At 54.4% G+C, this 57,671-nt stretch carries 37 protein-coding genes (1 of these 37 cut by a window edge); 18 read left to right on the plus strand and 19 right to left on the minus strand.

The window, feature by feature from the left end; all coding sequences use genetic code 11:
* Together GSQ86_RS11195 and GSQ86_RS11200 are read left to right on the plus strand one after the other, a co-directional pair.
* Positions 1-1,717: amino acid adenylation domain-containing protein (locus GSQ86_RS11195; protein WP_216841117.1), on the plus strand; the 1,717-nt coding region annotated here is incomplete at its 5' end.
* Positions 1,717-6,291 carry a type I polyketide synthase gene (locus GSQ86_RS11200; protein WP_158750018.1) on the plus strand — a complete coding sequence of 1,525 codons (4,575 nt, stop codon included), beginning with the start codon at positions 1,717-1,719 and terminating at the stop codon, positions 6,289-6,291. The genes GSQ86_RS11195 and GSQ86_RS11200, both read left to right, overlap by 1 nt.
* A gap of 88 nt (positions 6,292-6,379) precedes the next feature.
* Here the strand turns inward: GSQ86_RS11200 and GSQ86_RS11205 are convergent, their stop codons facing one another.
* The 4 genes from GSQ86_RS11205 to GSQ86_RS11220 form a co-directional block, all read right to left on the minus strand.
* Positions 6,380-7,195, minus strand: a complete 816-nt coding sequence (locus tag GSQ86_RS11205; RefSeq protein WP_158750019.1) for an ABC transporter permease — start codon at positions 7,193-7,195, stop codon at positions 6,380-6,382.
* Complete coding sequence (locus GSQ86_RS11210; RefSeq protein WP_158750020.1) at positions 7,176-8,033, minus strand: ABC transporter ATP-binding protein; 858 nt, start codon at positions 8,031-8,033, stop codon at positions 7,176-7,178. The genes GSQ86_RS11205 and GSQ86_RS11210 overlap by 20 nt, the downstream gene beginning before the upstream one ends.
* The gene (locus GSQ86_RS11215) at positions 8,030-12,265 is read right to left on the minus strand and encodes a non-ribosomal peptide synthetase (RefSeq protein WP_158750021.1); all 4,236 of its coding nucleotides are present in this window, start codon (positions 12,263-12,265) and stop codon (positions 8,030-8,032) included. The genes GSQ86_RS11210 and GSQ86_RS11215 overlap by 4 nt, the downstream gene beginning before the upstream one ends.
* A 236-nt stretch (positions 12,266-12,501) precedes the next feature.
* Entirely contained in the window at positions 12,502-13,083 is a 582-nt protein-coding gene (locus tag GSQ86_RS11220) for a 4'-phosphopantetheinyl transferase (protein WP_158750022.1), read from the minus strand.
* Between the two features lie 327 nt (positions 13,084-13,410).
* On the opposite strand from GSQ86_RS11220, the gene GSQ86_RS11225 reads away from it, so the two are divergent.
* The 5 genes from GSQ86_RS11225 to GSQ86_RS11245 all read left to right on the plus strand — a co-directional run bounded on the left by GSQ86_RS11225 (position 13,411) and on the right by GSQ86_RS11245 (position 23,481).
* The gene (locus GSQ86_RS11225; protein ID WP_158750023.1) at positions 13,411-14,142 is read left to right on the plus strand and encodes a DUF305 domain-containing protein; all 732 of its coding nucleotides are present in this window, start codon (positions 13,411-13,413) and stop codon (positions 14,140-14,142) included.
* Positions 14,139-16,142: an LVIVD repeat-containing protein gene (locus GSQ86_RS11230; protein WP_216841118.1), complete on the plus strand. Its 2,004-nt coding sequence runs from the start codon at positions 14,139-14,141 to the stop codon at positions 16,140-16,142. Before GSQ86_RS11225 ends, GSQ86_RS11230 begins: the two co-directional genes overlap by 4 nt.
* Before the next feature lie 515 nt (positions 16,143-16,657).
* The gene (locus GSQ86_RS11235) at positions 16,658-17,782 is read left to right on the plus strand and encodes a homocysteine S-methyltransferase family protein (RefSeq protein ID WP_158750024.1); all 1,125 of its coding nucleotides are present in this window, start codon (positions 16,658-16,660) and stop codon (positions 17,780-17,782) included.
* A complete protein-coding gene (gene metH / locus GSQ86_RS11240; RefSeq protein WP_158750025.1) occupies positions 17,779-20,493 on the plus strand; it encodes a methionine synthase in 2,715 nt (904 codons plus the stop codon). The genes GSQ86_RS11235 and metH overlap by 4 nt, the downstream gene beginning before the upstream one ends.
* 174 nt (positions 20,494-20,667) lie before the next feature.
* On the plus strand, positions 20,668-23,481 hold the full coding sequence (locus tag GSQ86_RS11245; RefSeq protein ID WP_256366832.1) for a glycosyl hydrolase: 2,814 nt from the start codon (positions 20,668-20,670) through the stop codon (positions 23,479-23,481).
* A 106-nt stretch (positions 23,482-23,587) separates the two neighbouring features.
* On the opposite strand, the gene GSQ86_RS11250 is transcribed toward GSQ86_RS11245, so the two are convergent.
* From GSQ86_RS11250 to GSQ86_RS11265, 4 genes are all read right to left on the minus strand, one after another.
* The gene (locus GSQ86_RS11250; protein WP_158750027.1) at positions 23,588-24,694 is read right to left on the minus strand and encodes a substrate-binding domain-containing protein; all 1,107 of its coding nucleotides are present in this window, start codon (positions 24,692-24,694) and stop codon (positions 23,588-23,590) included.
* 75 nt (positions 24,695-24,769) lie between these two features.
* Positions 24,770-26,194, minus strand: coding sequence for a rhamnulokinase family protein (locus GSQ86_RS11255; protein WP_158750028.1), 1,425 nt, complete (start codon positions 26,192-26,194; stop codon positions 24,770-24,772).
* A gap of 9 nt (positions 26,195-26,203) precedes the next feature.
* Positions 26,204-28,429: a bifunctional rhamnulose-1-phosphate aldolase/short-chain dehydrogenase gene (locus GSQ86_RS11260; protein ID WP_158750029.1), complete on the minus strand. Its 2,226-nt coding sequence runs from the start codon at positions 28,427-28,429 to the stop codon at positions 26,204-26,206.
* A 61-nt stretch (positions 28,430-28,490) separates the two neighbouring features.
* Positions 28,491-29,681, minus strand: coding sequence for a TIM barrel protein (locus GSQ86_RS11265; RefSeq protein ID WP_158750030.1), 1,191 nt, complete (start codon positions 29,679-29,681; stop codon positions 28,491-28,493).
* 156 nt (positions 29,682-29,837) lie between these two features.
* Between GSQ86_RS11265 and GSQ86_RS11270 the strand changes: the two genes are divergently transcribed.
* From GSQ86_RS11270 to GSQ86_RS11280, 3 genes are all read left to right on the plus strand, one after another.
* The gene (locus GSQ86_RS11270; RefSeq protein WP_158750031.1) at positions 29,838-30,989 is read left to right on the plus strand and encodes an L-rhamnose/proton symporter RhaT; all 1,152 of its coding nucleotides are present in this window, start codon (positions 29,838-29,840) and stop codon (positions 30,987-30,989) included.
* Between the two features lie 139 nt (positions 30,990-31,128).
* On the plus strand, positions 31,129-34,551 hold the full coding sequence (locus GSQ86_RS11275) for a glycosyl hydrolase (RefSeq protein WP_254062310.1): 3,423 nt from the start codon (positions 31,129-31,131) through the stop codon (positions 34,549-34,551).
* Between the two features lie 87 nt (positions 34,552-34,638).
* Positions 34,639-34,905, plus strand: coding sequence for a hypothetical protein (locus tag GSQ86_RS11280; RefSeq protein ID WP_158750032.1), 267 nt, complete (start codon positions 34,639-34,641; stop codon positions 34,903-34,905).
* A gap of 33 nt (positions 34,906-34,938) precedes the next feature.
* Here GSQ86_RS11280 and GSQ86_RS11285 read toward each other — a convergent pair whose 3' ends face one another.
* Both GSQ86_RS11285 and GSQ86_RS11290 read right to left on the minus strand, forming a co-directional pair.
* Complete coding sequence (locus tag GSQ86_RS11285) at positions 34,939-35,643, minus strand: YafY family protein (RefSeq protein WP_158750033.1); 705 nt, start codon at positions 35,641-35,643, stop codon at positions 34,939-34,941.
* A 38-nt stretch (positions 35,644-35,681) separates the two neighbouring features.
* Positions 35,682-36,065 (minus strand): VOC family protein, encoded by a 384-nt coding sequence (locus GSQ86_RS11290; protein WP_158750034.1) that lies wholly within the window; start codon positions 36,063-36,065, stop codon positions 35,682-35,684.
* 157 nt (positions 36,066-36,222) lie between these two features.
* Here GSQ86_RS11290 and GSQ86_RS11295 point away from each other — a divergent pair, with 157 nt between their 5' ends.
* The 5 genes from GSQ86_RS11295 to GSQ86_RS11315 all read left to right on the plus strand — a co-directional run bounded on the left by GSQ86_RS11295 (position 36,223) and on the right by GSQ86_RS11315 (position 44,729).
* A complete protein-coding gene (locus tag GSQ86_RS11295) occupies positions 36,223-37,209 on the plus strand; it encodes a glycosyltransferase family 2 protein (RefSeq protein ID WP_158750035.1) in 987 nt (328 codons plus the stop codon).
* A gap of 234 nt (positions 37,210-37,443) precedes the next feature.
* The gene (locus tag GSQ86_RS11300; protein ID WP_158750036.1) at positions 37,444-39,438 is read left to right on the plus strand and encodes an alpha-1,4-glucan--maltose-1-phosphate maltosyltransferase; all 1,995 of its coding nucleotides are present in this window, start codon (positions 37,444-37,446) and stop codon (positions 39,436-39,438) included.
* Positions 39,439-39,451: 13 nt separating this feature from the next.
* Positions 39,452-42,763, plus strand: a complete 3,312-nt coding sequence (treS, locus tag GSQ86_RS11305) for a maltose alpha-D-glucosyltransferase (protein ID WP_158750037.1) — start codon at positions 39,452-39,454, stop codon at positions 42,761-42,763.
* Positions 42,764-42,782: 19 nt separating this feature from the next.
* Positions 42,783-44,009 (plus strand): hypothetical protein, encoded by a 1,227-nt coding sequence (locus GSQ86_RS11310; RefSeq protein ID WP_158750038.1) that lies wholly within the window; start codon positions 42,783-42,785, stop codon positions 44,007-44,009.
* Positions 44,010-44,024: 15 nt separating this feature from the next.
* Complete coding sequence (locus tag GSQ86_RS11315; protein ID WP_158750039.1) at positions 44,025-44,729, plus strand: hypothetical protein; 705 nt, start codon at positions 44,025-44,027, stop codon at positions 44,727-44,729.
* Here GSQ86_RS11315 and GSQ86_RS11320 read toward each other — a convergent pair.
* The 3 genes from GSQ86_RS11320 to glpK form a co-directional block, all read right to left on the minus strand.
* Positions 44,726-45,454 (minus strand): MIP/aquaporin family protein, encoded by a 729-nt coding sequence (locus GSQ86_RS11320; RefSeq protein WP_158750040.1) that lies wholly within the window; start codon positions 45,452-45,454, stop codon positions 44,726-44,728. The two genes, GSQ86_RS11315 and GSQ86_RS11320, sit on opposite strands and share 4 nt — an antisense overlap.
* Positions 45,455-45,516: 62 nt before the next feature.
* Positions 45,517-47,082: a glycerol-3-phosphate dehydrogenase/oxidase gene (locus GSQ86_RS11325; RefSeq protein ID WP_158750041.1), complete on the minus strand. Its 1,566-nt coding sequence runs from the start codon at positions 47,080-47,082 to the stop codon at positions 45,517-45,519.
* The gene (glpK, locus tag GSQ86_RS11330; RefSeq protein ID WP_158750042.1) at positions 47,079-48,578 is read right to left on the minus strand and encodes a glycerol kinase GlpK; all 1,500 of its coding nucleotides are present in this window, start codon (positions 48,576-48,578) and stop codon (positions 47,079-47,081) included. The genes GSQ86_RS11325 and glpK overlap by 4 nt, the downstream gene beginning before the upstream one ends.
* Before the next feature lie 112 nt (positions 48,579-48,690).
* Here glpK and ligD point away from each other — a divergent pair, with 112 nt between their 5' ends.
* The gene (gene ligD, locus GSQ86_RS11335; protein WP_158750043.1) at positions 48,691-51,399 is read left to right on the plus strand and encodes a DNA ligase D; all 2,709 of its coding nucleotides are present in this window, start codon (positions 48,691-48,693) and stop codon (positions 51,397-51,399) included.
* A gap of 45 nt (positions 51,400-51,444) precedes the next feature.
* On the opposite strand, the gene GSQ86_RS11340 is transcribed toward ligD, so the two are convergent.
* Positions 51,445-51,870 (minus strand): BrxA/BrxB family bacilliredoxin, encoded by a 426-nt coding sequence (locus GSQ86_RS11340; RefSeq protein ID WP_158750044.1) that lies wholly within the window; start codon positions 51,868-51,870, stop codon positions 51,445-51,447.
* Positions 51,871-51,974: 104 nt separating this feature from the next.
* Between GSQ86_RS11340 and GSQ86_RS11345 the strand changes: the two genes are divergently transcribed.
* A complete protein-coding gene (locus tag GSQ86_RS11345) occupies positions 51,975-53,000 on the plus strand; it encodes a UDP-N-acetylmuramate dehydrogenase (protein ID WP_158750045.1) in 1,026 nt (341 codons plus the stop codon).
* Here the strand turns inward: GSQ86_RS11345 and GSQ86_RS11350 are convergent.
* The 5 genes from GSQ86_RS11350 to GSQ86_RS11370 form a co-directional block, all read right to left on the minus strand.
* Entirely contained in the window at positions 52,942-53,715 is a 774-nt protein-coding gene (locus GSQ86_RS11350) for an ATP-binding cassette domain-containing protein (RefSeq protein ID WP_158750046.1), read from the minus strand. The two genes, GSQ86_RS11345 and GSQ86_RS11350, sit on opposite strands and share 59 nt — an antisense overlap.
* Positions 53,708-54,370, minus strand: a complete 663-nt coding sequence (gene modB, locus GSQ86_RS11355; RefSeq protein ID WP_158750047.1) for a molybdate ABC transporter permease subunit — start codon at positions 54,368-54,370, stop codon at positions 53,708-53,710. Before modB ends, GSQ86_RS11350 begins: the two co-directional genes overlap by 8 nt.
* Before the next feature lies 1 nt (position 54,371).
* Positions 54,372-55,115 (minus strand): molybdate ABC transporter substrate-binding protein, encoded by a 744-nt coding sequence (gene modA, locus GSQ86_RS11360; RefSeq protein ID WP_254062312.1) that lies wholly within the window; start codon positions 55,113-55,115, stop codon positions 54,372-54,374.
* Positions 55,108-55,509: a helix-turn-helix transcriptional regulator gene (locus GSQ86_RS11365; RefSeq protein ID WP_254062313.1), complete on the minus strand. Its 402-nt coding sequence runs from the start codon at positions 55,507-55,509 to the stop codon at positions 55,108-55,110. Before GSQ86_RS11365 ends, modA begins: the two co-directional genes overlap by 8 nt.
* Before the next feature lie 62 nt (positions 55,510-55,571).
* The gene (locus GSQ86_RS11370; protein ID WP_158750048.1) at positions 55,572-56,696 is read right to left on the minus strand and encodes a tetratricopeptide repeat protein; all 1,125 of its coding nucleotides are present in this window, start codon (positions 56,694-56,696) and stop codon (positions 55,572-55,574) included.
* A 150-nt stretch (positions 56,697-56,846) separates the two neighbouring features.
* On the opposite strand from GSQ86_RS11370, the gene GSQ86_RS11375 reads away from it, so the two are divergent.
* Positions 56,847-57,671, plus strand: the 5' portion of a protein-coding gene (locus GSQ86_RS11375) for a tetratricopeptide repeat protein (RefSeq protein ID WP_158750049.1). The gene runs 12 nt beyond the window's last position; the window shows 825 of its 837 coding nt (coding positions 1-825); its start codon is at positions 56,847-56,849; its stop codon lies off the right edge, out of view.

The raw sequence follows: 57,671 nt of genomic DNA on the forward strand, positions 1-57,671 counted from the left end.
TCAGGCAAGCGAGACGCCGGATGGGATCGCGGTAGAGATGGGCGATCAGGCGTTGAGCTATGCGGAGCTGGATGCGTGGTCAAGCCGTGTGGCGGCAGGGTTGCGGAAGCGTGGCATCGGCCGGGAAGCCGTGGTGGGGTTGTATGTGAGCCGGAGCGTGGAGATGGTGGTGTGCCTGCTGGGGATCATGAAGGCGGGAGGCGCCTATCTGTCGCTGGATCCTGGCTATCCATCGCATCGGATCGCATACCTGGTGAAGGACTCAGGCGTGAGCCTGATCGTGACAGAGAAGAGCCTGCTGAGTTCTTTGCCGGCGAGTGGAGCACAGGTGGTGCTGCTGGAAGAAGTGCTGAGCGCGCCGGAGATAGAGATGGTAGAGGAAGCCGGGAGCAGCGAAGACCTGGCCTACCTGATCTACACTTCGGGATCGACAGGGGAGCCGAAGGGAACGGAGGTGCCGCAGGGAGCACTGGTGAACCTGCTGTGGTCGATGCTGCATGAGCCAGGGCTGGGCAGGGGAGACACGCTGGTCGCGGTGACGACGCTGTCGTTCGATATAGCGGGGCTGGAGATATGGGGTCCGCTGGTAAGCGGAGCGAAGCTGGTGGTGGCATCACGGGAAGAGGCACTGGATCCGCAGGCGCTGGCCGAGCTGATGGATCGGAGCGGATGCACGGTGTTGCAGGCGACGCCATCGACGTGGCGGATGCTGGTTGAATCGGGATGGATGGGGAAGTCGGACTTGCGGATGTGGAGCGGAGGGGAAGGTTTGCGGGCGGAGCTGGCTGACAGCCTGCTGACGCGAGGCCGGGAGCTGTGGAACCTGTACGGGCCGACGGAGACGACGATCTGGTCTGCGGCGCACCGTGTGAGCAGCGGCGAAGACCCGATCCTGATTGGGCGGCCGATTGCGAATACCCGGATGTACATCCTGGACGAGAGCGGAGAACCGGTGCCGGTGGGAGTAGCCGGGGAGCTGTATATCGCGGGTGAAGGAGTGGCGCGGGGATACCGGAAGCGGGATGAACTGACGGCGGAGCGGTTTGTGCCGGAGAGGTTTGTGAGCGGAGGGCGGATGTACCGGACGGGCGACCTGGCGCGGTACCGGCGGGATGGCGAGATACAGCTGCTGGGACGAACGGATGAGCAGATCAAGCTGCGCGGACATCGGATCGAGCCGGGGGAGATTGAAGCGGTATTGGAGAAGCATGCTTCGGTGCAGCAGGCGATCGTGACAGTGCAACGGGAACGGCTGGTGGCGTATGTGCGTTCGGTGCATGGCGAAGCGGAAGGAGCCGAGCTGCGGAGCTGGCTGCAGGAGCGCTTGCCGGAGTATATGGTGCCGGGCGTGTATGTGCATGTTGAAGAGTTGCCGCTGACACCGAACGGCAAGGTAGACCGCAAGCGTCTGCCGGCGATAGAGGAAGGTCTGCAGGAGGAGCGGGGTGAGAGCGTGGCTCCGCGGACGGCGACCGAGCAGAGGCTGGCAGCAATCTGGTCGCAGGTGCTGGGCAGCTCGGTGCCGGGAACGCGCGATAATTTCTTCGACCTGGGCGGCCACTCTCTCCTGCTGATCCGTGTTCACGCCCAGCTGCGCGAAGAGTTCGACCTCGATATCCCCATCCTCGACCTCTTCCGCTTCACCACCATCCAAGCACTCGCCTCGCACTTGAATCAGAAAATGCAGCCGGCCGTTGCTGGCGGAGTTCATTTCTGATGTCTGAAACACATTTCAAATCCTCGGGAGCTTTTCCATCTCAGACTATGAATGCAGAAAAATGGAGCGACAGCATCGCAATCGTTGGCATGGGCGCTCGCTTTCCGGGTGCGCGGAACGTCCGGGAATTCTGGAAGAAACTAGAAGCTGGCGATAGCCTCATCTCCACTCTTAGCGAGAACGAGCTTCGAGTAGCGGGCGTAGAGAGCTCCGCGCTTGAGAGCCCCGACTATGTTCGTCGCGGGGGCATGCTGGAAGATGCCGAGTTCTTCGACGCGAAGTTCTTCGGGTTCAATCGAAGAGAAGCCGAAATCACTGACCCGCAGCATCGCGTCTTCCTGGAAACAGCGTGGGAAGCCTTGGAAGATTCTGGCTACATAGGTGACGGAGCCCGCATTGGCGTTTATGCCGGTGTGAGCATCAATTCTTATTTTTTCCAGCTGCTCTCCCGTAGCGATGTGATGGAGACGACGGGCGGCTATCAGTTAATGCTGGGAAATGACAAAGATTTCCTCGCGACACGGGTGGCTTATAAGCTAAATCTGCGCGGACCTGCGGTTGTAGTGCAGACAGCATGCTCAACCTCACTCGCCGCAGTTCACCTTGCCTGCCAAAGCATTCTGACTAACGAATGCGATATGGCGCTTGCTGGCGGGGTGTCGATTCCGTTTCCCCAGGGCGCGGGGTATCTCTACATTCCGGGGATGATTTTATCGCCGGATGGATATTGCAGACCGTTCGACAAAGACGCCAAGGGAACAGTTCCCGGACGCGGCGCAGCAGTGGTTGTCTTGAAACGGCTCTCGCAGGCATTGAAGGATGACGATTCAATCTATGCGGTGATTCGTGGCTCAGCATGGAACAACGATGGAGCGCGAAAGATCGGCTATACAGCTCCCAGCATTGAAGGACAGGCTGCAGTCATTCGCGATGCACAGCGAGTTGCCGGAATTACTCCAGATCGCATCGGATATATCGAAGCACACGGTACTGCAACGGAGCTGGGCGATCCAATCGAAGTAGCAGCGCTTACGGAGGTTTTTGCCGGTGGAAAGCCGGGCTCTTGCGTTCTGGGAGCCCTCAAGGCAAACCTGGGGCATGCTGATGTTGCTGCTGGCATAGCTGGTCTGGTGAAGGCAGCGCTCGCAGTCCAGGCTGGAGTGATTCCTCCCACTCCAAATTTTAGAGAGCCGAGTCCTGCTTTGGCGCTGGATAAGGGGCCGTTCATCGTCAGTTCGTCCAAAGTGAAATGGGCAGATGAAGGGGAGCGATGGGCAGGGGTAAGCTCCTTTGGCATTGGCGGGACAAATGTCCATGTGGTTTTAAGCAGTGCTCCACAGACAATTCCGCCGTCAGCGGAAAATCAGACGCAGGTCTTTCCTTTATCTGCACGTACGGAAAGCGCATTGACGAAGGCCCGCGAAAGACTGGCCGTGCATCTGGAGACAAATCTCGCCATTGACCTTGCCGCGGTAGCGTCGACACTACAGGTGGGAAGAAAGACGTTCGATTATCGTTTTGCCGTCGCAGCAAACGACGCCACAGAATTAACTGCGAAGCTTCGTGAGGCTTCAAAAAACCCAACAACCGCCGCATTGCCGGATCCAGATGTAGTTTTTTTGTTTCCGGGACAGGGTCAGCAGTTTATTGGCATGGCTGCGGGAATGTACCGGACAGATGCAGCTTTTTGCAAGACCATAGACCGCGGCGCTGAACTGGTCCGGGACGAATTTGACATCGATTTGTTGAACATCGTTGCCGGAGATCAGCGGACAGACGAACTCGAATCTTCGATGAGAAACACCAGTGTTGCTCAACCGGTTCTGTTTCTGACAGAGTACGCATTGGCTGCTCGCTGGCGCTCGCTCGGAGTCCAACCGGAAGCGCTTCTTGGCCACAGCCTGGGAGAACTGACGGCGGCAGCAGTGGCCGGAGTTTTTTCTTTTGAAGACGGTCTCCGGCTGGCGGCAGAGCGTGGTCGCCTCATGGACCAAACGCCTGAAGGAATCATGCTCGCAGTGACTTTGCCGCCGGATGCGCTTTCGCGATATCTAGGATCGGATCTGTGGTTTGCCGCAGAAAATACGCCGCGGCTATCTGTCGCCTCCGGCCTGCCTGCAGTGATCGAAGAGCTTGAGCAGAAGCTTGCGAAGGATCGCATCGCCTCAGTACGACTCGCATCAAAGAATGCCTTCCACACGCCGTTAATGGCGGATGCCGCAAAGGCCTTTCGCGAAAAAGTGGCAGCGGTTCCACGAAAGAAGCCTGATATTCCCTGGCTTTCGAACGTAACCGGTACATGGATTGATCCGGATGATGCGCTGAACCCTCAATACTGGGCAAACCAGATTCTGTCACGCGTGCGTTTTACAAAATGCGTTACCTCACTTGGATCGCGCCCGCGAATTCTGCTGGAAACAGGACCCGGCGAGGCGCTTGCAGGAATGGCACGTCAACAGTGGGCAAAAAGCCTGGCTCTGGCGTCCTTGGGAACGCCGAATCGCAAAAAAAGCGACGATGAGATTTTCATGGGAAGCGCAGCTCATTTATGGCAGGCCGGGGTCGATCTCGCCTGGCGTGAATTGCCAGGCACGGGAAAAGTACGCCGAATTCCATTGCCCACTTATCCATTCGAGCGCGAAAAATTTTGGATAGAAAAGAGTGAATCTGTCGCTCCAATTAAGGTCATCGAAAACGGACGGATGACGGAGCCAGAGGTTTTTGAGGAAACTCCGGTAAAGGAGAAGCGGCAAGACGTTTCCTCCTGGTTTTATATGCCGGGCTGGAAAAGCATGCCTCCTGCATCCATCAATCCGTTTCGGCCCGTGACAGAAAACTCTGGCACTTGGCTGGTCCTGCTCGATTCGTCCGGACTGGGAGAGCTGCTTGCGGATCGTCTTGAAAAGCTGGGGGCTATTGTAGTTGCTGTTTCCGCTGCGCAGGAATTTTCACAGAGTGGACACCGGTTTTCCATCAATCCGGGCAGACGCGAAGACTATGAGCGGCTTTGGCGGGAACTCAATGCACTTGGAGTTTATCCTTCCGGATTGATCTGTCTATGGACCATCGGGGAAGCGGCTGCTTCAGCCTTTGATCGTCTGATCCTGTTGTTGCAGAGCGCCCGCCTTGGTCGTCAGCCGCTGGTGCAGATCGACGTGATCACAGACCGGCTGGAGCAGGTTTTAGATGAAACGACACAAAATACAGAGGCGGCCGAAGTTTGCGGCCTCATGCATGCGGTTCCCGTCGAATTCCCCGGAACAGACTCCACAACCATCGACGTTGATCTGGCTTCCGGAAATATTGGCCGCATTGTCGAGCAAATCATCTCCGAAGTGCGGCAGTCCGGCGCCGGAATGACAATCGCTTACCGCGGGATGACGCGCTGGCAGAAGACTTTCACAACGGCACCTTTACTCAAGTCGGCTGCAACCGCATTTCGGCAGAGCGGCACATACCTGATCACAGGTGGAATTGGTGGAATTGGCTACGTCCTCGCTCGGCATCTATTGCGTGAATACAAGGCATGTGTCGTTCTTACGGGCAGAACAGCGCTCCCGCCACCAGAGTTGTGGACATCATGGCTGGAAAAGAATGAGATTGACGATACTATGTCAGTTCGCATCCGGCGTATGCAAGAATTAGCGCAACTCGGTGGACAGGTTGAATTTGTCACCGCGGATGTAACCAATCGGGAAGCAATGGCTGGCGTGATAACGCAAACTCGGGAACGTTACGGAAGGATTCATGGCGTAGTTCATGCTGCGGGCCTTCCTGGCGGAAGGGTGATTGCGGGCCTCGATCCTGACGATGCGCTGGCGATTCGTGCACCCAAAGTGCAGGGAAGCATAGTGATTGCGGATTTGCTTAAGGGAAGCGACATAGATTTCCTCCTGTTCTGCTCTTCCATCAGCGCTGCATTCCCGGGCTTGGGGCAGGCCGCCTACGCTGCGGCTAACGAATTTCAAAACTATTTCGCGCGATACCTTCAGAAGGCATACAGCCTTCCGGCGGTTGCGATCGATTTCGATGCATGGCGTGATGTGGGAATGGCAGCCACGATGGAGGTTCCAGAGGGTTTCGAGGACATCATTGAAGAATGGCTACGCACCGCGATGACACCGGAAGAAGGAATCGATGTGATCGAGCGGGTATTGGGTACTTGGACCGGCCCGCAAATTTTAACGTCTACGGTTTCTCTGGAGATACTCAGCCGACAGATGCCTCAACAGGATGCATCCTCGTCCGCGGCTGTAGAAGTGCTCTCACCGAAGGCGCCTGCAAAGAGTGACCCGGAGATCGACACGATTGTAGAGATATGGTCTGATCTGCTCGCCGACAAAAATATTGGGGTCACGGACAATTTCTTTGAGCTGGGAGGTCACTCACTGCTCGGAACGATGGTGCTGTCCCGCATTCGCGAGCGTCTGGGAGTAGTGCTCACTCTGAGGATGCTGTTTGAAGCTCCTACGCCGGAGACTCTCGCAGAGCGAATTCGCTTTCAGCGTGACCTCGAAGGCGTAAGACCTTCAGACGCGGTGGAAACTGAGGAGCGCGAGGAATTCGAAATCTGAATTCGATAGAAAGTGCGATTAACGAATGCGTGCACTTCCGTCGACCATGGCGGTGCGCTCACCTAAGCTCCTGAACGCAACGAGCTTACTAATACTGCATCAGCGTGCCTTCCTTCCTGCCATTACGCACTGCAGCTGCAAAGATTGCGGCGCTTGCGGGCAGAAGGATCACTGCCAGTACAGTTAGAGTCATGATAGGTCTGGCCACCGATGCGATCGAATCACCTCTCAGTATGGTCAATCGCAACGCGTCGAGCGAATAGGTGATTGGAACGAGGAAGGAGAGCTTCTGCATCCATACCGGCATCACATCAACTGGGAAATAAGCTCCCCCAAGAATGCTGCCGAAGCCGCCGAGAACCCATGTAATGGGATCACCCTTCTTTAGCCATACGATGGCTGATGCCGATAGAACTCCAAACGCCACGAAAATCGCGACAGAGATGAATAAAACGAGGAGCGTCGCCGAAATATTCATGTGGCTTAGATCTACGCCGAATAGAACAACACCTCCCAGAAGGATCAAGATCAGCTGCACAGCTCCCGTGATGAGACTGTAGAGCGACGACATCAGAACAATCGTTACGCATCCGGTCTGGCTGCAGAGCATCGCTTCCAGACAGCCCGTCACCTGAGCCTGACGGATCGACTCAGAAAACATTCTCAGCATCAGGTCGAAATAGCGGGCGAAGGCCACCCCAACCAAAGCGAAGGGAAAGTAGCGGCTGCCGTAGCGGCTTAACGAACCGGACGATTTCGGAGCTAATAGCTGGCCAATGAAATGAAAGATCACGAGCAGCATGATCGACTCGACGAGACCCATGATAAAGGCAGCTTGATATCCGGACTCGATGGCAAAATCCCGTTTAATGAAAGCGAGTGCTTTATGGAAGAGACGCTTCATGATTTCCCTCCGAGAGCATGCTTTGGCGGTAGTACTGCAGCAGAGTCGTGCCGTCAGCAGTGATGTCGGCGATGGAGTCGAATGCTTTCAAACGACCGTGATCGATAACCATAACCTTGTTGCAAAGCGTTAAGGCTTCTTCCGTCCGATGCGTGGCGATCAAGAGCGTCTTGCGCGAATCCTTATAGATGTCGGCAAGAATCAGATCAACAATCTCGTCGCATGCCACAGGATCAAGCGCTCTGGTAGGTTCGTCGAGTATCAAGACGTCGGGCTCGGCGATCAGTACGCGCGCAAGGGCGAGTCGCTGCTTCATGCCGGAGCTATAAGCAGATACGGGCCTGTCTTCCGCGTGATCGAGACCTACGAGATGGATCAGATACTGGATGCGTCCCCGCAAAGCCGACCCCGAGAGATTGTCCAAAGTCCCGAAGAATTCGAGGTTCTGTGCACCGGACAAGCGCCAGAAAAAGCTTCTCTCTTCGTTGAATACGAAACCAACCGACTTCCTCGCCTGCGCGTTATTATGCTGCGTGCTGAAGCCATTCACGGCAACCTCTCCTTGCGTCGGAAAGATTAGACCTCCAATGAGCTTGAGCAGTGTTGTCTTGCCTGCGCCATTCGGACCCATGACTGCGATACGGTCGCCCGTCTGGACACTCAAGCTTATGTTTGTCAATGCCGTGCTTACCCGTCGAGGGCGCAGAGGAGAAAATAGCCATTCGCGGTATCGCTTCGCGAGTGGAAAACGCATCGTCACATCGCGAACTGCAATGACCGGAGAATCCTGATACACCTGACCTTGAAGACCGGAGCTTAACGTATCGGGTGTTATCACGCTAACCCAACCTCGGCTCGGCTTTCCTGTAAGCTTGGTTCCCCCAGCGCCTTATCAATACTCTTGAGAATCACCTGAGCGAGTTCTTTGTTGTGCTTCGTGAGTATGGTGATGTGATCTCCCGGCGATGCGTGAACCTCGAGTCCTTCCTGCGCGATTCCCGTCCAGCCTAGATCCTTGTCGACGCGTGCCAGGGTCTCGTTCAGAATTAAAGTAATTCGTCCCGGATATTGTTTGGGTGGATAACTGTAAAGCAGTCGGCGATAACGAACCTTCGTTTGATAAAAATGATCCGCCTCGCGGGTTTCTTGTGACGAAGCGATCTTGAATTTGCGCCGAAGCAGGTCGCGAAGGATTTGTACTCTCGATCGATCTCCACCGCGTAGGATCTCCAGAAGTACATCTTGAATATGGCTGATCCTTTGCCGCAGGAAATATAGATCGGTGAGAAATATGCGCATGGTAGTTGGGCGTTCTGTATCCAGAAAGACCATGAGTTTTACCTCCTCACCCTCTTTCATCAGCAGGCGTCCGATCTCAAGAGCCGCAATGCCGCCAACACAATAGCCGCCTAGAAGGTAAGGGCCTTTCGGCTGGACTGCACGTAACTCTTTCAAGAACTCGCGAGCCATCTCTTCAACACTGGTATAGCCTTCGTTATTGCCTTCAACCCACCGAGGCCTGAAGCCAAACACGGGCTGATCCATCCCGAGGTTGGGAATCAGCCGCGAAAGTATCATCAAGGTGTCGTCAGGATTCTGATAGCCGGCGACGAAGAAGAGTGGTATGCGTGTGCCCTTTGGCTGTGCCGGCACCAGGCAGTTCCACTTGGGAATCTCGCTTGTGTACCGATATTCCCGCGTCGCGGGGTCGTAAGCGATGTGGCGAGAAAGGCCGGCAATCGTCGGATCGATAAAGACACACCGCAGAGGCAGATCCATACCCAGTGCCGCACGCAGTCGGGAGACAAGCTTCGCGGCGGAAAGCGAATGTCCGCCCAATTCAAAAAAGTTATCTAATACGCCCACTCTGTCGATGTTCAGGACATCACGCCAAATTTCGGTCATAACGAATTCGACATGACTGCTCGGCGGCACATATCTGCTTCGCGAAAGATCGTCATCGTCCGGCGCGGTCTGTTCGATTGTTCCAAGATGCCCAATTCTGCCTGAATCGTCGCTGACAAACCGAGGGCGGTATTCAGGTGCAGCCAGTGCTTTACGATCCACCTTCCGGTTTGGCGTGAGAGGGAACGCATTCAGTTGAACGAAAGCAGACGGAACCATATATCCCGGCAATAGACTTTGCAATTCTTTGCGTAATTCAGCCACTTCCGGTATCCCTACTTCGGTGGTCGTTATATAGGCAGTCAGTCGTTGATCATTCACTCTGTCTTCGCGCATCACCACCACGGCTTGTGAAATCGCTGGATGCCTCTCCAAAGCGGCTTCAATCTCTCCCAACTCGATGCGGTATCCTCGAAGCTTCACTTGGTGATCAACTCGTCCCAGACATTCCAGCTCCCCGCCGGGCAGTCGCCGCGCCAGGTCTCCGGTGCGGTAAAGTCGTTGTCCGTCATGGAATGTGCTGTGAATGAAACGCTCCGAGATCAGTTCATCGCGTAGCAAATATCCCTGAGCTAGTCCATCGCCACCGATGTATAGCTCTCCAGAGACTCCTATGGGCATTGGGTGTCCATATTCATCCAGGACATCGACTGTAGTGTTGGCGATTGGCAAACCGATTGGCACTCGCTCATTCTGCGGCGTAACCCGCCAACGTGTAGACCAGATCGTCGTCTCTGTCGGACCATACAGATTCCAGACTTCACTGCCAGTTGCTACCAATTGGTCCGCCAGATCACGCGTCAGCGCCTCGCCGCCACACAATACTTTAAGCCCTGGCGTCCCCTTCCAACCGGCCTCAAGCAGAAGGCGCCAGGTCATCGGCGTTGCCTGCATCAGGGTGATCTTTGAATCGCGCATCAGGTTCATTAGAGCTGTTCCATCGAGGGTTGTAGCTCGTGGAGAGATGACGACTTGTGCGCCGCTTACCAAAGGTAGATACAGCTCAAGGCCGGCAATATCAAAAGACAACGTCGTTACCGAAAGCAGGCGATCTGTTGAATCAATGCCCGGTAGCTTCTGCATCGAAAAGAGGAAATTAACCAATGACCGATGCGCGATCTTAACGCCCTTGGGCTTTCCCGTAGAGCCAGAGGTGTAAAGAACGTAAGCAAGATCATCCGGAGTGACCGTCAAATCGAGCGGCGCGTTGCTCTCGCGCTGTAGCGTTTTCACCTCGCGATCAAGACAAATCATTGCAGGGAGCGCTTGAGGCAGCTTCTCGAGCAGCCGGCTCTCTGTGACCAAAACTGTGGCCGCGGAGTCCTCAAGCATGAAGGCTAGCCGCTTCATCGGAAATTCCGGATCTAGGGGAACGTAGGCGCCCCCTGCCTTCCAGACAGCGAGAAGGGCAACTACAAGATCGAGGGAACGATCGAGACAAATGGCAACCAATCGATTAGGCCCGACTCCAAGCGCACGTAGGCGCCGGGCGAGCCGGTTCGAGCGCTCGCTTAACTCACGGTAAGACAATTCCTCTTGTTCAAAAACGACAGCGATCGCATCCGGGGTCTTTTCGGCTTGCTCTTCAATCCACGCATGAGTGCAAAGATTAGGTATAGCAGTCTGCTCACCGTTATATTTGCCGAACCACCTCTCCTCTTGAGCAGGCGTAAGGAGGGAAATACGCTCCATTGGCGAGTCTGGCTGGGCTGCCATTTCAAACGCCAGCGTGACGTAGCAATCGGCAAAGCAGGAAATTGTTTCCGGGTCGAATAAGGATGAATTGTATTCGACACAACCCCCTATCAATCCATTCGACTCCCACATGTATAGAGTCATGTCGAAAGTCGTTCCGCCCTGTACGACGTTGAACGCTGCCGCCATCGGCGTGTTTTGTAGTATGAATCCGACCTGGAATAGTGGAGAGCGGGATAGATCGCGTTCAACGACCAGTTCGGTCAGTAATGTTTCGAAAGGGACATCCGCATTATCTAAAGATTCGAGGACGGTCGCGCGTACCCGTTTAAGCAACTCTCTCGTTGTGATCCCGGCGGGCAACTCCGTGCGGAGAACATGGGTATTGATAAAGCAGCCAACAAGATGTTCAAGCTCGGAATGAGTGCGCGTTGAAACCGGCGTACCCACCACAATGTCTCTCTGTGCCGTGTAACGAAAGAGCAGCGCTTTGAAGACTGTCAGTAACACCATGAAGGGCGTGGCACCTTCCTGCCATGCCAGTGTTCTCAATGTCTGCGACGTGTGTTCGCCAAGCTGAAAGCGGTGCAGCTTTCCTTCATACGTAGTCGACGCAGAACGCTGGTAGTCTAGCGGAAGGTCGAGGTACCGCGGAGAGCCCTTCAACTTGCTCTTCCAATAGTCTATTTGCGACGACAGTTGCCGGGCGGTTCGCTGCTCGCGCTCCCAGAGCGCATAGTCGCTGTACTGAATCGGAAGTTTCGGCGAACGAAGGGCGCGTCCTTGCGCGATTGCATCAGAGATGGACTTCAACTCATCGAAGAAAATACCTATCGACCAGGCATCGCAGATAATGTGGTGCATGGTAAGAACGACGAGATGCTCATTCTCGGAGCAGCGGATCAGGGCAACACGGAGTAGCGGAGCCTTTTCCAGATCGAACTGCCATTTTGAGGTCGTCTGAATGAAGTCGTTGCAAGCGTTTTCCTTCTCGTGATCTGCAAGATCGATGAAATCATGAAATTCGAGTTGGGGACGGAGATCATGCTGAATATCCTGAATCGGCGCGCCGTCCTGCTCTATGAACCGCGTCTTAAGAATTTCGTGCCGTTCTACGAGAACACGAAGGGCCAACTCCAAAACAATCCGATCTATCGGCTCAAGTATTAAATAGGAAGCCGTGATGTTATAAGCGGTCGTTCCGGGATCGAAATTTTGAAGGAACCAGAAGCGTTCTTGTGCAAAAGACAGTGGCGCACCATCAGTGATGGTCGGTCGCTTAGAAATCGTCAATGCCTGCTTGGCTGATGAGCGCAGTGAGAGAAGGAGCTCCGGCTTGTAGATGCTGATCCTTTTTTCGAGATCGGCAGTAAGCCGGCCCTTTGGGGCGCTGCAGCGTAACCGATCGCCTTCGACAAAAAGGCGAACATCCAGCGCACGCAATTCCGAAAGCAGTTGTTCCGCGCTCATAGCTTCCCACCCCAGGGTATCTACAATTCAAAATCTATCTAGGGGGGATACTCAGGGGGGAACTAGTTAGATAAAGCCACTTATCGTTCGGATCGACCGTGTCAAGTCCAGCTAAAGAAACGATATATGAATATGGTCCGTTGGACAATAAAAAACCCGGGCCTCGCTGTGTTTGTGACTGCATTGATTGCTCGTGCCATCTTATCAAAAAGATCGCTCGATCCAATACTAGCGCCTCATTTCCACCACGCAATTGCCAATATCCAGGGATCGGTTAAGACGCGCCAATTTACGATTCGGCCACAATTTGTTGTCGCCGTCTGCGAGGATCGTGCGACTGCAACATCACAAAAATCCAGGAAGACTTGATCATGTGGATAGACAGCCTTGAATACCGCTTCTTTGATGGAAAAGAGCGCTTTGTCTCCGTAGGGAAGATCGGAAAAGGCCGTCAGTTCATCGGCAGAGGTCACAATCTCGGTTACCCCGTTAGGTAAGGGTCTTGGCGGTTCAATATCGACGCCGATGCCGCCAAAATTGTTTGCCGGTCCAGCTATCGCAGCAGCAAACTGCGCATCATGCGTGATGGAACCGACTAGGCTGGCTGGCCAGACTGGGTACCGCTGCGGGGATCGGGGAATCTCCACAGTAGGCGAGCCGAGCTCTTTACACAGAAGGCGCGCAAGATCGCGACCCGCTCCGCTCGCCCGTCGCACAGAAATTACTGCCCGATCAAGGCCGCTGGCTTCGAGCGGTGTCAGTCGCTCCTCATCACCGGGAACAATGGCACGTACCGCGCCCAGGCAACCCGCCGGCAACTGCTCATCCAGAAAGCGCTTTAATGCTTCTGTATCTATCACGAGTACGAAAGAAGGGAACCACGCTTACGATCCGCGTAATGTTCGAATTCAGATTAGCATTTCTCCTGAATTGAATTCACGAAGCAGAACGGTTTTATTGGCATCGCTCGTCACCAGGAAATATACGTACGAGTCGCGTCCACTTCGCACTAGCCACCGAGCTTATGTTTACTGAAGATACAACCACTCAGTAATCGAAGCTTATCTGTACTCTGCTGCAGCGCTGCGGGAAGCAGCTTTACTCTTGATATTCTGCGGTGTCGTGGTACGGTGTGAACAGCAAATATGCCCCACCGAGTAAGGAAACACACCTTTAATTATTCAGGTTATCGGAGCAAGCCGCACACCTTAGGGATTTTGGCTAAGTCGATCTTTGCCTGTACTACGGGCGTCTTCCTTTGCAGTTTGCCGGTCTTTACATGTCACGGTCAACAGACGACGCCAGATGCAGCAGTGGTGCAGCCCGGTGCACCGGGAACTCCAAGCAGGCGCCTCCCTCCCTCTACACCCGCCGTAGTGCCGCAGCGCTCGCAGGCAGATATCGAATTCATGCAGGGCATGATTATGCATCATTCACAGGCAGTGGAGATGACGGCCCTGATTTCATCGCGGACAGAGAATAAAGAAATTCGTGCCCTTGGCGCGCGCATCAGTCTTTCGCAGAGCGACGAGATGAAGTTTATGAAGCGTTGGCTCGTTTCGCGTAATGAGCCCGTCTCGATGTCGATGCCTGGGATGCCGGAAATGGATAAGAGTGGCAGTTCAATGCGCATGCCGGGGATGCTGACGCCAGAGCAGATGAATGCACTGCAGCAGGCTAGAGGTGCGGAATTTGATCGGGAGTTCCTAACGGGAATGATTCAGCACCACAAAGGGGCTTTGGTAATGGTAAAAGACCTATTTGATACGCCCGGTGCCGGCCAGGACGCTGAGTTGTTCGACTTTGCTACGGATGCGGATAACACGCAGCGTGCTGAGATCAGGATTATGGAAAACATGTTGAAGGAGAAACGATGAACCGAAAGCAGGCTCTCGCTTTTCGTTTGTTTGGTGTAGCTTTTTCAGTCGCGGTGATGTATTTCAATGTGGGCCCTCTGCGCGCGCAGGCACCCACCGCCCCTGCGGCTAAGCCCGCTCCAGCCGAAGAAAACCCGTTTGCGCCCCAACCAGCAACACCGCTGCCGCCTGGAATGACCGGCTCGACAACGAATGATCCGCGCGTAGGCCTGAAACCCGGGCTTTACGATGCGGGTGAAGCTGCGATGGGCATGGAACACATCGCATTCCTGAGGAAGCCGGACGCATTTCAGTTATCTTCGAATCAGCCAGATGATCCTGCTGTCCAGAAGACACTGGGTATGCTCGGTATTGGCAATAGCGCCAAAATTCCAAAGCCGATGCAACTAGTGATTGCGCAGCTTGCCTTTGCGAATTCAGATTTCGCCTTTCAGGGAACCCACTTGTTCCAGGGCAATTTTTATGGTGTGAATTTCTACGATATTTCAAATCCGGCGAAGATATCGCTGGTTACATCATTGGTCTGCCCGGGCGGCCAAGGCGATGTCTCGGTCCACGGAAATCTACTTTTCATGTCGGTGGAGATGCCGAACGGACGGTTGGATTGCGGGAGCCAGGGCTTCCCGCCATTGCCTCCACCCGAACCCGGCCATGAGAAAGACCGCAGGCTGCCGGTCGCGAGCCCGGATCGTTTTCGCGGTGTGAGAATTTTCGATATTTCAGACATCAGGAATCCAAAGCAGGTGGCGGCAGTGCAAACTTGCCGCGGATCACACACGCACACGCTGGTTGAGGATCCAAACGACAAGGATAACGTCTATATCTATGTTTCTGGAACATCCTTCGTGCGACAACCAGAAGAGCTCGCAGGTTGTTCCGGTGAGGCTCCGGATAAAGATCCGAACACGTCTCTATTTCGAATCGATGTGATCAAGGTTCCGATTGCGGATCCATCGCAGGCCAAGGTGATTTCAAGCCCGCGGGTGTTTATTGATCCACGCACCGGTGCTCTCAATGGCCTGAACAACGGAGGAAGCCACGACCAGGGAGCAGAGAAACCTGCGGACACCAACCAATGCCACGACATTACCGTCTATTCGGCCATCGGACTTGCTGCCGGCGCGTGTTCTGGAAACGGTATCCTGCTCGATATTAAAGACCCGGTGAATCCAAAACGTGTGGACGCCGTAAATGACCCGAATTACTCGTATTGGCATTCGGCATCATTTTCGAACGATGGAACTAAGGTGGTGTTCACCGACGAATGGGGAGGCGGCCTTCAACCACGTTGCCGTCCAACGGATCCGATCAAGTGGGGTGCTGACGCGATCTTCAATCTGAAAGACGACAAGCTCTCGCTTGCGAGCTACTATAAAATGCCTGCTGCGCAGACTGAAACCGAGAACTGCGTCGCCCACAATGGATCGCTGATACCAATTCCTGGACGCGACATTGAAGTCCAGGCCTGGTATCAGGGCGGCATCTCGGTAATGGACTTCACAGATGCGGCACATCCCTTCGAAATCGCCTATTTCGATCGTGGACCGATCGATTCCAAGACGGTCATCTTGGGCGGAGACTGGTCCGCGTATTGGTACAACGGTTACATCTACGGGTCAGAGATCGCGCGTGGATTAGACGTATTCAAGCTCGTGCCGAGCAAATTTTTGACGCAGAACGAGATTGATGCGGCCAATCTGATCCAGTTCAGTGAGCTCAACGTGCAGAATCAAAACCAGATTATCTGGCCCTCTCGACTGATTGTTGCGCATGCTTACCTGGATCAGTTGGAAAGATCCCATGCGCTGCCGTCAAAGCAGATCAAATCTCTCAATAAAGCAATCGGACACGCGGAGAAATCGCATCTGGGCAAAAAAGATGTGGCAAAGCTTAGCAGCAAGGCAACGTCTGTGGAGTCAGAGGCGTCAGCGGCAAAGAATCCTGAAGATGGTAAGCGACTGCATGCGCTATCACTGATATTGCAGAATCCGACGGTCTGATAGTTGTCATGAAGAGGGTTTCAAGCAGAAGCTATCCAAACTGAATTGATTTGACCGGTTTCGTCCATACCCGCTCTCAGAGGCGATCACAGTTGTTCGTGAAATAGGTGATCGCTCTTGAGAGAACGGATCTCGATATGCGCTCGAGCGAATGAGGTGTGGCCGCTTCGGCTCGCGGTATCGACTGGCATTGGTAAATTGTTCCCCTACAAGCTGACCTCGAATTTCCTACCTATAAACCTGGTCTCCCACATTCGGTTTGAATCTTATATGCCGGACAGGACATCGTTAAAGATGCGTTAGCTGTTGACGCGGGAAGGTTCGTCCATTGTCCGACTCGCAAATCGATATCAGTGGACCACTTGGTTTTAGCGGGTTCTTTTCTCTGATTCCAAATGAGATAATGGAATGAGAGCAATCGGACGGCGTTAGCTGTAAGGACAACCGTAGCTTGCACTTTGTCAAACGCCAGTCTTTCGATTCGTCGGGCATACAACGCTTAAGGTCAGGGAGATATGAATACAGTCGGCCAGCATCCTCTTCAAAAGATCCTCGAAAGCCGAATCGCCATTATTGACGGCGCGATGGGAACGACGATCCGCACCTACAACATGAAGGAAGCTGACATCCGTGGAGACCGCTTCAAGGATTCACGAAAAGACCTGCTGAACAACGGCGACCTTTTCACGCTGACTCAGCCGGAGATGATCGGCGATATCCATCGCCGATTTCTGGAGGCTGGTGCCGACATCATCGAGACGAACACGTTCGGTGCGACTAGCATCTCCCAGAGCGAATTCTTCGTAGACGATCCGCGGGAGCACGGCGGCCGAAAGGACCCTGCGTTCTATCAAAAGATCATCGACGATCCCTTCCTGAACGACCTTGCATGGGAGATCAATGAGCAGTCGGCGCGGCAGTGCCGAAACTGGGCTGATCGTCTCTCAAACGAAACTTCGCGTCAACGGTTCGTAGCGGGCGCACTGGGACCTCTTACCGTATCTCTTTCGAACTCGCCCGATGCCGATGATCCAGGCTTTAGGGTGATCACCTTCGATCAGGTTAAGTCTGCCTACGCACATCAGGCGCGTGCTCTCATCGCAGGTGGTGCAGACCTTCTCCTGATAGAAACAATCTTCGATTCACTGAATGCGAAGGCGGCACTCGTCGCTATCCGTGACGTGTTCGATCAGGATGGCCACGAATTGCCTGTGATGATCTCTGCGGCAGTGGGTCGCGGCGGAGAAACCATGATCTCCGCACAAACGGTTGAGGCGTTCTGGAATGCGGTGCGCCATGCAAAGCCTCTATCGGTCGGACTGAACTGCTCTCTTGGCCCTGATCTGATGTATCCGTTCCTGGAAGAGCTTTCAGAGAAGGCGGACGCGGCGATCTCCTGCTATCCGAACGCAGGTCTGCCAAACCCGCTCTCCCCGACGGGCTTCGATCTGGAGCCGCCTGACATGGCGCGCTATCTGGGTGACTTTGCGCGAGGTGGACTGATTAATATTGCCGGCGGGTGCTGCGGCAACACGCCCGAGCATATCGCGGCTATCGCCAAAGCTCTGGATGGCCTGCCACCGCGCAGGCTCAGGGCGGACTCGGAAGTCGAATCCTACGTAAGCGAGAGCACAGTATGACCTTGCTCGCGGAGACAAAGCCTCTCCGCCTCTCAGGATCACAACCCTTTACTCAGCAGCCCGGCGTCTACATCATGATTGGCGAGCGAACGAATGTGGCAGGTTCGCCCAGGTTCGCGAAGCTCATCAAGGAGGGCAAATATGAGGAGGCGGTAAGCGTCGCCCGTCAGCAAGTTGAAAACGGGGCAAATGTCATAGACATTTGTATGGACGAGGGCATGATCGATGGCGTCATGGCCATGACACGCTTTCTGCAGTTACTGGGCAGCGAACCCGAGGTTGCGAAAGTCCCCTTCATGGTGGATTCCTCGAAATGGGAAGTCATTGAGGCTGGCCTCAAATGCCTGCAAGGTAAGGGAATCGTGAACTCAATCTCGCTGAAAGAAGGCGAAGAAAAGTTCCGGCAAAACGCAGCTATAGTACTCAAATATGGTGCCGCCGTTGTGGTGATGGCCTTCGACGAACAGGGCCAGGCTGCAACCTACGAGGATAAGATCCGCATCTGCGACCGGGCGTACCGGATTCTTACTGCCGAGGTCGGGTTTCCACCCGAAGACATCATCTTCGACCCAAACATTCTCACCGTTGCCACCGGCATGGAAGAGCACAACAATTACGCGGTCGACTTTATCAACGCTACCCGCTGGATCAAGGCCAACCTTCCGCACGCAAAGGTCAGCGGCGGCGTCTCAAATATCTCATTCAGCTTTCGGGGCAACAACAAGGTCCGCGAGGCCATGCACTCCGCATTTCTTTATCACGCTATTGCGGCGGGTATGGATATGGGCATCGTGAATGCCGGGATGCTTGAAGTCTACGAAGAGATCGAGCCGGAGCTGAAGGAACTAGTCGAAGACGTGCTGCTCAATCGCCGTCCTGACGGGACCGAGCGCCTGGTGGAATATGGCGAAAAGCTAAAGGCCGCGAGCGTTGGCGCAGTAGCGAGTGAAAAGAAGACCGAGGAATGGCGCAACGGCACGGTCGAGGAGCGCCTCTCTCACGCACTGGTCAAGGGAATCGACGCCTATGTCGAAATCGATACAGAAGAAGCTCGCGCCAAGCTAGGTCGCCCTCTTTTAGTTATCGAAGGCCCTCTGATGGCCGGTATGAGTGTAGTAGGCGATCTTTTCGGCGCTGGAAAGATGTTTCTGCCGCAAGTCGTTAAGTCTGCCCGCGTCATGAAGAAGGCCGTGGCATACCTCACCCCGTTCATGGAAGCCGAAAAGGCGGCAATGGCTGCGGCTGGTCAGGAAGTCAGGGCGCAGGGAAAGATCGTGCTCGCTACCGTCAAGGGCGACGTCCACGATATAGGCAAGAATATCGTTGGTGTCGTTCTCGCTTGCAACAACTATGAGGTCATCGACATGGGTGTAATGGTGCCTGCCGAAAAGATCCTCGAACGAGCGAAAGCAGAGAAGGCCGATGTGATCGGCCTTAGCGGTCTTATCACGCCGTCACTCGATGAGATGGTGCACGTTGCCCGCGAAATGGAACGTCAAGGTTTCACGGTGCCGCTGCTCATCGGGGGGGCTACTACAAGCAGGGCGCACACGGCGATCAAGATTGCCCCGCACTATAGCGAGCCTGTGGTTCACGTTGTGGATGCGAGTCGCGCGGTCCCGGTGACGACTAGTCTTTTGAGTGAGGAGGGCAGGCCGCGCTTTATAGAACAACATCGTGCCGAATACGAGGCCGTCCGCAAAGCCCACTCCTCGCCGCGGCAGAGCGTTGTTGATATCGAGACCGCCCGCTCAAGAAGAACTCCGATTGAGTGGCGTATAGAAGATCTGGCCGCGCCCGAGTTTACCGGCGTGCGCGTGCTGGATAATTTTCCTCTGTCGACCTTGCGCGACTTCATCGACTGGTCACCGTTCTTTCACACATGGGGACTGAAGGGCATCTATCCCCGAATTCTTGACGACGAAAAGCAGGGCGTTCAAGCCCGCCAGATTCTTACCGATGCCCATACTCTTCTTGATAAGATCATCGAAAAAAACCTGCTCACTGCGCGTGGTGTTTACGGCTTCTTTCCGGCAAACGCTGTCGGCGATGACGTTGAGTTATACGCGGACGATACCCGCAGCAAAGTCCTGGATCAATTTCACTTTCTGCGCCAACAGGCAAACCGGGAAGGCAATGAGCCGTGCCGCTCGCTTGCCGACTTTATTGCGCCGAAGAAAACCGGACTACCTGATTCCATCGGTGCTTTTGCAGTGACCAGCGGCATCGGCTTAAAAGCATTGGCCGATCGTTTCCGGGCCGACAACGACGACTACAGCGCAATTATGGCGGAGGCCATCGCCGATCGTCTGGCCGAAGCTTTTGCTGAATGCCTGCACAAGAAAGTGCGTGAAGAATGGGGCTATGGCCGGTGCGAAGGTTTGAGCAACGAGGAACTGGTCCAGGAAAAGTATCGGGGAATCAGGCCAGCTCCAGGTTATCCGGCCTGCCCGGATCACACAGAGAAGGGCACGATCTGGAATCTGCTCGACGTGCAGGCAAACACTGGAATACTCATTACTGAGTCCTTTGCAATGTGGCCCGGCTCAAGCATTAGCGGAATCTACTTTGCCCACCCGGAATCGCGCTATTTTAGCCTCGGCAAAATTGGCCGCGATCAGGTTGTCGACTATCAGAAACGTAAGGGGATGAGTCTGCCAGAGGTGGAGCGCTGGCTGGGCCCTAACCTCAACTATGACCCAGTGGAATAGTCACTCGACATCGTATTGAAGTTTCGATCAAAGCTTTGCTGGATGCCGACGCCTGATGTTCAAAGTGTTGCAGATTGCACGGGCGCGGCTGCATTATTTGCAGAGATGTTCTTCAAGCCAGCAATAAATCGTAACCGTATTGCGCAAAGTCCAGGCGAGCTGAACGGATCTGGGATGACCGGAAAATGTGCGCCAAACCATTCCTCTCGGAAGCGCGGTGGTTGGCTTACTCTTATCGTTTTTTTATCTATTTCAGTTTGCAGTTTTGCTCAGCAAAGCATCAGCGAATTACACCAGGCTTTCTCTGATCCTCCATCAGACAGCCGAATAATGATGCGTTGGTGGTGGTTCGGAGCTGCAATCACCAAGCAAGAGATTGAGCGGGAACTCGAAGAGATGAAGGCATCCGGTATCGGAGGAGTTGAGGTTGCCACGCTCTATCCTCAGGTGCTCGATGACCCCGCCGCTGGCTTTCACAATGTCTCTTTTCTTTCAGACGAATATATCGATGATTTGAGATTCGCCGGCGAGAAGGCAAAAGCGCTCGGGCTGAGAATGGATGTGACTCTCGGAAGTGGCTGGCCATTCGGTGGCCCACATATCCCGATTACGCAAGCGGCCGGGCGACTCCGCGTCGAAGCCGTTGTCATACCTCCCGCTAACAACACAATTCTGGCTCCGTCCCTTTCAGCCGGAGAGAGTCTCCTAAAAGTCTTTATCGTGCCCGCCGAGGGATCGGCGATGAAGTTGGCGGATGCGAAGTCGATGGATGAACTGCCAGTAGGAAGATTCAACGTCGTACCCGATGCCGAAAAAGTTCGCACCGCCCTCTTCTTTATTTCCAGCCGTACCGGAATGATGGTTAAGCGGCCTGCGGTGGGAGCCGCCGGATTTGTGCTCGATCATTATGACGCGCAGGCTATGGCGACACATCTCAAGGCTGTGGGGGATCGTCTTTTGCAGGCATTCCCGGATACGCCACCTTATGCCGTTTTCAGCGACAGCCTTGAAGACTATGGTTCTAACTGGACGCCACGTCTTCTTGCCGAATTTCGTAATCGTCGTGGTTACGATCTTTCCGTACATCTGCCAGCATTAATAGGCGACGCGGGGCCAGATACCGCAGCGATTCGTCATGACTGGGGATTGACATTGACAGAGCTGGCAAACGAAGGGTTTTTGCAGACGATGCATGCATGGGCACGACAGCATGGCACGCTGTTGAGATCCCAGACTTACGGTTTTCCTCCTGTCACACTATCGAGTAACCGTTTTGAAGACCTGCCTGAAGGAGAAGGAAAGGCGACGCTCAATATGTGGCGGGAATTCTCCGACGCCCGCTGGGCTGCATCTGCAGGACATTTGTACGGGCATAACGTGATCTCATCGGAAACTTGGACATGGCTGCACTCGCCAGCTTTTCGCGCCACTCCTCTGGATATGAAGGCCGAGGCGGATCTGCATTTTCTTCAGGGAATTAATCAGCTGGTTGGGCACGGCTGGCCGCTCTCTCCGGAGTTTGCTGGCGAGCCGGGTTGGCGTATGTACGCTGCAGCCGCGCTGAACACCCATAATCCATGGTTTTTTGTTATGCCGGATCTTGCGCGATATCTGCAGCGCGTGAGCTTTGTCCTCAGACTTGGAAGGCCGGCAAATGACATGGCACTCTTGCTGCCGAATGACGACGTGTGGGCATCTTTTAAGGTCGGAGTGGAGAAATCGAATCCGACATCATTCGCTGGCTTCGATGAAACTGGCAGTAACGTATCCATCGATGAGTCGATGAGTCAGGTCCTGGGAGATAACGTGATTCGCCAGGTTCTTGATGCGGGCTACAATCTCGATTTTATTGATGCAGATTCCATCGATATCGTTGGCATTCCATATAAGGTGTTGATTCTCCCGAATATCGAGCGAATTCCAGAAAAGACCTATACGAAGATCGCCGAATTCGCACGCAATGGTGGCATTGTTATAGCGACTCGGCAACTGCCCTCACAAGCGCCAGGCTATCTAAATAGTGAAGCGGAATCGATCCGCATCCAGCAGACATCGAAATCGTTGTTTCGCAGAAAACCAGCGACGGCGCATTTCATAGAGAAAGACGAGGATTTGGCCACCGTGCTGCGCAGTTCTCTCGAGCCCGATTTCAAGACCGATTCGGACTCCGCGAACGTCGGATTTATTCATCGGTCATTAAAAAATGGCGATCTTTACTTTATCGCCAATACAAGCAATCGGCATCTGCAAACACAAGCGCATTTTCGATCCTCATACAAACACGCCGAAGAATGGGATCCATTCACTGGCCATGTGTCAGGGCTACCGGATGCCAAGGTGATACCGCTCGATCTGGAGCCTTATGAATCGTGCCTGATCTTTTTCTCAAATGACGCGATGCAAGAGGCTTATCCGCAAAAGCTCCCCGCAACTCAAACGGTGGATGTCTCCTCAGGATGGCGCGTAACTTTCAATGATAAAAATCACACGACTGTCGAAATGCCCGAGTTACGCCAGTGGCAGCAATATCCTGCTCTTCGCTACTACTCTGGAACCGCCAGCTACGAGAAGACCTTAACGCTAGAGCGGGGCGCGAGTGCAGTGCTTGATTTCGGTGAAGGAACATCGGTCCCCATTCCGGATCCGCTGGGGGCACATAATATGCGCGCCTATCTTGAGAGTCCGGTGCGCGAGGCCGCGCAAGTTTTTCTGAATGGCCACTCTGCCGGATACGTGTGGCATCCGCCATACTGCATCGATTTGACGCCGCTGGTTAAGGAGGGACGGAATGATCTAAAGATCGTAGTCGGGAACACAGCGATCAATGCTCTGGCTGGTCAGAGTCAACCGGACTATCGCCTCCTCAATGCCCACTATGGCGTACTATTCGTGCCCCAGGATATGGATCATCTTGAGCCTCTGCCGTCCGGAATTACAGGACCGATCAAACTGATTGTCAGCAAACCAGTTCGTGAAAAAGCCCGATGAACGTCATGTCAATAGAAATATGTTGTCTCAGATGGAATATCGTCTCGATCCCGATTCTAGCGCTATCCCGTCGTTGCTAATCATGTTAGCTTCTGTGAGGCGAAATCTAGTGAGAACTGAGTCCGGCGTCCGGCACGTTTCCGGCGGTCACTAGCTTGTGCTGTACGTAATTGTAGGGAGGCACAGTGTTTCCCCGCAGCAGTGTGACACCAAGCTGAATGAGCCTGGGTCCGTAAGTATGAGCCTCGTGAGAAATCGACCCGATGAATGGACTCTTTGTCGCTCGCAGCTCCTCTAACGCTTCGGGAATGCAATCCTGTCCTACGATGGCCACCTGCTTTTCACGGCCCAGCTTACGTGTAGATTGCAATGCGCCGAGTGCGCTGGTGTCCGTAGCAGCGGCGATCAATACGCGCTCATCGCGTCCGTGATGCTGAAGAAAGTCAGCAACAACCTGTGCGCTTGTCTGACGCATGCCTCTACCTTCCAGCCGGACAAAGGCGCGTTGAGGAATGTTCGGCAGCAAGGAGCGAACGCCTTCAAACGCACCCGAGATGCGGCTCTGCACAAATGTACCTGCTTCAGTTACATCGAGACCGAGAATCCAATCTACCTTCCCTTTCCAGTAAAGAAGGGCGTGTTGAGCGAGCAGTTCGCCGGCTTCGTAGCCAACCTGAAAATTGTCTACGCCGAAATAAACCGCGCTGGGATGCGGTATATCCACCGCGATCAGGGGGATGCCTGCTCGCGAAATCGTGTGAGCAATCAAAGGAGATATCCGCTCTTCAATCTGAAATTCAATGACAAGGTCGACGCCTTCAGTGACAAACTCCTTTGCGTTGCGTAGCGCCGTCTCTGCATCGTAGCGATTATCCCGAATGATGAGCTCCACTCCCGAAGCCGCAGCCGCAGTCTTAAGGCTGTTTGAGACTGCTTCCGAAAAAGGCATTTCGGCACTTTCGCCTGCGAAGCCGAAGCGCATCTTTCTGGGGCGTGACACAAGCCGATAAGCTCCATCTGGGCTTTGCGCCATGTAGCCGCGATGAACAAACGTCTTAAGAATGCGATAGATGCTGGTCTTCGAAATCTGCAGTCGCTGATAAATGGCTTCCAGCGTCAGGGGTTTATTTTCCGACTCGAATAGCTCGAGAATGTCGAGCGATTTCGAAAGAATTGGTATCAAGTAGAGATGCTTGATCTTCTGCTGTGGCAAGTTCCCCTCGCGTTGTCGGAGTATAGCAACTGCATTTCCTATTGGAAGTGAATCTCCATGCCGGATAGCTGGAAACTAATGCAGAGAAGTAAGTGTGCGCGCCCAGTGAGTAAGCCGTGAAGGACTATTTGCCTTTCCTTCCAGCGTCGCCAGTTGGACGGCGAAATTTCCAATCGTGGAGCTCTCTGCAGCGCCGCAGGTAATTTCGAGGCCGGTGGCTTCGGCTGTAAGGCGATTCAGAAACTGATTCTGGTTGCCTCCTCCCACGATGGCCAGTCTCTTGAGCTTGCGTCCGGTCAACTGCTCCGCATCGCGAAGTGTCTCAGCATATCGAGCGGCTAAGCTATGAAAAATGAGGCTCGCAAAACGCGGCATCGCTGCTGCGGTTTCCGGAAGAGGAGCCACACCTTTCAGTGCTCTCTGTGCGTTGATGCGTGAGGCCATGGAGCCTGGAAGCCACAGGTCGGGGTCATCTACATCAAGCAGTTGCCCGGGATGAGGTTCCGCTTCAGCTGCTTCAATCAGCGCTGGCATGGACCACGTATGTGGTTCGGGGCAGAGCTGCAAGAGAGTCTGCTTCAGCAGCCACATCCCGTTGACATTTTTATGAAAGCATATGCGATTGCCTGCCGCTCCAAGGTTTGTGAATCCCGCGGCAAATGCTTCCGGCGTAATAACCGGAGCACCGAGCACCATTCCAAGTAGCGACCACGTACCGGAGCTGATGTAGGCCCAGTCGTCACCTTCTATCGGAATTGCCGAGACAGCTGAAGCTGTATCGTGGCAGGCTACAGCGATCAGGCGCGTATCGCCATACGTTTCTTGATGATTATCTCGGCCATGAACCTGTCCAATATCCGTTCCGGTCGCGACCAGCTCGGGCGCGCTTGCAAGGCTTAGTTCTGCCCGATCAAAGATTTCTTCGCTCCAGTGACCGCAACGCATATCTATCAGTCCGGTGTGTGTAGCGTTCGTGTATTCCGAAACAAGTCGTCCGCCGAATCCCGACAGGACATACTCTGGAAGATTCATCCATGGCGCCCCCTGATTTATGCCAGCTTTGCTGTCAGCCATCAATTGATACATGGTATTGATACGAAGCGGCTGGATGCCGCTATGCATGAACATCTCAAGATTCGGGTAGCGACTATGTAAGTCAGAGAATGTTGTTTCAGTGCGCGCGTCTCGATAGCAGTAGGGCTCGGAGATTGGCTCGTTATTCTCATCGAGCCTCACATAATCCACGGCCCATCCGTCAACGCCGATGGAAGCGATCGGATCGACACATTCATCGGCGCACCGCGTAAGCCCTTTCTCCAGTTCAGAAAGTATGCGCTGAAAATTCCAGTGCAGGGATGTCTGATTCGCAACAGGCGCGTTGCCAAAGCGATGCACCAGGGTTATCTCTGGTTTCTCACCCAGCCAACGCAGCAGAGAGACCCGGCAGCTCTCAGCGCCCAGATCAATGGCAATCAAGTTCGGGAAATCACTGCCGGGCATGTATGCGACCTACCGTAGAAACGCGTCCGTCAAACCGCCATCGACCGGAATAAGATGGCCGGTGGTGCAAGGGGCTTTCGGGCCAGCGAGAAACAAAATCGCCTCAGCGCACGTGCGCGGATCGATCGGGACATGCGTGAGAGTACGCTCTGCATAGAACTTCGCCAGAAGTGTGCGAAGCTCGTCATCGCCCATGGCCGTGTCAAACGAAATTCCATATTTTTTGAGAGACGCAATCACTCGGTCGCGAGGAAACATAGTGGAACCCTTCACTACCGTGGCAGGACTAATTCCGTTCACGCGGATAAGGGGCGCTTGCGACACTGCAAGTTCGCGGACCAGGTGGCTGAGAGCCGCCTTACTGACGTCGTACGCTTCAGAGCCGCGCTTCGGCACCACAGCGTTCGCGGAACTGGTGAGCACAACACTCGCCGTGAGTCCCTGATCCCGTAACAACGATCCGATTTCTTCGACGAGAAGGAAGTTTGCGGTGACATTTACTTCGAGGGTCAATGCCCATTGAGCATCGGAGATTGCACCGGTAGGTGAAGAGGGAAACAGCGCGGCCGTGTTTACTACGATATCGAGGCCGCCAAATTGTTTCACTGTCTCCTGCATGGCTTCGCGAATCGATTCGCGGCTGCGTATATCCACGGGGGCGGCAGCGGCAGCTTCTTTGCCCGCAATCTTTTTCAACTCTTCTGTTACCGTTGTGGCTCCGTTGAAATCGCGATCAGCAACGACAACGTGAGCGCCGCGTTCGGCGGCGAGCAGCGCAACCTCTCGCCCTATCCCGCTGCCCCCACCTACGATGAGGACGATTTGACGGCTCAGCTCTTTTTCCGGTGGTTGCCGACGAATCTTGGCTTCCTCTAGAGCCCAGTATTCGATACGGAAAGCTTCAGAGGATGGCAGAGCGACATAGTTACTGAAGGTTTGGAACGCCTGCGCCAGCGCATCCGGCCCGCATTGAGGCAGGCTCGAAGGAGCCGACTGCCCTTCAAGCGCAGCCGCTCCTTTCATCACGTGAATTGCATTGACATAAAATTCACCGGTAATTCGCGATTCTGGTTTGTTCTTGCCAAAACTGAACATCCCAAGGCCAGGAATCAGCACAACCGTAGGATTCGGATCCCGCATGGCCGGGGAAGCAGGCTCTGCATGTTTTCGGTAGTAATCGCCATATTCCTCGCGATACGTCGCCAGTCGCTCATCAATTTGCTTCTTTAATGCATCGACGCCACTTGTGGGATCCCATGGCACATACATCGGACGGATTTTCGTGCGGATGAAATGATCCGGGCAGCTTGTGCCTAGATAGGCAAACTTTTCAGCATGAGCTGCGTTTGTAAATTCAAGCACCTCCGGCAGATCAGAGTAGCTGCCAATCAGTCGTTTCTGCGCCGAAACGCGACCACGAAGATACGGCATAACCTCAAGTGCAACGCGCAGACGATTCGGGAGCGTTTCATCTTTCGTGGCTCCAAAAGCTACGCCGCCTCTTTTCTCAAGATGTTCTTCAATGAAGGCTGTGAGCTGGTCGATGATAGTGATGGTGTTCAGATAGCATTCACGCTGGGTTTCTCCCCAAGTGAAAAGTCCGTGGCCACCGAGTATTACTCCATCCGCCTCCGGCTGCTTTTCCACGGCGCGTTTCAACATCATGCCGAGTTCAAAACCGGGGCGCTGCCAGGGAAGCCACACGAGTTTATGTTCGTATCTCCGATTGAACTCTTCCATTTTTTCGTGACCATTCGCAGCCGCCGCAAGCGCAATGGCACAATCGGGATGCAGGTGGTCTACGTGAGGAAATGGCAGGAAGCCATGCAGTGGCGTATCGATAGACGCCGCCACTGGATTGAGACCATAAGTGCAGAGAGAGTAATACGACACCATTTCATCTTCGCGCTCCACGCCCGCATAGAGCTCTTCCAGCGCACGAAGCTTTTCCATATAAAGCGTGGCAAAGCCTGAGCGTTGAATACTGCCGAGATCTCCTCCGCTACCTTTCACCCAGAGCACACTAGTATCGCGGCGCGTTAGCGGGTCCTTCATAGGAATTTTCGAACTCGTGTTGCCACCGCCGAAATTGGTGATGCGAAGATCTGACCCGAGCAGATTGGACCGATAGCGCAAAAGCTCAGGCTCATCCATGCCTGCGGCGGTTTCAAAGTTCCATCGGTCTTCCAGATAGATCAGTTTGGTACGCTCTTCTTGAGCAGTTGACGCACGCATAGTTCCTCACTTCTTCGCCGGCAGTCGATACAAGCCGACATTATTTAGATATCCGGCGAAATCAGGCGTACGTGCTTGATCGCGCCGCATTCCGCTCGGCCCGTTCCGACTCGATGCGCTCTATGTAGCCGCTCTCGCGCAACGCCGTCAGTGGATTTGGATGAAGACCACGTTTGATTCTCCACTCGGCCAGCATGGGCCGCACATCGATCCAGAAGGCAGAACGCAGACACTCTTCAGCATCTACAATTTGCCCTTCGCTTTGTAATTCGGCCAATCTTTGCCGGTCGACGAGGCAGGCTTTCAAATATATCTCCTGGGCGGCCATGACCGTTTGCACCATAGCCTCCATCTTGCCCTTTAGGTTATGGCTTTGGTCGATCATGAAGGCAATTTGCGCCATCAACATTGGATCCGGTTCATTTAGAATTTCGTGAAAAATTCTGAAGACCTGATATGGATCGATGGAGCCGATAGTAAGATCGTCGTCCGCGTAGCGCCGATCGTTGAAATGAAAGCCGCCGAGAAGCTCCGTATGCAGGAGCCAGGCCACGATCTGCTCAATATTCTGGGACTGATAATGATGGCCAGTATCTACGAGCACGCGAGCCTGCGGACCGGCAGCGCGAGCCAGTTGCGCAGCCATGCCCCAGTCCGCGATATCAGTGTGATAGAACGCAGGCTCGAAGGGCTTGTATTCAATTAGCAGTCTCTGATCGGGAAGCAGCTCGCCATGGGCTATCTGCAATGCTTCTTCCAGCCAACCAATCCTCTTGCGAATGCTTTGCGAGCCGGGATAATTGGAACCATCTGCTACCCATAGTGAAATATCGGTCGCATTTAGCTCTCTTGCAATTCGCGCCGATTCAATCAGGTGATTGATCGCCATCCTGCGGACAGAGCCGTCTGGATTGCAGATGGATCCAAGCTTATATTCCTGATGCTGAAACAAATTAGGATTAATCGATCCCGGCCTTATGCCGTAGCGCACCGCCAGCTGTTTTACTTTCGGCACATCTGCCGTGCTTTCAGGAAGGTCCCAGAGAACATGAAGAGCCATCTGCGGAGTCGCACCCGTCAATGCGTTTACCTGAGATGCGTCCGCAAACTTTTCTTCAAGCGTGGTAGCTGCGCCGGGCTGCAGAAATTTGCCGAACCTCGTGCCGGTGTTGGCGAATCCCCAGGAAGGAATTTCAATTTTGAAATTATCCAGAGCTGCCGCTGCCTCCCGGGCGCGATCGTTGTTCTCCATACTCCCTCCCAGCTAAGGTGAGCCTATCCCAAGCGAAGTGTAGCCGCGCACCCAAGCAATTTCAATAGAAATGTTTTTTCAATTTAATATGCCCTGCGTTAGGATGGCGATGCGCGACACTCGGTTTATTTGCCGGCATTTGATTCGAGGTGCAATGTGGGTCCTAATCCATTCATTGGAGTAATCTATCACTGGATCGGAGGATTGGCTTCCGCCAGCAACTTCATTCCTTTCAGACCAATCAAGCGATGGTCATGGGAAATTTACTGGATCATCCAGGGTTTTGCGGCATGGATCGTTGCTCCTCTTCTCATCGCGCGGATATTTGTGCCTGATGTGGCGCACATTCTGCGTCACTCGCCGTCGCCTGCTTTCTTCCATGCAATCTTTTGGGGTGCCCTTTGGGGTATCGGCGGCCTCACGTTTGGCCTATCAATCCGTTATCTCGGAATCGGGCTGGGATATGCCATTGCCCTTGGCTTCTGCACGGCGTTCGGAACCTTGATGCCCCCGTTGTTCAGCGGACAGATTCCGACAATTGCTCGTCAATCCGGTGGCCGTTTCATTCTGTTTGGCGTATTCATTTGCCTGGTTGCGATTGCGGTGAACGGGCTTGCAGGTTTTTTGAAAGAGCAGGAAGTGCCATCGGAAGAGAGAGCGGCACTTGGCGAGCGGGATTTTTCTTTCGGAAAGGGATTAGCGGTCGCCGTCTTTGCGGGAATCATGAGCGCATGCTTTGCCTATGGATTGAATGCCGGCAAGCCCATCGCTCTCATAGCCCGCGATCATCTGCTTGCCACCGGCAGAGCTGATCTCTGGCAGAACCTTCCCGTTCTCATTGTTGTTTTGTGGGGTGGATTTTTCACAAATTTTGTGTGGTCACTATTTCTGATCATCAGAAACAGGTCTGCGAGACAATTCTTCGGAGCACCAGGTTCAAATCCGATGGGAACTGCCATCACCGGCGAAACACTTGTCTCCATCGATCCCACAAACATCGCAGGCGAACTCCGCTTGCCGCCGTCTGCACTCGTGCGAAATTATCTTCTGGCTTCGCTTGCAGGCGTGATTTGGTACTTCCAGTTCTTCTTCTATTCGATGGGTCAGACCAAAATGGGGAAGTATGACTTTTCAAGCTGGACGCTGCACATGGCCAGTATCATCATCTTCGCTACTCTTTGGGGCATCGCATTGAAGGAGTGGCGCGATACCGCTCTTCGCACGCGATTATGCGTCACCTGCGGGCTGTTTTTGCTGGTTTTTTCAACCGTTATCGTGGGTTATGGGAACTATCTGATGGCACGATGACTGCGAGATTTTCCAAACGCATTCTCGGTAGGTCATTTTTCAAAAGGAAAACAATTTTATTTTCGGATTTATTTCTCAGCATGTTATGCTTCATGGCGTTTTGATCAGTCTGCTTAAACCACAGGAGAGCGACCACAGAATGAAGTGGAAAATGAACACCAGGATTCCCGGAGCTGCAGCGAAAGCGTTCGTATCAACTGCTATATGGTTCGCCTGCGCAGCTGTCGTTGTCGCGCAGAATGGCAGCGACCCGCTCAAAACCGGTTTTCAGAATCCGCCGGAGAGCGCTCGTCCACGGGTCTGGTGGCACTGGATGAACGGCAATATCACGAAAGAAGGAATCAAGCTCGATCTGGAATGGATGCATCGGGTCGGCCTCAGCGGATTTCAGAACTTCGACGCTGCCCTGGCAACTCCGCAGGTCGTGGAACATCGCCTCGCCTACATGACGCCGGAATGGAAAGACGCTTTCCGCTATGCGACGACGCTGGCCGATCAATTGCACATGGAAGAAGCAATTGCCGGTTCTCCCGGATGGAGCGAAACAGGTGGACCGTGGGTTCCGCCATCCCAGGGGATGAAGAAGTATGTTTGGAGCGAGACGCCGGTAGAGGGCGGCAAACCGTTTACCGGCAAGCTGTTCCACCCGCCCACGAGCACGGGTCCATTCCAGGATGTGGGAACTCACGATTCCAGCGCCGCGCCAGCTGGATCTGCAAAGACTCCCGAGTTTTATGCCGACGCAGCCGTAGTTGCTTATCGCCGGCCTGCAGATGACATTTCCGTTGAAGATCTGCACGCGAAGATGACAGCGAGTGGCGGATCGCCGGATAAGGTGATTCTGAGTGATGGCGATCTCGAAAAAACTACCAAGCTTCCCATTCCTGCAGCTGGGCAGAGTGCATGGATTCAATATGAATTCGATCAGCCCCACGCAATCAATGCCATCACCATCGCCACGAAGGGCGTAGACAGAATCACCACCATAGTGACCGGCATCAGCAACCCGGCTATCTCATTCGAGGCCAGCGATGACGGAAAGACTTACCATACGGTGGTTGCATTGCCCGAAGGTGGGGACCCGGAAAATACAGTTTCGTTTCCTGAAGTGAAGGCGAAGTTTTTTCGCGTTGCTTTCAAGCGCACTCCGCCGCCGCCTCCTCCCGCATGGGCAAGCGGCATAGATCCGGCATCCTTGGGTGTAAAGGCCAGAACTCCCCCCACGGATTATGAAATCGCCGAACTCGTCCTTCATCCCGGCGCTCGAGTAAACAGGTTTGAGGATAAAGCCGCATTTACAACTCAGTCGGACCTCTATCAGTTTGCGACTCCAACAGTCGATCAAAATTCCGCGATCGTGAAGTCGGACGTGATCGATCTCACCTCGAAGATGAACCCGGATGGAACATTGAACTGGACACCGCCGCCTGGCAATTGGGTTGTGCTCCGCTTTGGATATTCGCTGCTCGGCATCACCAATCATCCTGCAACCGCCGAGGCGACTGGTCTTGAGGTCGATAAGCTGAATAGCGGCTATGTCAAAAATTATATGAATGGCTATCTCGATAGTTATAAGGAGACCGTTGGCGCTGACATGATGGGGAAGCGCGGAATCCGTTATGTGATTACCGATAGCTGGGAGGCGGGCTCGCAGAACTGGACGGACGATATGATCGCCGAATTCACGAAGCGCCGCGGTTATGACCCAAAACCGTGGATGCCTGTTCTCGCAGGCCGCGTCGTAGGAAGCGCCGAATCCAGCGATCAATTCTTATGGGACTTCCGCAAGACCATCGCCGACCTGATCGCCGACGAGCATTATGGGCAGGTGCAGGCATCGTTGCAAGAACGGGGCATCGGCCATTACGGCGAATCGCATGAAAGCGAGCGCGCTTTTGTAGCCGATGGCATGGAAGTTAAGAAGCTCGACGACATCCCCATGAGTGCCATGTGGACGCAGACTCCAGGTGTCAATAAGGAACAGTACGGCTACAACGCAGACGACAGGGAATCGGCGTCTGTAGCGCACATTTATGGACAGAATCTTGCGGCAGCGGAATCTCTTACGGCTTCAGCCGCACCCTGGGCCTGGTCACCCGCTACGCTAAAGCCCACGGCCGATCAGGAATTACTGAACGGCATCAATCGCTTCGTCATTCACGAGTCGGCACATCAGCCGCTCATCGGCAAAGCGCCCGGGCTCACCCTTGGGCCTTTCGGACAATGGTTCAACCGGAATGAAACATGGGCGGAAGAAGCTGGGCCATGGGTCAACTACCTTGCACGCAGCAGCTACCTTCTGCAGCAGGGACACTTCGGAGCCGATCTCATTTATTTTTATGGGGAAGATTCCAACCTGACGGCGATTTTCGCCGATAAATCACCTGATGTTCCCGCCGGATATGGTTTTGATTACATTAACGCTGATGGCTTGATTCACGAACTGAGTGCCTCCGATGGACGCATTACCACGAAGAGTGGAATGAGCTACCGCGTTCTCTGCCTCGATCCATACAGCCGTCACATGTCGTTGCCGGTACTGAAAGCGATCTACAAGCTGGTGGAGGATGGCGCAATCGTGGCGGGACCGAAGCCGTCGGACGATCCCAGCCTGGCTGATGATCAATCGGAATTCCGCAAGCTGAACGACGAACTCTTCGGCGATGGAACCGGTATACACAAAGTAGGCAAAGGCGGCGTGTACGCGGGAACCAGTCTGTCTGAAGTATTCAGCGCATTAGAGCTCACTCCGGATTTCGACTACACGAAGCCACAAGCTGACACTCGCATTCTTTTCGTTCACCGCAAGCTTGCCGATGGTGACATCTACTTCCTAGACAATCGCAGTGACAATGTTGCTGCGGTGGATGCCACCTTCCGCGTGGCTGGTCGCACGCCCGAGTTGTGGTACGCGGAAACCGGAAACGTCAAGCCTGTTTCCTACAAGACCGTGGAGGGTCGTACCACCGTCCCGCTTCACTTCGAGCCATGGGGAACGGTCTTCGTAGTATTTCGTAACACCGCAAAGAAACCATCCGTGACGCTGCCGGAAATCTCCGAAACCAAGCTGGAAACCGTCGATGGACCGTGGAATCTGAATTTTCAAGCAGATCGCGGCGCTCCGCCATCTATCACCATGAATGCGCTTTCATCGTGGAGCGACAACGCGAACGCGGGCATCAAGTACTTTTCGGGTACAGGGACCTATACAAAAACCATTCAAGCCTCGAATGATTGGTTCAAAAAAGGCACAACACTATGGATCGATCTTGGCGACGTTAAAAACTTGGCCGAGGTCACTGTAAACGGTAAGCCCCTTGGCATCGTGTGGCATGCCCCCTACCGTCTGGATGTGACGAGTGCCCTGAAGCCCGGAAATAATGAAATCTCCATCAGAGTTACAAACGCATGGGTAAATCGTCTGATTGGTGATCAGCAACCAGATGCGGATGAGAAGTACACGTTCACTGATGTGAAGCCCTATCGAGCAAATTCACCTCTGCTTCCGTCAGGATTGCTCGGACCGGTTCAGGTGATTTCTGCGAGTTCAAGAAAGGAATAAGGTCTTGACGCTAGTTTGATCAACAATATTTTCCGGTAAGGTTCCGCAGACGCTTCCGCGGCGCTCACGCATCGGAGAGATGAACTAATGGTTCGTATATCTTCGTATTGCCGGCCTGGTGTGGATGCTGGCTTTCGCGGAGTTGGTCCGCTGGGACTTCTTGGTAATGAGCGCCGGGCACAACTCGACGTTCCCGGCTACAGAAACGTGGACGCCTCGCTTTTCCGGACATCTGGTATCTGGGAATCGCTCAGCTTCCAGCTTCGCGGCGAGGTCAGCAACGTCTTCAACCTGACCAACCTGGCTACGCTTTTAGCTGCGATGAATAGCTCTATCTTCGGCGAGGTAAGGTGAAGCGGTGGTAACAACCGCGGGACGAACCTTCTTCTAAGACAAATCTTTTTTGCCCTCCTGTTCCGCGCGAACGCGGCGCAGGAAATCAGAGAGCATCTGGCCAGCCTTGGGAGTGAAAACCTCGGCAAGGCTTTCCAGGTGCTCCATTCTGTCTACGCGAAAGCTTCGGAAATCGTTGCGTAGCTCGCACCATGCAGCCAGCGTCCACGCCCCGCCCCAATAGTACAGAGCCAGCGGATGCACTTTGCGGATGCTTTGTGCGCCATCCTCCCGTGAATAAGCAAACAGCACAATGCGGCGCTCTTGGGCGGCCGTGTGCAGGGAATCGAGCCGCGAGCGGATTTCCGGTGTGCTGCGAAAACCCGGCGCATAAAGCAGCACTTCATCGATCCGCTCACGCAGATCCGAAGGCAAAACGGCTTCGATCTTGCGTAAAGCGCGGTTGGCGGCTTCGGTCAGTTGATTTCCGCCCCACGCCTGCACCATGCGCGCACCCAGTACCAGCGCGGCAATTTCCTCTCGATCAAACATCAGCGGAGGAATATCGAAGTCGCGACGAAGAGTGTATCCAACACCAGCCTCGCCCGTAATCGGAACGCCGGAAAGCTGCAGGTCCTGCACATCGCGATAAATGGTGCGGTGTGAGACCTGCAGCTTTTCCGCCAGATGACGGGCCGTTTGCAGCCGTCCGGCTCGCAATAGTTGGACAATTCGAAAGAGCCGGTCGGCGCGACGCATACCGGACTATCTTAGAGCCTGCGGATAGCCTTAAGGCTCTAAGCTGCTGAATGGACGCCAATGCGGTTCCCCTCGCTGTCGCGAATCTGGGCTACCCAGCCCACGCCCGGCAGATGCGACTTCGGCTCCAGGATGGCGCCACCGGCATCCTCCACCCGGCTCAAAACAGCGTCGAACCGGCCGTTGCAGTTGAGATAGATGATCGTGCCGTCCCCGGCTGGGCGAAAGTCTTCTCCATAAGCGATGGCTCCCGAAATTCCCGGCCTCTGATAGGGGAAAATAGCCAGATTTGGCCATGCCGCCTCATGGATCAATGCCGTGCCCAGCACGGTTTCATAGAAGCGGATGGCGCGGGGGAAATCAGCTGCGGGAATCTCAAACCATGTAATCGTTGAGGTTACGGTTTCCTGTGCGGTCGACATGCGGTCCTCTTTTTAGGCAGAATTGGATCGTCTAGGAAAGAGAGTACGAGAGGGCTGCTGACAGCATGGTGTCAGTAGTGAAGGGGTGCCGGCTAGGATTCCAGATCGTGGTTTTTTGGCCGGTCCCGTGGTTCCGGGGCGTCTATAATATAGAGATATGCCGAAATACTCCATCGTCGTCCCCTTTCACAATGAAGAAGAGAATGTAACCGCCCTGTATGACCGCCTGAAGGCCGTCATGGAACAGGTAGGGGACAACTTTGAGCTGGTCTTTGTAGACGATGGATCCAGCGACCGAACCTATAAGCTGCTCGAAGAGATTGCCGCCGTAGACAGCCGCGTACTCGTAGTGAAATTGCGCCGCAATTTCGGCCAGACCTCAGCGCTGGCGGCAGGCTTCGACCATGCCCAGGGCGACTTTATTCTCGCGATGGATGGCGATCTGCAGCATGATCCCTCCGAGATACCGAATTTTCTCGCCAGACTGGAAGAGGGATACGACGTTGTCAGCGGATGGCGCAAGGAACGCATCGATAACTTTGTGATGCGCCGCTTTCCTTCGCGCTGCGCAAACTGGCTGATGGCCAAGCTTTCCGGTGTGGATATCCACGACTTTGGAACGACTTTCAAAGCGTATCGGCGCGAAGTGATCCACAACATCCCGCTGTATGGCGAAATGCACCGCTTCATTCCCGCCCTCGCATCCTGGTATGGAGCCAGCATCTGCGAAATTCCCATTAAGAATGTAAACCGCGAAAGAGGGAAGTCGCATTATGGCATCGGCAGAACCTTCCGTGTCTTTTTCGACTTGCTGACAATCCGTTTTCTGCTGCGCTATATGACTCGGCCACTGCATTTCTTTGGCGGTTTCGGTGCATTAAGCATCCTCGGTGGCGGAAGCATCTCGTTTTTTCTGCTATTACTGAAGCTCTTTACCCACCAGCATGTAATGGACCAGCATGGCCCGCTCTTCGTCATTGCTGGCGTGCTGATCCTGGCGGGTATCCAGATGCTCGCCATCGGACTACTGGGCGAGCTACAGGTGCGCCACTACCATACCTCTCAACAACGCGCTCCCTATACGATCGATCGTCTTGTCCGGCTGCGCTTTCCTGAAGAACCAAGACTGCTGCGCGAAAACTAGCAATTTCATCTTCGCTCAAAAAGGCATCTCTTCATCCCGTAGGTACGTTTCTGTGCCTGCGGGATTTTTCATTTCCTGCTTGATTAAAGATGACATGTTAAAATCCGTGCGCGTGTACAGCGGAAATTTCACCGTCGACGACGAACGATTTTCTTGAGATAGGCATCTTCTTAAGAGATGTCGCGTATTCGCAGGGCGATGTTGCGCGTGAAATTCAGCAAGACCGGTAGATAAATGACGAAACCATCAGATGGAAGAAAACGGGTCGTTATCCAGGGCGTTGAACCTGAGATTGACGGGGGACGTTTTCCAATTAAGCGGATCGTAGGCGACACCGTTCAGGTAGAGGCGGACGTTTTTGGGGATGGGCACGACCACGTAGCCTGCCAGTTATTGTTTCGGCACCAGAACGAAGAAAAATTCAGCACCATCAGAATGCAGCCTCTGGGAAATGATCGCTGGGAGGGTAGCATTCGCGTCGAAAAGCCGGGCCGGTATTACTACACGCTCTGTGGTTGGGTGGATCACTTCGATACATGGCGCAGCGACCTTTTGAAGCGGCTCGACGCCGGGCAGGATGTGCGACTCGAGCTGCAAACGGGCGGGCTGCTCGTAGAGCAGGCTGCCCAGCGAGCGGAAGGCAAGGACGCTAAGCAATTAACAGAGTGGGCCCGCCTCCTTCGAACCAAAAGTGGCGATGAAGATACGAAAGTCGTTGCTCTGGATGAAGACCTGGCCCATATGATGGAGCGTTATCCGAATACAGAATTGGAAACGCGCTACGATAAAGAGCTCGCCATCACCGTAGATCGCGAACGAGCGCGTTTCTCAAGCTGGTATGAGCTGTTTCCGCGTTCCTGCTCTACAACTCCAGGTACACACGGGAGCTTTCGTGACGTAGAGGCGCGTTTACCCTATATCTCGAAAATGGGATTTGACGTTCTCTATCTCCCACCTATCCACCCCATTGGTCAGAGCTTTCGCAAAGGAAAAAATAATTCAGTGACCGCTGAGCCCGGCGATGTAGGAAGTCCATGGGCGATCGGATCGGCCGAGGGCGGCCACACAGCAATTCATCCGGAATTAGGCACACTCGACGATTTTCGCAGTCTCATTGCAAAGGCAAAAGCCTCGGGCCTGGAAATCGCCATGGACATCGCTTTCCAATGCTCACCCGATCATCCTTGGGTAACGGAGCATCCGGAGTGGTTCAAAAAGCGGGCTGACGGCTCGATCCAATATGCTGAAAATCCACCCAAGAAATACCAGGATATTTATCCCCTCGATTTTGAGAGCGAAGACTGGATTGGCTTATGGGATGCCCTGAAAGGTGTCTTTGCATATTGGGTGAAAGAAGGCGTCCACATCTTCCGCGTCGACAATCCTCATACGAAGGCCTTTCCTTTCTGGCAATGGGTCATAGGTGAGATCAAGCGGGAAAACAGGGAAGTCCTGTTTCTTGCAGAGGCCTTCACTCGGCCCCGAATCATGGAGCGGCTGGCAAAACTGGGCTTCTCGCAGTCATACACCTATTTCACCTGGCGTAATACCAAACAGGAATTGACGGAATACCTCACGCAGTTGAATAGCACTGAGGTAAAGGAGTATTTTCGCCCCAATTTTTGGCCGAATACCCCGGATATTTTGCCCGAATCGTTGCAAATTGGGGGTAGACCGGCCTTTATTACGCGTTTAGTGCTGGCTGCTACTCTGGCGACAAGTTACGGCATCTATGGGCCGGCATTCGAGCTGCTGGAAAACGTTCCCACTAGGCCGGGCGGCGAAGAATACCTCAATTCCGAAAAATATGAGCTGAAGCAGTGGAACCTTCAGGACCCTAAAAGTCTCGCGTCGCTGATTGAGCGAGTAAATCGCGCCCGTCGCGAGAACATGGCTCTACAGTTGAACAACGATCTTTATTTCCACGAGACGGATAATCCTTATCTCATCTGCTACAGCAAGCGAAACCTCGAACAAACCAATACGATTCTCACCATAGTGAATCTCGATCCGTATCATGTGCAGGCGGGATGGGTAAACTTGAACCTTGAAAAACTAGGGCTTGATCTTCGCGAGTCATTTCAGGTGCATGATCAACTGGTAGACGAACGCTATCTCTGGCATGGTTCGCGCAATTACGTTGAATTGTCGCCTGCGAAGATTCCGGCGCATATCCTGCGCGTATTGCGTCGGGTGCGGTCAGAAAAAGATTTCGATTATTACCTGTAACGGACGGGGATAAATGAGCACGTATTTGAATGCACTTAGAAGTGCGAAAAGCGCCGGTAGCGCAACTGATCCCCACTGGTACAAAGATGCGATCATTTACGAGTTGCACGTACGCGCCTTTGCCGACAGCAATAACGACGGCATCGGCGACTTTCCCGGATTGATTCAAAAGCTCGACTATCTGCAGGACCTCGGAGTGACCTGCCTCTGGCTTCTGCCGTTCTTCCCCTCGCCGCTGCGAGACGATGGCTACGACATCGCCGATTACATGACTGTGCATCCGAACTATGGAACGCTTGATGACTTCAAAGCGTTCCTGGCTGCAGCCCATCAGCGCGGGTTGCAGGTGATGATCGAGCTGGTCATCAACCACTCATCCGATCAGCACCCCTGGTTTCAGCGTGCGCGTCATGCGCTGCCGGGCACGCCTGAGCGCGATTTCTATGTCTGGAGCGATAACGACCAGAAATATAAAGATGCCCGCATTATCTTTACGGATACCGAAAAGTCGAACTGGACATGGGACCCTGTGGCGCAGGCCTATTTCTGGCATCGCTTTTTCTCACATCAACCGGATCTGAATTATGACAATCCGCTGGTGATGGAAGAAGTTCTCAAAGTCTTACGCTTTTGGTTGGATATGGGCGTGGACGCGCTGCGCCTCGACGCCATTCCTTACATCGTCGAGCGCGAAGGCACGAATTGCGAAAACCTTCCGGAAACGCATGTAGTCATCAAAAAGATTCGCGCAGCGATGGATGAGGGATATAAAAACCGTGTCATCCTCGCAGAAGCAAACCAGTGGCCCACAGATGTGCGTCCCTACTTTGGCGACGGCGACGAATGTCACATGGCGTTCCACTTTCCCTTGATGCCGCGCATCTACATGGCTCTTCGCCAGGAAGACCGTCTGCCGATCACCGAAATCATGGCGCAGACTCCGGAGATACCGGAAAGCTGTCAATGGGGATTGTTTCTCCGCAACCACGACGAGTTGACCCTCGAAATGGTGACCGACGATGAGCGCGACTACATGTACCTGGCATACAGCGCCGATCCACGTATGCGAATCAACATCGGCATACGGCGCCGCCTGGCAGCGCTCGTCGATAACAATCGCCGCCGAATCGAGCTTCTGAATAGCATCCTCTTTTCCTTTCCCGGAACGCCGATCCTTTATTACGGTGACGAGATTGGGATGGGCGACAACATCTATCTTGGCGACCGGAATGGCGTGCGTACCCCCATGCAGTGGACCGCAGACCGCAACGCGGGATTCTCACGCGCGAATCCGGCGCAGCTCTATAGCCCGGTCATCATGGACCCGGTCTGGGGCTACCAGGCAATTAACGTAGAAGCGCAGCAGAGCGATGCCTCTTCATTGCTGAACTGGATGCGCAACATGATTGCGCTGCGCAAGCTCTTTCATGTTTTCGGAAGGGGAACACTCAAGTTCCTTCCATCTGCAAACAGAAAAGTTCTGGCTTATGTCCGCCAATACGGAAATGAGCAGGTCCTTTGCGCGGCCAATCTTTCCCGCTTCGCACAACCAGTGCAACTTGAACTCGCCGAATTTGAAGGGACGGTTCCAGTAGAGATGCTGGGCTACGTCGAGTTTCCTCCCGTGACGAAGCAGCCATATCCGTTAACGCTGGGTCCCTACGGATTTCTCTGGTTAGAGCTTCAACCTGCAGCAGATACGCCGAATGAATCGGCGGAGACCAACGATATCGTTATGTTGGAAGCCGGTCAAAGAGGCGATTGGGAGATATTGCTAGGCGGAGCAAACGCCGACAAGCTGAAGAACGATATTCTGCCCGAATTTGTGAGAAAGCAGAGATGGTTTGGCGGGAAGTCGAGACATATTCGGTCAGCATCAGTTCTGGACTTTGCTCCTTTTCACGACGGAAATTCAGCCCTCATCATCGCAAAGTTGGAATATGAAGCAGGGGAAGACGAGACATATTTCCTGCCTCTTACAACTCTCTATGGCGACGCAGCTTCGCTTCTGAAGGAAGCGAGCCCTAACGCAGTTGTTACTCCCATCCGCGACGCAAAGGGCGAAGGAATATTGTGCGACGCTCTCACGCAGGAGAGCGTATGTCTGGAACTGCTGACGGTTATCACCGGAAAGAAAAAAATTGCCGGCGCGCAGGGAATTATCGAAGGCTTTCCAAGCAGCACGCTACCGTCTTTAACGGAAAATAAGGGCATGCCTCATAATGCGCGTCGCAGTTCGGCCGAGCAGAGCAATACCTCGATCCTCTATGAGGATCGACTCATTATGAAGTGCTTCCGCAAGCAGGAGTTCGGCCCAAATCCCGATACTGAGATCGCCCGTTTTCTCACCGAGCACACGGACTTCCATCATATTGCACCCTTCGGCGGCTCCATCGAATACCAGCGGGAAGACGGCACATCAGCGACGCTGGCGATGCTCCAGGGTCTTGTTGCGAATGAGGGCGATGGCTGGGCGTGGACGCTTGAGGAATTGGAGCGTTATTTTGAGGCCTCCGCGTTGGCTACTCTGCCTTCTGAGAACGAAGGAAAGTCCGCATCCGAATTGATAAAAGAGCACGCAGGCATCTATCTGGATGCTGCTGCTACGCTGGGACGCAGAACCGCCGAGATGCATCTGGCGCTGGCATCATCGCAGATTGAAGATTTTCGCCCGGAAATTCTGGAACCCGATGAACTGGTATCGCTGGGCCATGATCTTGCCGATCATGCGCTCCGCACGATGAGCCTGCTGAAAACGAATCTCTCTCGCCTGCCGGATGACGCTGTTGAGCTAGGCGGATTGGTCATCAGCAGAAGACGCGAGATTTCTGCACGTTTCCAGAATGTGAATACCGTTCGTTCCAGGCTGCAGCGTACGCGCGTGCATGGCGACTACCATCTCGGCCAGGTGTTGCGGGTCCGGGCCGACTTCGTCATTCTCGACTTTGAAGGCGAGCCCGCCCGGTCGCTCTCGGAACGCCGAAAGAAGCAGCTGCCGATTAAAGATATCGCCGGTATGCTGCGCTCCTTCCATTACGCTGCCTTCTCAGCATTGGCCCGGCATGTGGCGCGGCGTCCGGAAGACCACCAGAAAATGGAACCATGGGCTAATCTATGGACACGTGCAGTGTCAGCAGAATTTCTGCGAGCTTATCGCGAGACTGCAGCCGGATCGGCTGTTATACCGCGCGATGACCACGACTTCCGGCTCATTCTCGATGCCTACGTGCTTGACAAGGCCTTGTACGAGCTTGGTTATGAATTGAACAATCGGCCTGAGTGGGTGCGCATCCCCTTGACCGGAATATTATCCCTGCTGCAATAGCAGATAGAAGGAAGAGCAGATGCCGAAAAGCGATCTTGAGGAAGAGACGCTTAGCGAAACACAGCACACGGGCCCTGTTGACCTGCTGATCGGAATTGCCGGCGCTGTGAACGCGGGTGAGCTGCAACAGCAGGTGCAGCAGCTACAGGGGTATCAAGGCTCGCACGTAGTAGTCGCGTATCCCGGAGCCTCTGAGGTAGAAGCAGCGCTCCCGGCGGAATCGGCATTTCGTCTCATGCCATATTCGTTACCTGCAGCTGATCGGTCGCTGTTGCCATGGGCGATAGCCTCGACGGCGCAAAGGACGATTTGTGCCATGGCTGTAGAAATGGGCGCAAAGGTTTGTCTTTCGCTTCACAGCGATCTGGCGACCCTCGACACTCGACATCTCGAACTTTTTCTCCAGGCGATTGCTGAGAAGGGATGCGACCTTGTATTGCCCGTCTATCCTTCCAGAAAATTCGAAGGATTGCTGAATCACAGCATCCTCGCTCCCTTGACACGCGCATTGTATGGTCAGCGGGTACGGTTTCCCTTGACACCTGACTTCGGCTGCTCGGCCCAGATGGCTGCAAGGTTGAGCGATAGCAGTCCCCATCACGCGGCTGGCGATGGAGCGCTTTTGTGGCCTTCTATACAGGCGGCTCTCAGCAACTATCAGGTTTGCCAGTTGAGGCTGGATATCCAACACGCGACTCAGACAGAAGGTCTGGAACTGAGCACCATCTTATCCAGCCTTGTGGGATCGGCGTTCTCTGAAATGGAAACATCCGCCGCCTACTGGCAGCGCATACGTGCCTCACATCCAACGGCAACTTTTGGCGACATGGGACAGCAATGGAACGATGGCGAACCGGTGGACACAAAACCTCTGATCGACTCCTTTCTGCTCGGTTCTCGGAACCTGCAGGAAGTGTGGAGTCTTGTTCTGCCGCCGGTCACCTTGCTCGAGTTGAAGAAGATGTCGCGCGTCGATCCCGCATCGTTTCGCATGCCCGACGAGGTGTGGGTTCGCATCGTATACGACTTTGCTCTCGCCTATCGGTTGCGCACAATGAACCGCGGTCATTTGATGGGCGCACTAGCGCCGCTCTATCTGGGTTGGGTAGCGTCGTATGCGGGAGAAGTAGCAGGCTTATCGCCGATGGGCGCGGAGCAGCGTCTTGAGCAGCTGGCAAAAGCCTACGAAGAAAACAAGCCTTATCTGGTATCACGCTGGAGATGGCCGGACCGGTTCAATCCGTAGTGAAGGAGAAGAGTCATGTGGCAGCAGATTGAAGAATCATTACGGGATTCCATGGGGCGCGTCTTCACCAAGATAGCGACGCTGCTGCCGGGTATTCTCGCCTTTGTGCTCGTGCTGCTGATTTTTCTCGTCATTGCGTGGCTCGCAGCAATGCTGGCACGGATGGTGTTGAATGCAGTCAAGTTTGACGAGCGCACCAACGCCGGATCCAACACCCTGACGGAATGGGCTCCACGCCAGACGCCAACCATCCTGGTGACGCGCATCGTCTTCTGGTCCTTTGTCGTGATCGGCGTTCTTGTCGGCGTCTCGACCTTCGAAGCAGCGTCGGCGGAGTCAGGCATTTCGGCTTATGTCTTCTCCTACCTTCCTCGAGTGATCGGCGCCGTCGTCTTGCTCTTCTTAGGTACAGTCATCGGACGCTTCCTCTCCCGGAGTGTTCTCATCAGCGCCGTGAATCTGAACCTGCAGTACGCACGCCTGCTGGCAACCGGCGTTCGATGGCTGGTGTTCGTTCTTACGGCGGCTATGGTGCTCGATCACCTCGCCATCGGCGGTGAGATTGTTGATCTAGCTTTCGGCATCCTCTTCGGCGGCATTGTGCTTGCCCTCGCCCTTGCTGTTGGCCTGGGCTCACGTGATCTTGTCAGTCGTTCCTTGGAGAAGGAAGCGAATCGTCCCATAGAAATACCGGTGGAAGAAAAGCTGCATCATTTCTAAGCGCCCAGGGCGCGCAGCAACAAAGCCGCCAGCACTGCACCGCAGCATGGCCCGAGAATAGGAACAAGGGCATAGCTCCAGTCGCTGTTTGTCTTGCCGGCAATCGGCAGAACAGCATGCGCAATGCGCGGTCCGAAATCACGCGCGGGATTGATGGCGTACCCTGTGGTACCTCCAAGCGATAGTCCGATTGACCAGATAAGGCAGCCAACGAGAAACGGTGATAATCCCGCCGCGGGCCCGGTTGATAGCACGAGCTTCGAGCTGATTGCGCCGACCACGAGAATCAAGACTGCTGTGCCGAGCACTTCACAGAAGAAATTTGATGCGAGGTTTCGAATCGCAGGAGCTGTGCAGAATGCAGCCCGCTTTGCTTCCGCGTCTTCCGTGATCTTCCAATGAGGAAAATAATAGAGCCATACCAGCGTCGCTCCGGCAAATGCTCCTAAAAGTTGAGCAGGAATATAAATAGCAAGTTTGCTGAAATCGCCGGATTCGACAGCCATTGCCAGTGTAATCGCTGGGTTGAGATGGGCATCAGCGCTGCCGCAAAGTATAGATGTATAAACGCCGCAAAGTACGGCGAAGGCCCAGCCGGTAGCAATGACCATCCAACCGCTGTTTTCTGCCTTCGAACGCTTCAAAAGTACGCCAGCAACCACTCCATTACCCAGCAGAATGAGCACCAGTGTGCCCATGAATTCTCCAAAGAAAGGCGACCTCATCCGATTTTATTCACCTGTGATTTCCTGATTGCAAGCAATGTAGCATCTCGAATAGTGCCCGGTCATTGCAAACTGTATTGGCTCGCGAGCGTCCTGAATTCAGCAACCTGCGCTGTTACCCAGTCTTCCCCATAATGCAACTCTTCCGCCATTAGTTGCGCTACTGCGGGTGCCATCGCCACCGCAGCCTGGGCATCCAGAAAGAGAGCGCGTGTCCGCCGCGCCAGGACATCTTCTACAGTGCGAGCCATCTCCTGCCGTACCGCCCACACAACTTCAGCTCCAATCATCGGGAGCCGCGAATCCAGCGGAGCCGCCAGGCGTGTTTCGCTGCTGGCTATATCACGAATCGCATCTGCATCCGAGCCGTAGACCCAGAGACTGTCGAGATCGTCAACATTCTCGCGATAGCCGTGGATCTTCAGCGTTTTCGTAACGCAGGGTTCTTCTCGCAACCGACCCAGCGTGATGGCGTGATCCACGCAATCCTCCGCCATGTGCCGATACGTCGTCCACTTTCCTCCCGTAATGGAAAGCAAGCCGGAATTATCTACATGAATCGTGTGATCGCGCGAGAGTGAAGAAGTCTTGGCTGCCGCACCGCCTGCTTTCACCAGCGGTCGGATGCCCACAAAGACACTGAGAACATCGCTGCGCTTCGGTGGCCTGCTCAAATAAAGAGCAGCGGTATCGAGAATAAATTCAATCTCCTGCTCGAATGGGCGCGGCTCGTAAGAAGGCCGTTCGATCGGCGTATCAGTTGTCCCAACCAAAGTATGCCCGTGCCAGGGAATGGCGAACATCACACGTCCGTCGCTGGTGTGCGGCACCATAATCGCAGCATCGCTCTTCAGAAACGAGCGCTCGAAGACAAGATGGATGCCCTGGCTGGGCTCGACCATTTCCGTAACATCGGGATCAGCCATCTGGCGAATCCGGTCAGTGAACATACCCGTCGCATTGATCACAACCTGCGCAGAAATCTTATATTCCGTGCCGCTCTCGTCGTCGCGTGCGACCACACCGTTTACGTAGCCTTCGTCGTCTTTGAGTATCGCTGTGACCGGCATATAGTTCACCAGCACAGCGCCGTGATCGGCGGCGGTAGCTGCCAGATGAATCAGCAATCTCGCATCATCAAACTGTCCATCGTAATAGACGACCCCTCCGCGCAATCCTTCCGTCTGCAGCGTGGGCAGACGTTCAAGTGTTTCGTCATAAGAAAGAATGCGCGATTTCCCAAACCCATATTTGCCCGCGAGCATGTCATAAAGCTTGAGCCCGATCCCGTAGAAAGGCGCTTCCCACCAGGAATAATTAGGGACGACAAACGCCAGATCGCTGACCAGGTGTGGAGCATTCTGCCGCAACAGTCCGCGCTCTTTCAGTGCTTCCATGACAAGCGATACATTGCCTTGCTCCAGATAACGCACGCCTCCGTGAACAAGCTTGGTGCTCCGACTCGACGTCCCTTTGCCAAAATCCTTCGCCTCCAGCAGCAGCACGTCGAAGCCGCGTGTCGCTGCGTCGACGGCAACGCCCATGCCGGTAGCTCCGCCACCGACGACGACCATATCCCAGGGCGTATCCCGGCGCGCAATCTGTGCAATCATTTGCTCGCGGTTCATGCTTGTTCGTCCTGTGTCCAGTGCTTGGAGCGCTCCACCGCATACTGCCAGCGTTGGCGCATTGCCTTCATCTCTTTGCTGTCAGTTTTAGGTTCAAAGCGCGTATCGTTTCTGCGCTTCGACCAGATTTCTTCCGGACTGCTCCAGAAGCCGACAGCCAGCCCTGCGAGGTACGCAGCTCCGAGCGCGGTCGTCTCGATCACTGGTGGTCGCAAAACCGGAATACCCAGCAGATCGGCCTGAAACTGCATCAGCATGTCGTTCGCTGCGGCGCCGCCATCTACCCGCAGCTCGGCAAATTTATTGTCCGATTCAGAATTCATCGCATCGATAACGTCTGCAACTTGGAAGGCAATGCTCTCAAGAGCCGCGCGTGCAATGTGTCCTGGCTGCGTGCTGCGTCGCAAACCGATAAGCAGGCCACCGGCATGCGCATCCCAATGCGGCGCTCCCAGTCCGACAAACGCCGGAACCAGCACAAGTCCATCCGAGCCTTTAACCGATTGCGCGAGCGCCTCCACGTCGGAAGAGGCTCGAATCAGCTTCAGATTATCCCGCAGCCATTGCACGACTGCGCCACCGATGAAGATGCTTCCTTCAAAGGCATATTCCAGCTTCTTGTTAAGGCTGCAGACGAGCGTTGTGATGAGCCGGTGCTTCGATGAAACAAAATTGTCACCGATATTCTGTAGAAGAAAACATCCCGTCCCATAGGTATTTTTCGCATCGCCGGCATTCAGGCATAGCTGCCCGAAGAGCGCCGACTGCTGATCGCCCGCGATACCGGCAATCGGAATAGAGCTGAGACCGAGCGTCGTTGTCACTTCGCCGACTTGGCCACTCGACCACACAACCTCTGGCATCATCTGTCTCGGAATCTTGAAAAGCCGCAACAGCTCATCATCCCACTCACCCTTGATGATGTTGAACAGCATCGTGCGCGACGCATTCGTGTAATCGGTGACGTGCTTATGTCCACTCGTCAGATTCCAAATAAGCCAGCTATCCACGGTGCCGAAAGCCAGCTTGCCCGCTTCCGCTTTTTCTCTCGCGTCCGACACATTATCCAGAATCCATGCAATTTTGCTGGCAGAAAAATAAGGATCGATCAGCAGGCCGGTCGTGCTGCGCACGTTGTCTTCTGCCCCATCCTCAACCAACTTGTGGCATAAATGCGCAGTTCGGCGGTCCTGCCATACGATTGCGTTATAGACGGGCTTATTCGTCTCGCGATCCCAGACAATCACCGTCTCTCTCTGGTTAGTGATGCCGAGAGCCGCAATATCCCGTGGACGCGCCCCCGCGCGGATAAGCGCATCACTCGCAGAACTGAGCTGCGAGGTCAAAATGTCATACGGATCGTGCTCTACCCAGCCGGAATCAGGGTAAATCTGCTGAAATTCTTTCTGTGAACTGGCGACGATCTCACCGGCCTGATTAAAAAGTATGGCGCGCGAACTTGTGGTTCCCTGGTCTAACGAAAGAATATAAGGCATCTTTTTCTCAAAAAGTGACAGCCCCATGAGTAGACAACGATACGATGCTATGTGGCAAGCTGGCAGCCTTCAGGAGGAAACTGGAATCTATCCTGCAAGGCAGGTACAAATTATGCCCCGTAAAAAGACACGGCAGCTTTCTCCTTCTGACGCGGTCGACGAGCAATTAGCCCGCTACCGAGCCATGCGCGATTTTTCCCTGACCGCGGAACCTAGCGGCGGCGCAAAAAAAGAGAGCGAAAGCGGCTTGCCGTTTGTCATCCAGAAGCACGCCGCCACACGCCTTCACTATGACTTTCGCCTCGGCTGGCACGGTGTTCTCAAAAGCTGGGCCGTAGCGAAAGGTCCCAGCTACTACACCGGCGATAAACGCCTCGCTGTGCAGGTAGAAGATCACCCCATGGAATACGGCGGCTTCGAAGGCACCATTCCCAAAGGCCAATATGGCGGCGGCACCGTAATGTTGTGGGACGAAGGTACCTGGGAGCCGCAGGAAGATGCCGAAGAAGGCTTTCGTACTGGACGGCTGAAGTTCATATTGCATGGCCACAAGCTCAAAGGGAAGTGGACACTCGTCCGTATGGGAGGCAAAGCCGCGCATGAGGCGAAGCCGAACTGGCTGCTGATCAAGGAACACGATGAATATGAACGCGGCGCAGACGATGAGCCAATCACGGAAAGCGAGCCGGATAGTGTTGTAACCGGACGCGACATAGAAGCCATCGGTTCGCAGGAAGATCATGTCTGGCAGTCGAAAGCATCTGCAAGAACGCAAAACCGCTCGCGCCTCACCAGAACCAGAAAAGAAAAAGCGGTTGAATCTCCAGATCGTTCTGCGGTGTTGCAAGGCGCGTCAAAGGAAAAGGTTCCGGACTTCATGCCTCCACAACTGGCAACACAAGTATCAACACCGCCCGCAGGTGACGATTGGCTCCACGAGTTGAAGCTGGATGGATATCGCATTCAACTTCATGTAGAGGAACAAAGCGCCGGAAAACGCAAAGCGGTAATCTACACCCGCGGCGGCCTGGATTGGACGCATCGCATGCCCGACATCGCACAGACAGCGACGCAGCTCCTTGTGAAAAGCGCACTGATCGACGGCGAAGTCGTCGTATTGGATAGCGAGGGCAAGACCAGCTTCGCTGACTTGCAAGCCGCTTTTCAGAATGAGAAGCATGCCCATCTCACCTACTTCGGTTTCGACCTGCTTCACCTCGACGGACACAATCTGCGCGGCCTGCCGCTCGATCGGCGCAAGTCGATTCTTGAAGGATTGCTGAGCGAGTTGGACGACGACAACATCCTGCGTTACAGCCAGCATATCCGCGCTCACGGAGAAGAAACATTCGCGCATGCCTGCAAGGTAGGCGCAGAGGGCATCGTCTCGAAGCTGGCCACATCGCACTATGTCTCTGGCCGCAGCAAGAGCTGGCTCAAAGAAAAGTGCGTGCATCAGCAGGAGTTTGTGATCGGCGCCTTTACCCCTCCTACCAAGGGCGGACTCGGTATCGGTTCACTGCTGCTTGGTTACTACCAGAACGGAAAGCTTATCTATGCCGGGCGTACCGGCACTGGATTTACGCAGGCGACGCAACGAAGCCTGCGCAAGCGTCTGGATGCGATGCGCCAGGAACGCGCCCCGTTTGAAAAACTGGAAACAGCAGAGAAGAAAGATGCGATATGGGTAAAACCTGAACTCGTAGCGGAAGTACAGTTCGCCACATGGACAGGCGATCATCGCGTGAGGCAGGCGTCATTCCAGGGCCTTCGTGAGGACAAGGCAGCAAAAGAGATCAAGCGCGAGGAGCCTACATCTCTGCCGAAGCCCGTCCGTGGACCTGCACCTAAAGTGTCGAAGGAAGAGAAAGAGCCGAAAGCAGCGAAAGAGAAACCAGCACCGAAGGCCGCGGTTTCATTAGATGGCTTACGGTTGACGCACCCCGAAAAGATACTCGATGGAGAGAGCAAGCTGACGAAGCAACAGCTCGCTGAGTATTACTTCGAGATTGCCGATCACTTGTTGCCATACATTGCGAAACGCCCATTAAGTATTGTCCGTTGCCCTGAGGGAAGCGGCAAACCCTGCTTCTTTCAAAAGCACATCGGCATGGGTGTTCCAAAAGGAATCGACAGCGTCTCCGTTCCGAATAAGAAGGAAGCTGGCTCGGAGGAATACATCACCGTATCGAGCCGCGAGGGCCTCGTAGCTCTCGCGCAGATGGGCGTAATGGAGATTCACCCCTGGGGGTCGAAGAACGACTCTCTGGAAAAGCCCGATCAAATCATCTTCGATCTCGATCCCGATGCCGAAATCGACTGGAAGACGCTCACCGCCAGTGCGCTTGAGGTGCGAGATGTGCTCAAGGAACTGGGCCTCAAATCTTTCGTCAAATCGACCGGTGGCAAAGGTCTGCACGTCGTAGCTCCCATCCAGCCGAAACATGAATGGCCAGACGTAAAAGATTTTACCCACAATGTTGCCCTGATGCTTGAAGCTGCACATCCCGACCGCTACCTGACGAAAATGACAAAGTCAGCGCGAAAGGGCCGCATCTTTCTCGACTATCTGCGCAATGATCGCGGCTCGACCGCCGTCGCCCCCTATTCGCCGCGAGCGCGAAAAGGTGTGCGCGTGGCAATCCCTATGACCTGGGAAGAACTCCGCAAAAGCAATCCAGCGGATTTCGCGGTGGTGAACTTCGATACGTGGAAGAAGCGTCTCAAGCACGATCCCTGGAAAGAAATCCTCACCACGCGGCAATCTGTTACTGAGAAAGCCATACGTGCTGCAGCCCAACTCGTAAAGCATCCTGGATAAAATGAAAAGCCCGGCCTAAGCCGGGCTTTCTACAGTCCTCAAAAATCAGGCAGTAGCCTTGGCGCACAATTCGTTGAAAGCGCGTGCCAGCTCCTGAGCAATCGCCTGAGCCGTGTTGTTCTCAATGATGAAGCGCTGCATGAGATAGACAAGCTTTCCATCGCGCATAATGCCAATTGCGGGCGAGGTCGGCGGATTGCCTTCAAAGTAAGAACGGGCGCGTTCCGTTGCTTCGCGGTCCTGTCCAGCGAACACCGTAATCGATTGATCGGGCACAACTCCATTCTGCAATGCGAGTCGAACTCCGGGGCGCATCTTTCCAGCAGCGCATCCGCAGATCGAGTTAACAACAACCATCGTAGTTCCAGGCTTTGCCAGGGCAGCGTCAACTTCTTCCGCAGTCCGCGCTTCCTTGATTCCTGCGCGCACCAGCTCTTCGCGCATCGGTATGACCATAATCTCTGGGTACATTCGCTTTGGTTCCTCCAGCCTGGCCAAAGCCCGGCATCTCTATTCTACGAACTATCAGAGCCCCTGCGCTAGTCCCTCGTATCCAGGCTGATATCTTGAAGCTGATGCAATTTCTGGAACAAATCCCATTAGCTTCCTATACAACATTTGGCATTGGCGGTCCTGCGCGTTGGTTTGCCGAAGCCCAGACTGAAGACGATCTTATTGAGGCAATCGGCTTCGCGCGAGAACGGGACATCCCTCTCTTCATCCTCGGTGGCGGAAGCAATCTGCTGGTGAGCGATACGGGCTTTCCCGGCCTTGTAATTAGGATCGCGCTGAAGGGAATTGACCAGAATGCATCCCAGTTTTCCGTTGCTGCCGGCGAAGACTGGGACAAATTTGTAAGTTTTGCTGTTGACCAGAATTACGGCGGAATTGAGTGCCTTGCCGGAATCCCGGGCAGCGTGGGCGGGACACCGGTACAGAATGTAGGTGCCTACGGTCAGGAAGTGGCGCAAACTGTTCACTCCGTTCGCGTTTTAGACCTGCAAACTATGCGTTTTCTTGAGCTTAGCGCCGCTGAGTGTGGCTTCGCCTATCGGCGCAGCATCTTCAACAATTCACAGCGCGGCCGATACATAGTCACTCGCGTGACGTACGAGTTCAAAAAGGACGCAGTTGCCGTCGTTTCATACGCAGACTTAAAGCGATACTTTCAGGATAAAAGCGCAGTCCCGACGCTCTCTGAAGTCAGTTCAGCCGTTCGTCAGATTCGGCAGCAGAAGGGAATGTACATCGTTCCCGGTGATCCAGACTGTCGCAGTGCAGGCAGTTTTTTCAAAAATCCTGTCATTTCACGCACACATTTCGCGCAAATTGCGGCCAATTTCGACGGATTTCAGGTGCCAAATTATCCAGCAGAAAACGATCAGGTGAAGCTTCCGGCAGCGTGGTTACTCGATCAGGCGGGCTTTCATAAGGGCTTTGCGCTCGGTCGAGCTGGAATCTCAAGCAAACATACACTCGCTCTCATCAACCGTGGGGGAGCCTGCGCCGCAGATATAGCCGCGTTACGTGACGCAATCGTGGCTAAGGTTGTCGAAAAATTTGCGATTCAGTTGGAGCCGGAGCCAGTTTGGGTGGAGTGATGACTCCTAATTGGCGCAATAATTGTTCGCGATGCGTTGCCAGAACCTCCTGCACCGGGCCTTGCACCACTACTCGGCCATTTTCAATGACAATCACATCGGCGGCCGTCTGATAAGCCTCTACCAGGTCGTGGGAGACGTAAAGGGCAGGCACGCCATGTGCCGTCAGCCACACCGTCAATTCGCGCAAAATCGCTTCTTTCAGCGCCGCATCGAGCCCCGAAAACGGCTCATCGAGCAGCAGCAGTTCCGGATCGGGAGCAAGCGCGCGGGCAAGCGCTGCCCGCTGGTATTCTCCGCCGGATAATTTTGCGGGAAGCCGTTCCGCCAGCTCTTCAATACGAAAAAGCCGAAGCATTTCATTTATCCGCTTCTCGCGTTCCATGCGGGCGAGCGCATGCAGGCCAAAAGAAATATTCCGGCGCACCGTCAGATGAGGGAAGAGCGTCGGCTGCTGTGTGAGGAATCCGACGCGGCGTTTGCCCGCATCTACAAAGACACCCTGCCGGGTGTCCACCAAAGTGTGATTTCGGAGGCTTATTTTGCCTGTTTTCGGCTGCAAAAGGCCCGCAATTGCGCGCAAAACCGTGCTTTTTCCCGCGCCGGAAGGTCCAAAAAGGACCGTCCAGGGTGCCGTCAGCCGGAAATCGACTCGCAAATCAAACGCACCAACCCGATGCTCGATTTCGGTCGTTAGAAACGCTACATCAGGCATGGCGAACCTGCTTTCGCCATCCATACACGATGATAAGAGCCACTAGAGAGACCGCCAGCAGAAGTAAAGCGGTATGATTTGCCTCGCGATACCGGAAATCCTGTACCTGATCGAACATGGCAATGGAGAGTGTCCGGGTTGAGCCGGGGATATCCCCGCCAATCATCAGCACAACGCCAAATTCGCCGACCGTGTGCGTGAAGCAGAGCACTGCGGCGGTAAGAATCGATCGGAGTGTCAGCGGAAGCACAACTTCAGCGAGAATACGAAAATTGCCGGCACCAAGAAGACGGGCAGCATCTAGGACATCGGAAGACAGAGCGGTAAATCCGCTCGTGATTGGCTGCACCGCAAAAGGCAGGCTGTAAATCATCGAACCGATCACGAGTCCGGCAAACGAAAAAGCCACAGGATGACCAGTCAGACGTATCAGCATGCGTCCTGGGGCGGTGCGCGGCCCCAGCAAAATTAAAAGATAAAAACCCAAAACAGTCGGCGGCAGCAGCAGCGGCAAGGTCGCAACAGCTTCAACGATGGGCCTCCATCGCGCCTTGCCGAAAGCCAGCCAATAAGAAAGTGGAATCGCGACACACAGCAGCAAAACAGTCGTAACGGACGCAAGCCTGAGTGTGAGCCAGAGTGCCCGGATATCCATCCTAGTGCGGGGGCTCGAGGCCGCGCGCGGCAAACTGCTTGCCAACAGCGGGCGAAAGCAGAAAGTCGAGCAGCTGGTGAGCTTCTGTGCGGTGACCAGAATTCTTCAGAACAACCGCACCCTGCAGGATCGGCGGATAGGAATCAGCAGGCATCTCGACATAATGCCCATTCGCGTGCAATCTTTCCGACAAAGCCGAGGTTAGCGAGATCAGACCCGCCTGCGCATTACCTGAATCGACATATTGCGCTGTCTGAGCGATATTTTCTGCGATTACAAATTTTGGCTTCAGTTGATCGTAGAGCCCGAGCTTTTTGAGCGAAGCTTCCGCCGCACGTCCGTAGGGTGCATGCTCGGGATTGGCGACAGCCAGCGTTTTCATTGCCGGATCTTTCAGCGTGTCCACTGAGAGCTGACGGAAGGGCGAATCGTTACGAGTCCACAAAACGAGCGTTCCGCGTGCATAGGCAACAGGCTGGTCGGCATCTGCGAGTCCTTCTGAGATCACTCGCTGCGGAAAAGAAAAATCGGCAGCCATAAAGAGATCGAAAGGCGCTCCGTTTTGAATCTGTGTAGCCAGCGTGGCAGAAGATTGATAGGAGGCGTCGATGTGAATGTGTGTCTGATTCTCAAACTGCGCGAGGATCGGTGGCAGTACTGGCTGCAGATCAGCCGCCGCAGCCAGCCGTAAATTCTGTGCTGCGGCCAATGGTACAAGGAGCAGAAAAAGTAAAAATTTATACACGGAGCACCATGACCTCGGTCGATTTAATCAACGCTGCGACAGTCTCGCCGACCTGCAACTGCATCTCGCGGACTGCCTCCGACGTGATGATGGAGTTGATGATCTGTCCGCCAATCGAGAGTTTCACCTGCGCCAGCAGGCCATCGACTTTGATTTCTACAATGCGGCCCACCAGTTGATTGCGGCCGCTCAACGTTCGCATCATTTGGCGCTTCGGTGTTTCCGGCCCCTTGGCTTTATGCAGTAGACTGTCGAGCTCGGCCTCGAGAATGCGGTAGTGGCCGCCCGGAGTTTTCATAGCCTTGATCTTGCCGCGATAGAGCCACTGCTTCACAGTTGGATAGGAAATGCCGAGCCGCAGCGCCGCTTCCCGTGGCGTAAGCATCAATGCCATGCAGCGATTTTATACGTAATTCGCTCGAGCGACGCATGGATTCAACCGAATTTGCAGTCCTATTATGGGTGGGTATCGCTCTGGCCTGCGCTGCGTTGTTTCAGCTCTTTCAGAGCAGTCAGAGCGCGGTCTGCGTCCTGCTGACGATGCAGTCGTTGATACAGCCTGGCGAGTTGGAAATAGGCTCCCTGCTTTATAAAGTCGGAGGGTTCGCTGGCCACGCTTTTTTCCAGCCAGGTCACCGCCTCTTCGTCGCGGTTCGCTTTCGATAATCCGAGACCTAAATAGTAGTAGCCTGCGGCAGGATGCTGCAGCAAAGGAACCGCTTTTTCCAGCAGTGGAATGCCGGCCTCTGCATTTTCATGCTCCACGTCGATTTTTCCCAGGTTGTAGAGCGCAACCGCATTGTTCGGGCTTAGTTTCAGCTCCTGCTCAAATGCCTGGGTGGCTAAATCGAAGTGGCTCAGCTTTTGATATTCAATGCCCAATGCCTCATACAGGTCTGGATTGTGCGGCTGTTTGGCAATGGCCGCCAGGTATTCCTTGACGGCATTGGCTGAATCTCCCATATCTGCAAAATCTTGAGCGAGAGCGCGATGCACATGCCAGGAATCGGGATCGATTTTGCGCATGCGGCCGTAGCTCTGATTGGCTACCAGGCTGTGTGCCCGTCCGCGATAGTCGAGCACATCGATGTCATTGGGGGAAAGCCTTGCCGCTTCGTCCAGAGGCAGTGTCGCCTCTTCAGGCTTGTCTGCCGCCAATTCTACGATGCCGAGCCAGGTCAGAGCCTCCACGTTTTGAGGGTTCAAGGCGATCTCCTGTTTGAGCGCTGCAATCGCATCGTCCAGATGATTGCTTTGATATTCGGCGATACCGAGAAATAAATGCGCTCCTTGCGTGGACGAATCGAGGGCGACCGCGTGCCGGAGAGCCTTGGCCGCCTCAACAGGCTGGCCTTCGCGCAAAAGGGCGAGCCCTAAATCCAGATACGCTTCAGCCATCTGAGGCGCCACGGCAATCGCTTGTCTGAAATATTTTTCCGCCTCGGTTAATTTGCCTTCATGCATGGCTGCGGCGCCTGATTGCAAATACTGGGTGGCCTGCGCCTCTTGCGCGAAGACGGCTGGAGAGAAACTCAGGATTGTCAGGGTAAAGGCGAGCGGGAGGCATGCTTTGAAATTCATGGGCTGGCTACAGCCATATTATGTTAGACATCGATGACTCTGCTTCGACCATCTGCCGGTTTCAGGCTGACCGTATTGAGCGCATGCTTATTTCTGGCTGGACCGGCGGCGCGTACTCAGGCGCCGGCACCCCTGGCGCAGAGTGCCCAGATGGACGCATTCGAAGAAACCCTGAAACAGCATCCCGGAGATTCGGCGGCGCGAAAAGGGGAGATTGATACCGCGATCGCAGAAGCTCTGGCTGCGCGGCGGGCAGGAAACAATGATCTGGCTCTGGCATTTCTCCTCAGGGCGAAATACTGGGTCTCGGACGATGCAGAGTTGCTGCTGGATACGGGTGTGCAGGAAGAATCCATGAAGCTCACCCACGATGCTGATGCAACATTGGCGGAAGCGCAGCGGCTTCGTCCTGGAGATCCAAAAACGCTGTACGCCATTGCGCGAGTCAAGATGGATCTAAATCAGTCCGAGGCATCGGAGCAGGCGTGGAAAGCATACCTTGCAGTGAAGCCTGATGATGCCTCCGCGCATTATGGATACGGGCTGTTGCTGCAGATGCTGCAGCGGACGGACGAGGCGCAGGCCCAATTTCAGCGGTCCGCCGAGCTCTCGCCTCGGCAGGTCGAGTCTTATTACCGCCTGGGAGAAATCGCCCGTGAAAGCGGCGACAGCGATAAGGCACGGCAGTTTTACGGCGCAGCTCTCGACAACGATCCAAGACATGCGGGAGCACTTACCGGCCTGGCCATTCTGGCGTTCCGAGCCAAGAAGTACGACGAGGCCGAAGCCGATCTGGAAAAAGCCGTAGAATACGCGCCGGACTTCCAGACTGCCCGCTACTATCATGGCCTGACTCTCGCCAAACTGGGCCGTAAAGATGAATCAGAAAAGGAGTTAGCGATTTCCGTGCAGTTAGCCGACGCGGAAAATGCCCGGAAGGCTCAGGGAAAGAGACTGGCTGCGCAACCGACTCGA

Origin of the sequence: Acidobacterium sp. S8, assembly GCF_009765985.1 — a bacterium.
Classification (GTDB): Bacteria; Acidobacteriota; Terriglobia; order Terriglobales; family Acidobacteriaceae; genus Alloacidobacterium.

What these genes read in the sequence shown, in the direction of transcription:
- GSQ86_RS11200 (WP_158750018.1), top strand. Translation starts at nt 1,717, where the DNA reads ATGTCTGAAACACATTTCAAATCCTCGGGAGCTTTTCCATCTCAGACT.
- GSQ86_RS11205 (WP_158750019.1), bottom strand. Translation starts at nt 7,195, where the DNA reads ATGAAGCGTCTCTTCCATAAAGCACTCGCTTTCATTAAACGGGATTTT.
- GSQ86_RS11215 (WP_158750021.1), bottom strand. Translation starts at nt 12,265, where the DNA reads ATGAGCGCGGAACAACTGCTTTCGGAATTGCGTGCGCTGGATGTTCGC.
- GSQ86_RS11225 (WP_158750023.1), top strand. Translation starts at nt 13,411, where the DNA reads ATGCCCCACCGAGTAAGGAAACACACCTTTAATTATTCAGGTTATCGG.
- GSQ86_RS11230 (WP_216841118.1), top strand. Translation starts at nt 14,139, where the DNA reads ATGAACCGAAAGCAGGCTCTCGCTTTTCGTTTGTTTGGTGTAGCTTTT.
- GSQ86_RS11235 (WP_158750024.1), top strand. Translation starts at nt 16,658, where the DNA reads ATGAATACAGTCGGCCAGCATCCTCTTCAAAAGATCCTCGAAAGCCGA.
- metH (WP_158750025.1), top strand. Translation starts at nt 17,779, where the DNA reads ATGACCTTGCTCGCGGAGACAAAGCCTCTCCGCCTCTCAGGATCACAA.
- GSQ86_RS11245 (WP_256366832.1), top strand. Translation starts at nt 20,668, where the DNA reads ATGACCGGAAAATGTGCGCCAAACCATTCCTCTCGGAAGCGCGGTGGT.
- GSQ86_RS11255 (WP_158750028.1), bottom strand. Translation starts at nt 26,194, where the DNA reads ATGCCCGGCAGTGATTTCCCGAACTTGATTGCCATTGATCTGGGCGCT.
- GSQ86_RS11260 (WP_158750029.1), bottom strand. Translation starts at nt 28,429, where the DNA reads ATGCGTGCGTCAACTGCTCAAGAAGAGCGTACCAAACTGATCTATCTG.
- GSQ86_RS11265 (WP_158750030.1), bottom strand. Translation starts at nt 29,681, where the DNA reads ATGGAGAACAACGATCGCGCCCGGGAGGCAGCGGCAGCTCTGGATAAT.
- GSQ86_RS11275 (WP_254062310.1), top strand. Translation starts at nt 31,129, where the DNA reads ATGAAGTGGAAAATGAACACCAGGATTCCCGGAGCTGCAGCGAAAGCG.
- GSQ86_RS11280 (WP_158750032.1), top strand. Translation starts at nt 34,639, where the DNA reads ATGGTTCGTATATCTTCGTATTGCCGGCCTGGTGTGGATGCTGGCTTT.
- GSQ86_RS11285 (WP_158750033.1), bottom strand. Translation starts at nt 35,643, where the DNA reads ATGCGTCGCGCCGACCGGCTCTTTCGAATTGTCCAACTATTGCGAGCC.
- GSQ86_RS11290 (WP_158750034.1), bottom strand. Translation starts at nt 36,065, where the DNA reads ATGTCGACCGCACAGGAAACCGTAACCTCAACGATTACATGGTTTGAG.
- GSQ86_RS11295 (WP_158750035.1), top strand. Translation starts at nt 36,223, where the DNA reads ATGCCGAAATACTCCATCGTCGTCCCCTTTCACAATGAAGAAGAGAAT.
- GSQ86_RS11300 (WP_158750036.1), top strand. Translation starts at nt 37,444, where the DNA reads ATGACGAAACCATCAGATGGAAGAAAACGGGTCGTTATCCAGGGCGTT.
- treS (WP_158750037.1), top strand. Translation starts at nt 39,452, where the DNA reads ATGAGCACGTATTTGAATGCACTTAGAAGTGCGAAAAGCGCCGGTAGC.
- GSQ86_RS11310 (WP_158750038.1), top strand. Translation starts at nt 42,783, where the DNA reads ATGCCGAAAAGCGATCTTGAGGAAGAGACGCTTAGCGAAACACAGCAC.
- GSQ86_RS11315 (WP_158750039.1), top strand. Translation starts at nt 44,025, where the DNA reads ATGTGGCAGCAGATTGAAGAATCATTACGGGATTCCATGGGGCGCGTC.
- GSQ86_RS11320 (WP_158750040.1), bottom strand. Translation starts at nt 45,454, where the DNA reads ATGAGGTCGCCTTTCTTTGGAGAATTCATGGGCACACTGGTGCTCATT.
- GSQ86_RS11325 (WP_158750041.1), bottom strand. Translation starts at nt 47,082, where the DNA reads ATGAACCGCGAGCAAATGATTGCACAGATTGCGCGCCGGGATACGCCC.
- glpK (WP_158750042.1), bottom strand. Translation starts at nt 48,578, where the DNA reads ATGCCTTATATTCTTTCGTTAGACCAGGGAACCACAAGTTCGCGCGCC.
- ligD (WP_158750043.1), top strand. Translation starts at nt 48,691, where the DNA reads ATGCCCCGTAAAAAGACACGGCAGCTTTCTCCTTCTGACGCGGTCGAC.
- GSQ86_RS11340 (WP_158750044.1), bottom strand. Translation starts at nt 51,870, where the DNA reads ATGTACCCAGAGATTATGGTCATACCGATGCGCGAAGAGCTGGTGCGC.
- GSQ86_RS11345 (WP_158750045.1), top strand. Translation starts at nt 51,975, where the DNA reads ATGCAATTTCTGGAACAAATCCCATTAGCTTCCTATACAACATTTGGC.
- GSQ86_RS11350 (WP_158750046.1), bottom strand. Translation starts at nt 53,715, where the DNA reads ATGCCTGATGTAGCGTTTCTAACGACCGAAATCGAGCATCGGGTTGGT.
- modB (WP_158750047.1), bottom strand. Translation starts at nt 54,370, where the DNA reads ATGGATATCCGGGCACTCTGGCTCACACTCAGGCTTGCGTCCGTTACG.
- GSQ86_RS11365 (WP_254062313.1), bottom strand. Translation starts at nt 55,509, where the DNA reads ATGGCATTGATGCTTACGCCACGGGAAGCGGCGCTGCGGCTCGGCATT.
- GSQ86_RS11370 (WP_158750048.1), bottom strand. Translation starts at nt 56,696, where the DNA reads ATGAATTTCAAAGCATGCCTCCCGCTCGCCTTTACCCTGACAATCCTG.